At 69.7% G+C, this 56,761-nt stretch carries 48 protein-coding genes and 1 other RNA gene (2 of these 49 running past the window's edge); 33 read left to right on the top strand and 16 right to left on the bottom strand.

Annotation, left to right across the window (positions count from 1 at the left end):
- From RAB70_RS21075 to RAB70_RS21040, 8 genes are all read left to right on the top strand, one after another.
- Positions 1–501 carry the end of a CocE/NonD family hydrolase gene (locus tag RAB70_RS21075; protein WP_148829926.1) on the top strand. It extends 1,083 nt beyond the left edge of the window, so the window shows 501 of its 1,584 coding nt (coding positions 1,084–1,584); its start codon lies beyond the left edge, outside the window; the stop codon is at positions 499–501.
- 1,429 nt (positions 502–1,930) lie between these two features.
- A complete protein-coding gene (locus RAB70_RS21070) occupies positions 1,931–3,439 on the top strand; it encodes an outer membrane beta-barrel protein (RefSeq protein WP_148827907.1) in 1,509 nt (502 codons plus the stop codon).
- A 296-nt stretch (positions 3,440–3,735) separates the two neighbouring features.
- Positions 3,736–3,828, top strand: a complete 93-nt coding sequence (locus tag RAB70_RS21065; RefSeq protein ID WP_010341961.1) for a potassium-transporting ATPase subunit F — start codon at positions 3,736–3,738, stop codon at positions 3,826–3,828.
- A 16-nt stretch (positions 3,829–3,844) separates the two neighbouring features.
- On the top strand, positions 3,845–5,563 hold the full coding sequence (gene kdpA, locus RAB70_RS21060) for a potassium-transporting ATPase subunit KdpA (RefSeq protein ID WP_017915545.1): 1,719 nt from the start codon (positions 3,845–3,847) through the stop codon (positions 5,561–5,563).
- Between the two features lie 37 nt (positions 5,564–5,600).
- Positions 5,601–7,643: a potassium-transporting ATPase subunit KdpB gene (gene kdpB, locus RAB70_RS21055; RefSeq protein WP_408068881.1), complete on the top strand. Its 2,043-nt coding sequence runs from the start codon at positions 5,601–5,603 to the stop codon at positions 7,641–7,643.
- Between the two features lie 39 nt (positions 7,644–7,682).
- The gene (gene kdpC, locus RAB70_RS21050; RefSeq protein WP_148827905.1) at positions 7,683–8,315 is read left to right on the top strand and encodes a potassium-transporting ATPase subunit KdpC; all 633 of its coding nucleotides are present in this window, start codon (positions 7,683–7,685) and stop codon (positions 8,313–8,315) included.
- Positions 8,316–8,382: 67 nt separating this feature from the next.
- Positions 8,383–11,061: a sensor histidine kinase KdpD gene (locus RAB70_RS21045; protein ID WP_148827904.1), complete on the top strand. Its 2,679-nt coding sequence runs from the start codon at positions 8,383–8,385 to the stop codon at positions 11,059–11,061.
- Positions 11,051–11,770 (top strand): response regulator, encoded by a 720-nt coding sequence (locus RAB70_RS21040; protein ID WP_148827903.1) that lies wholly within the window; start codon positions 11,051–11,053, stop codon positions 11,768–11,770. The genes RAB70_RS21045 and RAB70_RS21040 overlap by 11 nt, the downstream gene beginning before the upstream one ends.
- A 32-nt stretch (positions 11,771–11,802) precedes the next feature.
- On the opposite strand, the gene RAB70_RS21035 is transcribed toward RAB70_RS21040, so the two are convergent.
- From RAB70_RS21035 to RAB70_RS21015, 5 genes are all read right to left on the bottom strand, one after another.
- On the bottom strand, positions 11,803–12,360 hold the full coding sequence (locus RAB70_RS21035; RefSeq protein WP_148827915.1) for a hypothetical protein: 558 nt from the start codon (positions 12,358–12,360) through the stop codon (positions 11,803–11,805).
- Positions 12,361–12,438: 78 nt separating this feature from the next.
- Positions 12,439–13,821 carry an FAD-binding oxidoreductase gene (locus RAB70_RS21030; protein WP_148827902.1) on the bottom strand — a complete coding sequence of 461 codons (1,383 nt, stop codon included), beginning with the start codon at positions 13,819–13,821 and terminating at the stop codon, positions 12,439–12,441.
- Entirely contained in the window at positions 13,818–14,369 is a 552-nt protein-coding gene (locus RAB70_RS21025; RefSeq protein WP_148827901.1) for a metal-dependent hydrolase, read from the bottom strand. The genes RAB70_RS21030 and RAB70_RS21025 overlap by 4 nt, the downstream gene beginning before the upstream one ends.
- Position 14,370: 1 nt before the next feature.
- Positions 14,371–14,739, bottom strand: coding sequence for a YraN family protein (locus tag RAB70_RS21020; protein ID WP_026143653.1), 369 nt, complete (start codon positions 14,737–14,739; stop codon positions 14,371–14,373).
- On the bottom strand, positions 14,729–16,453 hold the full coding sequence (locus tag RAB70_RS21015) for a penicillin-binding protein activator (RefSeq protein ID WP_148827900.1): 1,725 nt from the start codon (positions 16,451–16,453) through the stop codon (positions 14,729–14,731). Before RAB70_RS21015 ends, RAB70_RS21020 begins: the two co-directional genes overlap by 11 nt.
- 81 nt (positions 16,454–16,534) lie before the next feature.
- Here RAB70_RS21015 and rsmI point away from each other — a divergent pair, with 81 nt between their 5' ends.
- Complete coding sequence (gene rsmI / locus RAB70_RS21010) at positions 16,535–17,359, top strand: 16S rRNA (cytidine(1402)-2'-O)-methyltransferase (RefSeq protein ID WP_148827899.1); 825 nt, start codon at positions 16,535–16,537, stop codon at positions 17,357–17,359.
- A gap of 61 nt (positions 17,360–17,420) precedes the next feature.
- Here the strand turns inward: rsmI and RAB70_RS21005 are convergent, their stop codons facing one another.
- The 4 genes from RAB70_RS21005 to RAB70_RS20990 form a co-directional block, all read right to left on the bottom strand.
- Entirely contained in the window at positions 17,421–17,885 is a 465-nt protein-coding gene (locus tag RAB70_RS21005; RefSeq protein WP_017911117.1) for a DUF2442 domain-containing protein, read from the bottom strand.
- A gap of 50 nt (positions 17,886–17,935) precedes the next feature.
- Positions 17,936–18,112, bottom strand: coding sequence for a DUF4160 domain-containing protein (locus tag RAB70_RS21000; RefSeq protein ID WP_211352236.1), 177 nt, complete (start codon positions 18,110–18,112; stop codon positions 17,936–17,938).
- 145 nt (positions 18,113–18,257) lie between these two features.
- Positions 18,258–18,624: RNase P RNA component class A (gene rnpB / locus RAB70_RS20995), an RNA gene on the bottom strand.
- Between the two features lie 109 nt (positions 18,625–18,733).
- A complete protein-coding gene (locus RAB70_RS20990; RefSeq protein ID WP_148827898.1) occupies positions 18,734–19,528 on the bottom strand; it encodes an NRDE family protein in 795 nt (264 codons plus the stop codon).
- Between the two features lie 371 nt (positions 19,529–19,899).
- Between RAB70_RS20990 and RAB70_RS20985 the strand changes: the two genes are divergently transcribed.
- From RAB70_RS20985 to lpxC, 15 genes are all read left to right on the top strand, one after another.
- Positions 19,900–20,301 carry a division/cell wall cluster transcriptional repressor MraZ gene (locus RAB70_RS20985; protein ID WP_010344444.1) on the top strand — a complete coding sequence of 134 codons (402 nt, stop codon included), beginning with the start codon at positions 19,900–19,902 and terminating at the stop codon, positions 20,299–20,301.
- 14 nt (positions 20,302–20,315) lie between these two features.
- Positions 20,316–21,428 (top strand): 16S rRNA (cytosine(1402)-N(4))-methyltransferase RsmH, encoded by a 1,113-nt coding sequence (gene rsmH / locus RAB70_RS20980; protein ID WP_148827913.1) that lies wholly within the window; start codon positions 20,316–20,318, stop codon positions 21,426–21,428.
- Positions 21,425–21,688: a cell division protein FtsL gene (gene ftsL / locus RAB70_RS20975; RefSeq protein WP_010344441.1), complete on the top strand. Its 264-nt coding sequence runs from the start codon at positions 21,425–21,427 to the stop codon at positions 21,686–21,688. Before rsmH ends, ftsL begins: the two co-directional genes overlap by 4 nt.
- Entirely contained in the window at positions 21,685–23,553 is a 1,869-nt protein-coding gene (locus RAB70_RS20970) for a penicillin-binding protein 2 (protein ID WP_043093186.1), read from the top strand. The genes ftsL and RAB70_RS20970 overlap by 4 nt, the downstream gene beginning before the upstream one ends.
- A gap of 8 nt (positions 23,554–23,561) precedes the next feature.
- Entirely contained in the window at positions 23,562–25,034 is a 1,473-nt protein-coding gene (locus tag RAB70_RS20965) for a UDP-N-acetylmuramoyl-L-alanyl-D-glutamate--2,6-diaminopimelate ligase (RefSeq protein WP_408068880.1), read from the top strand.
- Positions 25,031–26,566 carry a UDP-N-acetylmuramoyl-tripeptide--D-alanyl-D-alanine ligase gene (gene murF / locus RAB70_RS20960; protein ID WP_148827896.1) on the top strand — a complete coding sequence of 512 codons (1,536 nt, stop codon included), beginning with the start codon at positions 25,031–25,033 and terminating at the stop codon, positions 26,564–26,566. The genes RAB70_RS20965 and murF overlap by 4 nt, the downstream gene beginning before the upstream one ends.
- Positions 26,556–27,641 carry a phospho-N-acetylmuramoyl-pentapeptide-transferase gene (gene mraY / locus RAB70_RS20955; protein WP_010344435.1) on the top strand — a complete coding sequence of 362 codons (1,086 nt, stop codon included), beginning with the start codon at positions 26,556–26,558 and terminating at the stop codon, positions 27,639–27,641. The genes murF and mraY overlap by 11 nt, the downstream gene beginning before the upstream one ends.
- Positions 27,641–28,963: a putative lipid II flippase FtsW gene (ftsW, locus tag RAB70_RS20950; RefSeq protein WP_043093180.1), complete on the top strand. Its 1,323-nt coding sequence runs from the start codon at positions 27,641–27,643 to the stop codon at positions 28,961–28,963. Before mraY ends, ftsW begins: the two co-directional genes overlap by 1 nt.
- Positions 28,960–30,207, top strand: a complete 1,248-nt coding sequence (murG, locus tag RAB70_RS20945; RefSeq protein ID WP_225851546.1) for an undecaprenyldiphospho-muramoylpentapeptide beta-N-acetylglucosaminyltransferase — start codon at positions 28,960–28,962, stop codon at positions 30,205–30,207. Before ftsW ends, murG begins: the two co-directional genes overlap by 4 nt.
- Positions 30,204–31,640 carry a UDP-N-acetylmuramate--L-alanine ligase gene (gene murC, locus RAB70_RS20940; RefSeq protein WP_148827895.1) on the top strand — a complete coding sequence of 479 codons (1,437 nt, stop codon included), beginning with the start codon at positions 30,204–30,206 and terminating at the stop codon, positions 31,638–31,640. Before murG ends, murC begins: the two co-directional genes overlap by 4 nt.
- Entirely contained in the window at positions 31,637–32,578 is a 942-nt protein-coding gene (locus RAB70_RS20935) for a D-alanine--D-alanine ligase (RefSeq protein WP_148827894.1), read from the top strand. Before murC ends, RAB70_RS20935 begins: the two co-directional genes overlap by 4 nt.
- 121 nt (positions 32,579–32,699) lie before the next feature.
- Positions 32,700–33,554 carry a cell division protein FtsQ/DivIB gene (locus RAB70_RS20930; protein WP_017912956.1) on the top strand — a complete coding sequence of 285 codons (855 nt, stop codon included), beginning with the start codon at positions 32,700–32,702 and terminating at the stop codon, positions 33,552–33,554.
- A complete protein-coding gene (gene ftsA / locus RAB70_RS20925) occupies positions 33,551–34,786 on the top strand; it encodes a cell division protein FtsA (protein ID WP_010340121.1) in 1,236 nt (411 codons plus the stop codon). Before RAB70_RS20930 ends, ftsA begins: the two co-directional genes overlap by 4 nt.
- A gap of 301 nt (positions 34,787–35,087) precedes the next feature.
- Entirely contained in the window at positions 35,088–36,314 is a 1,227-nt protein-coding gene (ftsZ, locus tag RAB70_RS20920; RefSeq protein WP_017912957.1) for a cell division protein FtsZ, read from the top strand.
- Between the two features lie 254 nt (positions 36,315–36,568).
- A complete protein-coding gene (gene lpxC / locus RAB70_RS20915) occupies positions 36,569–37,483 on the top strand; it encodes a UDP-3-O-acyl-N-acetylglucosamine deacetylase (protein WP_010340119.1) in 915 nt (304 codons plus the stop codon).
- A gap of 144 nt (positions 37,484–37,627) precedes the next feature.
- Here the strand turns inward: lpxC and RAB70_RS20910 are convergent, their stop codons facing one another.
- A complete protein-coding gene (locus RAB70_RS20910; protein WP_148827893.1) occupies positions 37,628–38,104 on the bottom strand; it encodes a DUF721 domain-containing protein in 477 nt (158 codons plus the stop codon).
- Positions 38,105–38,114: 10 nt separating this feature from the next.
- On the opposite strand from RAB70_RS20910, the gene RAB70_RS20905 reads away from it, so the two are divergent.
- The 4 genes from RAB70_RS20905 to RAB70_RS20890 all read left to right on the top strand — a co-directional run bounded on the left by RAB70_RS20905 (position 38,115) and on the right by RAB70_RS20890 (position 43,890).
- Positions 38,115–39,062, top strand: coding sequence for a M23 family metallopeptidase (locus tag RAB70_RS20905; RefSeq protein WP_017916714.1), 948 nt, complete (start codon positions 38,115–38,117; stop codon positions 39,060–39,062).
- A gap of 163 nt (positions 39,063–39,225) precedes the next feature.
- Positions 39,226–41,967, top strand: coding sequence for a preprotein translocase subunit SecA (secA, locus tag RAB70_RS20900; protein ID WP_148827892.1), 2,742 nt, complete (start codon positions 39,226–39,228; stop codon positions 41,965–41,967).
- A 296-nt stretch (positions 41,968–42,263) separates the two neighbouring features.
- Positions 42,264–42,638: a VOC family protein gene (locus RAB70_RS20895; protein ID WP_148827891.1), complete on the top strand. Its 375-nt coding sequence runs from the start codon at positions 42,264–42,266 to the stop codon at positions 42,636–42,638.
- A gap of 289 nt (positions 42,639–42,927) precedes the next feature.
- Complete coding sequence (locus RAB70_RS20890; protein ID WP_148827890.1) at positions 42,928–43,890, top strand: Nudix family hydrolase; 963 nt, start codon at positions 42,928–42,930, stop codon at positions 43,888–43,890.
- Between the two features lie 210 nt (positions 43,891–44,100).
- Here the strand turns inward: RAB70_RS20890 and RAB70_RS20885 are convergent, their stop codons facing one another.
- The 3 genes from RAB70_RS20885 to RAB70_RS20875 form a co-directional block, all read right to left on the bottom strand.
- The gene (locus tag RAB70_RS20885; RefSeq protein WP_148827889.1) at positions 44,101–44,718 is read right to left on the bottom strand and encodes a DUF4124 domain-containing protein; all 618 of its coding nucleotides are present in this window, start codon (positions 44,716–44,718) and stop codon (positions 44,101–44,103) included.
- Positions 44,719–44,883: 165 nt separating this feature from the next.
- Positions 44,884–45,726 carry a methylenetetrahydrofolate reductase [NAD(P)H] gene (gene metF, locus RAB70_RS20880; RefSeq protein WP_017909642.1) on the bottom strand — a complete coding sequence of 281 codons (843 nt, stop codon included), beginning with the start codon at positions 45,724–45,726 and terminating at the stop codon, positions 44,884–44,886.
- Positions 45,727–45,877: 151 nt separating this feature from the next.
- Positions 45,878–47,248 (bottom strand): alpha-amylase family protein, encoded by a 1,371-nt coding sequence (locus tag RAB70_RS20875; protein WP_192578909.1) that lies wholly within the window; start codon positions 47,246–47,248, stop codon positions 45,878–45,880.
- 333 nt (positions 47,249–47,581) lie between these two features.
- Between RAB70_RS20875 and RAB70_RS20870 the strand changes: the two genes are divergently transcribed.
- The 4 genes from RAB70_RS20870 (at position 47,582) to RAB70_RS20855 (ending at position 53,137) form a co-directional block, all read left to right on the top strand.
- Entirely contained in the window at positions 47,582–48,502 is a 921-nt protein-coding gene (locus RAB70_RS20870) for a M14 family metallocarboxypeptidase (RefSeq protein WP_148827887.1), read from the top strand.
- Positions 48,503–48,748: 246 nt separating this feature from the next.
- A complete protein-coding gene (locus RAB70_RS20865; RefSeq protein ID WP_017912964.1) occupies positions 48,749–49,306 on the top strand; it encodes a DUF3228 family protein in 558 nt (185 codons plus the stop codon).
- Positions 49,307–49,817: 511 nt separating this feature from the next.
- Positions 49,818–52,358 carry a methyl-accepting chemotaxis protein gene (locus RAB70_RS20860; RefSeq protein ID WP_148827886.1) on the top strand — a complete coding sequence of 847 codons (2,541 nt, stop codon included), beginning with the start codon at positions 49,818–49,820 and terminating at the stop codon, positions 52,356–52,358.
- 5 nt (positions 52,359–52,363) lie between these two features.
- Positions 52,364–53,137: a TorF family putative porin gene (locus tag RAB70_RS20855; protein WP_017912967.1), complete on the top strand. Its 774-nt coding sequence runs from the start codon at positions 52,364–52,366 to the stop codon at positions 53,135–53,137.
- 12 nt (positions 53,138–53,149) lie between these two features.
- Here the strand turns inward: RAB70_RS20855 and RAB70_RS20850 are convergent, their stop codons facing one another.
- Genes RAB70_RS20850 through RAB70_RS20840 form a run of 3 tightly spaced genes read right to left on the bottom strand, consistent with a single transcriptional unit; the run spans position 53,150 to position 56,146 of the window.
- Positions 53,150–53,854 carry a sulfotransferase family protein gene (locus RAB70_RS20850; protein ID WP_148827885.1) on the bottom strand — a complete coding sequence of 235 codons (705 nt, stop codon included), beginning with the start codon at positions 53,852–53,854 and terminating at the stop codon, positions 53,150–53,152.
- On the bottom strand, positions 53,851–54,765 hold the full coding sequence (locus RAB70_RS20845) for a sulfotransferase domain-containing protein (RefSeq protein ID WP_148827884.1): 915 nt from the start codon (positions 54,763–54,765) through the stop codon (positions 53,851–53,853). The genes RAB70_RS20850 and RAB70_RS20845 overlap by 4 nt, the downstream gene beginning before the upstream one ends.
- Entirely contained in the window at positions 54,758–56,146 is a 1,389-nt protein-coding gene (locus tag RAB70_RS20840) for a cytochrome P450 (RefSeq protein ID WP_148827883.1), read from the bottom strand. Before RAB70_RS20840 ends, RAB70_RS20845 begins: the two co-directional genes overlap by 8 nt.
- Before the next feature lie 532 nt (positions 56,147–56,678).
- On the opposite strand from RAB70_RS20840, the gene RAB70_RS20835 reads away from it, so the two are divergent.
- Positions 56,679–56,761, top strand: partial view of a class I SAM-dependent methyltransferase gene (locus RAB70_RS20835; protein WP_148827882.1) — the beginning only. It continues 679 nt past the right edge of the window; 83 of the gene's 762 nt are visible here — the first part of the coding sequence; the start codon lies at positions 56,679–56,681; its stop codon lies beyond the right edge, outside the window.

The raw sequence follows: 56,761 nt of genomic DNA, 5'->3' as shown, positions 1-56,761 counted from the left end.
GGCTGGAACTACCGCATCGCCACCGGCGTGCCGACCCTGGCCGATTCCGGCGTGGTGATGGTCAGTGGTCTGTTGCAGGGCCTCGGCCAGCCGGTAACCACCTCGATTCCGCTGGTCAGTCGGGTGGGTGCCGCAGTGTGGAGCGGCCCGGTGCTGTCCAGCGACAAGCGCCTGGCCGGCGCGCCCTCGCTGCGCCTGACGGTGACCCCGAGCCAGTCCAACGTGTCGTTGTTCGCTTATCTGTACAGCATGGACGGCACGGGTTCGGCGCAGTTGCTGAGCCATGTGCCGTACACCCTGCGCAACGCGACGCCGGGCACGCCGGTGACGCTCGACCTGGCGCTGCAGGCGACCGCGGTCGAGATCCCGGCCGGCCGCCGCCTGGTGCTGGTGGTGGACACCACCGATCCGCGCTACACCTCGGCCAGCCGTTTCGGCGGCACCGTGAGCTTCAGCTCGCCAGCGGCGACGCCGTCGTTTTTGAGCGTGCCGTTACATTGAGGTAGTGCGGCGTTTCCCTTCTCCCCTCGGGAGAAGGTGCCCCGCAGGGGCGGATGAGGGTACGGGCGCAGCCTCGTGCAGTTGGATCAGCGCAGCGCTTCGCGCGTCGGACCCTCACCCCAACCCCTCTCCCGATGGGAGAGGGGCTTTGGCTTCTCCCTTCTCCCACCGGGAGAAGGTGCCCCGCAGGGGCGGATGAGGGTACGGGCGGAGCCTCGTACAGTTGGATCAGCGCAGCGCTTCGCGCGCCGCACCCTCACCCCAACCCCTCTCCCGATGGGAGAGGGGCTTTGGCTTCTCCCTTCTCCCACCGGGAGAAGGTGCCCCGCAGGGGCGGATGAGGGTACGGGCGGAGCCTCGTACAGTTGGATCAGCGCAGCGCTTCGCTTGCCGGACCCTCACCCCAACCCCTTTCCCGATGGGAGAGGGGCTTTGGCCTCTCCCTTCTCCCACCGGGAGAAGGTGCCCCGCAGGGGCGGATGAGGGTACGGGCGCAGCCTCGTGCAGTTGGATCAGCGCAGCGCTTCGCGCGCCGGACCCTCACCCCAACCCCTCTCCCGGCGGGAGAGGGGCTTTAGCTTCTCCCTTCTCCCACCGGGAGAAGGTGCCCCGTAGGGGCGGATGAGGGTAGGGCGTAACCGTGTACAGCTGGATCAGCGCAGCGCAGCGCAGCGCTTCGCGCGCCGGACCCTCACCCCAACCCCTCTCCCGGCGGGAGAGGGGCTTTGAGCTTCTCCCTTCTCCCATCGGGAGAAGGTGCCCCGCAGGGGCGGATGAGGGTACGGGCGGAGGCTCGTACAGTTGGATCAGCGCAGCGCTTCGCGCGTCGGACCCTCACCCCAACCCCTCTCCCGGCGGGAGAGGGGCTTTGGCCTCTCCCTTCTCCCACCGGGAGAAGGTGCCCCGCAGGGGCGGATGAGGGTACGGCACCGCGCATCGCCACAGCAGCGCGCACACCACGCCAGCACAGCACACGAATTTACGTAGCTTTTATTCAAACCCGCCTGCGCTTTGCAACGAAGATATCCGGCGATTCCTATACTTTCCGCGCTGACGACGGGGATGCTTGCGTGGAATCGATGGCTGCAATCTTGAGCGTGTCGCAGGCCGCACCGATCGCCTGCAGGCGCCGCGTGCCGCAGACGCAACGGCGTGCCGTCCGCGTCCGCGTGGCGGCCATGCCACCTGCGCCGCGACGCCACGATGGCTGCCGCAGCGCGCTGCAGCATCCGCCGCCACACGGCCGCGCGCGTTCACTGCACGCGCGTTGACGACATAGCGCCGCCGCCACCGCGGCGCTGCATTCCAACTCCCTCCCCGCGATGCGTTACCCGGCGTATCGCCTGCGATGGCGCGTGCGCGTGAGGCGGCGCGCCGTCGTTGCCCCCTCCACCCAACGAAGGACGGCTCGTTGCGAGCCGACGTCGCGATGTCCATGAAGTTCCATCCCCTGTTCCTGTCCCTGGCCGTGCTGTGCGCCGGCGATGCCGCCGCCGTGGGCCTGGCTGCGCCCGTGTCGGAGGCGATGCCGGCGTCGGAGCCCGCCCCCGTGCCGTTGGCACGCAGCGCAGATTGTTCCAATGGCTTCTTCTCGCGCCTGGCCTCGGCCTATCGCGAGGATGCGCAACCGGCCGATCCCGATGCGCCGACGCCGGCGCGCCGCGGCCTGGCGGCGCCGTTCTCCTCGCCGCCGTTTCCGTCGGCCGAATGGCAGCTCGGCGCGGTGGACTATCCGGTCGGCGTGCCCAACGAGAACGCGCAGTATCCGGTGGAGAAGGCGCTGGCCTGCACGCGCGTGGGGCAGTGGATGCAGCGCAACCGCATCGAGCTGTACGGCTGGATCAATCCCTCGCTCAATGCCAGCACGTCCTCGCGTACCAACTATCCGCTGTCCTACTCCACGCGACCCAACCGCGGCGAGTTCAACCAGGCGCTGATCCGCCTGCAGCGCGTGCCGGACACGGTGCAGACCGATCATGTCGATTGGGGCTTCCACTTCGACGACCTGTACGGCTACGACTACCACTACACCACGATGAAGGGCGTCACCAGCGACCAGTTGCTGCATCATCCGCAGTCCAATAGCGCGCTCAACGGCAAGATCTACGGCAACGATCCGATGATCGCGCACGTGGACGTGTACCTGCCGTCGGTGGCGCAGGGCATGCTGGTCACGGTCGGCCGCTACCTGTCGCTGCCCGACATCGAAGCGCAGTTCTCGCCGAACAATTACCTGCTGACCCATTCGATCCTTTATACGGTCGATGCCTATACCAACATGGGCATCCTCACCACCACCAAGCTCAACGACCAGTGGACGCTGCAGCTCGGCGTGCACGGCGGCGACGATTCGGCGATCTGGGACGCGACCAGCCGCCTGAGTGCGCAGGCCTGCCTGCGCTGGGTCTCCAGGAGCAACGACGACATGCTGTATCCGTGCGTGGAGTCGTACAACAACGCCGCGCAGACCTACAACAACCTGCAGGAATTCGTGCTCACCTGGGGCCACCGCTTCTCGCCGAAGGTGCACATGCTCACCGAGGCCTACCACATCTACGTGCGCGACCAGGCGCTGGCCACCGATCCGTCGCAGTCGCACGCGCCGAGCGGGCGCCCGGGCTATGCGCTGGGCGAGGCGCCGGACTTCCCGCTGGGACGCAGCAGCGCCGATGCCATCGTCAACTACGTCAACATCCAGCTCGGCGCGTCGGACATGCTGGCGATCCGCAACGAGTTCGTGAACGACCACGACGGCCAGCGCACCGGCTTCGCCACGCGCTACTCCAGCCACACCATCGGCCTGACCCACTGGGTGTCGCAGGACCTGGAGATCCGCCCCGAGCTGCGCTACGAGCACGCCTATGATTTCCCGGCCTACGACGGTGGGCGCCGCAATCATCAGGCGACGGCGTTGATCGACGCGATCCTGCATTACTGAGCACTGCACTCGCGCTGCCGGCGCTGGCAGCGGCGATGCATCTGCAACGTGCGGCGCGATCGCCGGCGCCGCACGGTTTTACGCAGAATTTATGCGTGCCGCGCGCCTTCGCCACGGAGAGTTTATGGCGACGGCTCCGATAATGCCGGCCTGGGCCAGAAGGCCTGTCCGACCCGGCGTGCGTGGCCATGTTGCGCTTCCCTTCTGCCTCCGTGCGCATGCCGCGTCCGGCGGTGTTCCCACACGATTGCGGCCTGCCCTGCGGCGGGCCGTCCCTTTGTTTCGGAGTTGAGACCATGAGCGGTTGGCTTTCGTTCGTTTGCGGCGTGGCGGTGATCGTCGCGGCCGGTTACCTGCTGTACGTGATCCTGCGCCCCGAAGATTTCTGAGCCGAGTGCCACTTCCATGATCGATACATTGCTTGTCTATGCGCTCGCGCTGCTGCTGGGATGGCCGCTGGGCCTGTACCTGGCCAAGGTGATGCGCGGGGCGCCGATGCGCGGCGACGCGCTGTTCGGCTGGATCGAACGCCCGCTGTACCGTCTGCTCGGCACCGACCCGGCGCGCGGCATGCACTGGCGCGCCTATGCCGGCGCGTTCCTGGCCAGCAACCTGGTACTGGGCGTGCTGGTGTTCGTGCTGTTCGTGACCCAGGCCTGGCTGCCGTTCAATCCGGATGCGGTGCCCAACATGCGCTGGGACGTGGCCTTGCACACCATGGTCTCGTTTCTGACCAACACCAATCAGCAGCACTACTCGGGCCAGGCGCAGCTGTCGTACCTGTCGCAAGCGGTGGGCGTGGTCGGCCTGCAGTTCATCACCCCGATGATGGGCCTGGCGCTGGTCGCGGCGACGCTGCGCGGCCTGTTCGGTGGGCGTGGCCAGGATGCGGCGCGCAAGGCGGCCGCGAGTGGCGGCGAGACGGCGCAGGAGGTCGACCTCGGCAACTACTGGGCCGACGTGATCCGTCCGACCCTGCGCTTCCTGCTGCCGCTGTGCCTGCTGTGGACGCTGCTGCTGACCCAGCAGGGCGTGCCCTCGACCCTGGCGGCCGGTCCGGTCGCCACGCCGCTGGACGCCAGCGCCGGCCAGCAGACGCAGAAGATCCCGCTCGGCCCGGTCGCGGCGATGGTGGCGATCAAGCAGCTCGGCACCAACGGCGGCGGCTGGTACGGCCCCAACAGCGCGATGGCGCTGGAAAATCCCACGCCGTTCTCCAACCTGCTGGAGATGCTGGGCATCGTGCTGATCCCGGTGGCGGTGGCGTTCATGGTCGGCCCGTTCACCGGGCGCCGCAAGTTCACCGCGCTGGTGTTCGGCAGCATGCTGGTGATGTCGCTGGCGTCCACCGCGGTGTCGCTGTGGGCCGAAGGCCACGCGCCCGGCAGTGCCGCGCTGATGGAAGGCAAGGAGGTGCGCTTCGGCGTCGATGCCTCGGCGGCCTGGTCGTCGCTGACCACGCAGACCTCCAACGGCTCGGTCAACGCCATGCACGATTCGCTGGCGCCGCTGACCGGTGGCGTGGCGATGGTCAACATGCTGATCAACGCGATCTGGGGCGGCATCGGTTGCGGCCTGCAGCAGTTCCTGGTGTACCTGCTGCTGAGCGTGTTCCTGGCCGGCCTGATGACCGGGCGCACCCCGGAACTGTTCGGGCGCAAGATCGAGGCACCGGAAGTGCGTCTGCTGGCGCTGCTGATCCTGCTGCAGCCGCTGGTGCTGCTCGGCTTCACCGCGGTCACCCTGGCGCTGCCGGCCTCGATCTCGGCGACCTCCAATCCCGGCTTCCACGGCATCAGCCAGGTGTTCTACGAGTACACCTCGGCGTTCGCCAACAACGGCTCCGGCTTCGAGGGGCTGGGCGACGGCATTCCGTGGTGGAACCTGAGCTGCACGGTGGTGCTGCTGCTGGGCCGCTATCCGGCACTGATCGTGCCGCTGATCGTGGCCGCGCAACTGGCGCGCAAGCGGGTGGCGCCGGAAACCGGCGGCAGCCTGCAGGTGGAAACCCCGACCTTCGCACTGACCCTGATCGCGGTCATCGCGATCCTGACCGTTCTGCAATTCACGCCGGCCCTGGTGTTGGGACCGATCGCCGATCACCTGACCCTGGCCGCGCACTGAGACGACGACGATGAGCACCCCGCACCAATCTTCTCCCATGGCCTCCGCACCGGCACGCCGGCCCGGGCTGTTCGACGCCGCCGCGCTGCGTGCGGCGCTGCGCGACAGCGTGCTGAAGCTGTCGCCGCGGCACCTGCTGGGCAGCCCGGTGATGGCCGTGGTGTTCGCCGGCACGCTGCTGTCGGCGCTGATCACCGTGTCCGGCCAGGGCCCGGCCGGCTTCGGCTGGGCGGTGACCGCGATCCTGCTGGTCACCGTGCTGTTCGGCAATTTCGCCGAGGCGGTGGCCGAGGCCCGCGGCCGCGGTCAGGCTGCGTCGCTGCGGCGCGCACGCAAGGACCTGGTGGCGCGCCGGGTCGCCAGTGTGCGGCTGGACGCCGAGACCAGCGTGCCCGCCGCCGAACTGCGCCCGGGCGACCTGGTGGTGGTGTCGGCCGGCGAGCTGATCCCGGCCGATGGCGAGATCGTGCACGGCCTGGCCACCATCAACGAGGCCGCGGTCACCGGCGAATCGGCGCCGGTGCTGCGCGAGGCCGGCACCGACCGCTCCGGCGTCATCGGCGGCACCAAGGTGCTGTCCGACGAGATCCTGGTGAAGGTCACCGCCGAGCCGGGCCACAGCTTCCTGGACCGGATGATCGCGCTGGTGGAAGGCGCCAACCGGCAGAAGACGCCGAACGAGATCGCGCTGACCATGCTGCTGGCGGCGATGACCCTAACCTTCCTGATCGTGGTCGCCTCGCTGCCGGCGATCGCCGGCTTCGTCGGCGTGCACGTGGATCCGCTGCTGCTGATCGCGCTGCTGGTGTGCCTGATCCCGACCACCATCGGCGGGTTGCTGCCGGCGATCGGCATCGCCGGCATGAACCGCGCGCTGTCGGCCAACGTGCTGGCCAAGTCGGGCAAGGCGGTGGAAGTGGCCGGCGACGTCGACGTGCTGCTGCTGGACAAGACCGGCACCATCACCCACGGCGATCGCCAGGCCACCGTGTTCCATGCGCTGAGCGGCGTGGACGTGGCGCAGCTGCGCGAGGCGGCGATGCTGTCGTCGCTGGCCGACCCGACCCCGGAAGGCAAGTCGATCGTGCGCCTGGCGCGCGAGCAGGGCCTGCCGCCGGCCGATCCGGCGGGCGCCGAGTTCGTCGCCTTCACCGCGCAGACCCGCATGTCCGGCGTCGACCTGCCGGCCAACGGCATGCAGCCGCCGCGGTCGATCCGCAAGGGCGCCGCCGATGCGTTGATCCGCCACGTCACCGCGCTGGGCGGGCAGGTGCCGGCGGAGCTGAAGAGCCGCGTCGAGCAGGTCGCGCGCAGCGGCGCCACGCCGTTGGTGGTGGCCGAGGGCCGGCACGTGCTGGGCGTGGTCGAGCTGTCGGACGTGGTCAAGCACGGCGTGCGCGAGAAGTTCGCACGGCTGCGCGCGATGGGCGTCAAGACGGTGATGATCACCGGCGACAACCCGCTCACCGCCGCGGCCATCGCCGCCGAGGCCGGCGTCGACGACTACATCGCCGAGGCCACGCCCGAGGACAAGCTGGCGCGCATCCGCCAGGAGCAGGCCGGCGGACGCCTGGTGGCGATGGTCGGCGACGGCACCAACGACGCGCCGGCGCTGGCCCAGGCCGACGTCGGCCTGGCGATGAACTCCGGCACTCAGGCGGCCAAGGAGGCCGGCAACATGGTCGATCTGGATTCGGATCCGGCCAAGCTGCTGGCGGTGGTGGAAGTGGGCAAGCAGCAGTTGATCACCCGCGGCGCGCTGACCACGTTCTCGCTGGCCAACGACGTGTCCAAGTACTTCGCGATCCTGCCGGCGCTGTTCGCCGCTTCGATCCCGCAGATGGCCGCGCTGAACGTGATGCGCCTGTCCAGCCCGATCAACGCGGTGCTCGCCGCGCTGATCTTCAATGCGCTGGTGATCCCGGCGCTGATCCCGCTGGCGCTGCGTGGCGTGCGCTTCACCCCGTCCTCGGCGACCTCGCTGCTGCGCCGGAACATGCTGATCTACGGCGTGGGCGGCGTGCTGCTGCCGTTCGTCGGGATCAAGGCCATCGATCTGCTGCTGGTGGCGCTGGGCTGACCCCAGCGCCGATTCTCACGCTCCTTCGGAATTACCTCCATGACCGTGTCTTCCGTTTCCCTTCGCGAACCGATGCGCTGGCGCGCCGTGCTGGTGCTGCCGCTGCTGGTGCTCGCGTCCGCGGCGCTGTACTCGTTGCTGGCCACCGTGCTGGCCGGCGCGCTGTTCCCCGAGCAGGCCAATGGCAGCCTGCGCAGCCACGATGGCCGCGTGGTCGGCTCGGTGCTGGTGGCGCAGCCGTTCGCCGCCGCCGGCTACTTCCAGCCACGTCCATCCGGCGCCAAGTACGATCCGATGTCGGCGGCCGGCAGCAACCAGGCGCGCAGCAACCCCGACCTGCGCAAGCGCCTGGACGCCACCCGCCAGGCGGTGGCCGCGCGCGAAGGCATCGACCCGGCGCAGGTGCCGGACGATCTGATCACCCAGTCCGGCAGCGGCATGGACCCGGACATCAGCGTGGACGCGGCGCACATCCAAGTGGCGCGCGTGGCCGCGGCGCGCGGCCTGTCGCCGCAGACCGTCGCCGCCCTGGTCGCCGCGCAGACCCAGCCGCGCCAGTTCGGCGTGCTGGGGGAGCCGCGGGTGAACGTGCTGGCGCTGAATCTGGCATTGGATGCCGGGAATGGGGAAACGGGAATCGGGAATGGGCAAAAGCAGGAGCAACAGCGGTAAATCGCGCAGCCATGTAGGCTTTGCGCTCTGCGATTCCCCATTCCCCATTCCCCATTCCCCGCTCCAAATGCCCGACCCCCGCACCCAACAGGCCGACGCCCTGATCGGCGAACTGCAGCGCGAGCGCGGCGGGCGCCTGACCGTGTTCCTCGGCGCGGCGCCGGGGGTCGGCAAGACCTACGCGATGCTGTCGCGTGCGCGGCAGTTGCAGCAGCAGGGCAGCAACCTGGTGGTCGGCGTGGTCGAGACCCACGGCCGCGCCGAGACCGCGGCGCTGCTGGAGGGTCTCACCGTGCAGCCGCGGCGGCACCTGGAGTACCGCGGCCGCACCCTGGACGAGATGGACCTGGATGCGCTGCTGGCGCTGCGCCCGCCGCTGGTGCTGGTGGACGAACTGGCCCATCGCAACGCGCCGGGCAGCCGTCACGAGCGGCGCTGGCAGGACGTACAGGAACTGCTCGACGCCGGCATCGACGTCTACAGCACGGTCAACATCCAGCACCTGGAAAGCCTCAACGACGTGGTCCACCGCATCACCGGCGTGCGCGTCAGCGAGACCGTGCCCGATGCGATCTTCGACCGCCTGCGCGACATCGTGCTGGTCGACCTGCCGCCACGCGAGCTGATCGAACGCCTGCAGCAGGGCAAGGTGTATCTGCCCGAGCAGGCCGGGCAGGCGCTGCAGGCCTTCTTCTCGCCGTCGAACCTGGCCGCGCTGCGCGAACTGGCGATGCAGACCGCCGCCGACCGCGTCGACAACGATCTGCGCGACGTGCAGGCCGCGCAGGGCCGCACCAGCGTGGCGCTGCGGCGCACGGTGATGGTGGCGATCGACGGGCGCGGCCAGTCCGACTACCTGGTGCGCGTAGCGCGGCGCCTGGCCGAGCGCCGCGGCGCGCCGTGGACGGTGGTCACCGTGCAGACCCAGGCGCAGCCGGATGCCGACTGGCAACTGGAGATCGACCGTGCGTTCGCGCTGGCGCGGCGGCTCGGCGGCGAGGCCGCGCTGCTGCACGGCGCCAACGTCGCCGACGCCTTGCTCGACCATGCCGCGCGCAGCGGCGTGTCCACCCTGGTGCTGGGCCGCACCCGCGAGCGCCCGCTGGCGCGCATGATCAACCGCACCCTGACCCAGCAACTGCTGCAACGCGGCGCGCACTACGAACTTGTGATCATCAGTTCGCCGGAAGCGCGCGCGCGGGCGCGGCGGCGCTGGCGCAGCCCCGCGCACTGGCTGTCGCGCGACGACCTGCTGTTCGCCACGGTGGCCTCGGCGCTGGCGGTGGTGGTCGCCTGGATCGCCGAAAGTTGGGTCGGCATCGACGACCTGTCGATGGTGTTCATCGTCGCCGTGGTGATGGTGGCATCGAAGACGCGGATGACCGCGGCGGTGCTGGCGGCGCTGTTGAGCTTCTTCAGCTACAACTTCTTCTTCATCGAACCGCGCTTCACCTTCCAGATCGGCGCGCGCCAGGGCGTGGTCACGGTGCTGCTGTTCCTGGTCGCCGCGCTGGTCGCCGGGCGCCTGGCCTCGCGCCTGCGCATGCAGGTGCTGGCGCTGCGCGCGGTCAACGCGCAGACCACCGCGCTGCAGCGGCTGGGCCGCGAACTGACCAGTGCCGCCGACCTCGGCCAGGTGCTGGAGGCCGGGCGCCGCGCGCTCGCCGGCACCCTCGACGCCGAGGCCTGGCTGCGCCTGCAGCCGCTGGAGCGCGCGCATGACGGCGCCGACGACTACGCGCCGACGATGGCCGCGGTGGACCGCAGCGCCGCCGACTGGGCACAGCGCCACGGCCAGGCCACCGGTCGCTTCACCGATACGCTGGCCGGCGCGAGCTGGTGGTTCCTGCCGGTGCGCCACGAGCGCGGCACCATCGGCGTGGTCGGCTTGCGCTTCGGCGCCGGCGTGCAGCGCCCGGGCCTGGAGCAGCAGCGCCTGGCCGAGGCGATGGTGGAGGACATCGGCCAGGCCGCGCTGCGCACGCGGCTGGTCGCCGACCTGGAGAGCGCCCGTGTCAGCGGCGAGACCGAGCGGCTGCGCTCGGCCCTGCTGTCCTCGGTCTCGCACGACCTGCGCTCGCCGCTGGCGGCGATGATCGGCGCGGCCAGCAGCCTGTCCAGCTACGGCAAGGCGATGGACGCGGACGATCGCCGCAGCCTGCTCGAGACGATCCAACTGGAAGGCGAACGCCTGGACCGCTACATCCAGAACCTGCTGGACATGACCCGGCTCGGTCACACCGGGCTGACCTTGAACCGCGACTGGATCGGCGTGGACGAACTGATCGGCTCGGCCGCGCGGCGCCTGCAGCGCTACCAGCCGCAGGTGCGGCTGGATATCGCCCTGGCCGCGGAGCTGCCGACGCTGTGGGTGCACCCGGCGCTGGTCGAGCAGGCGATCTTCAACGTGCTGGAGAACGCGGCCAAGTTCTCGCCGGCGGATGCGGCGATCCGCGTCGTCGCGGGCATGGTCGAGGGCCGCCTGCGCATCGACATCAGCGACCGCGGCCCGGGCATTCCCGAGGACGAGCGTGCGCGCATCTTCGACATGTTCTACAGCGTCGAGCGCGGCGACCGCGGCCGCCACGGCACCGGCCTGGGCCTGACCATCTGCCAGGGCATGATCGGCGCGCACGGCGGCAGCGTCGAGGCGCTACCCGGTCCCGATGGCCGCGGCACCACGATCCGCATTACCCTGCCGCTCATCGAACCCGCCGCGCCGCCGTCCCGCCCCGATGCCGACTGAGTCCCACGCCGATCCGATTCCGCCGCCGCGCGTGCTGGTCATCGACGACGAGCCGCAGATCCGCCGTTTCCTCGACATCAGCCTGCGCGCGCAGGGCTACCGCGTGCTGCAGGCCGACACCGGCGCCGCCGGCCTGGCGCAACTGGCCGCGCACGGCGCCGAACTGGTGGTGCTGGACATTGGCCTGCCCGACCAGGACGGGCACAGCGTGCTGCGCGAATTGCGGCAATGGTCGTCGGTGCCGGTGATCATGCTGACCGTGCGTGCTGGCGAGGACGAGAAGGTGCAGGCGCTGGACGCCGGCGCCAACGACTACGTGACCAAGCCGTTCGGCGTGCAGGAACTGATGGCGCGCATCCGCGTGCTGCTGCGCATGCAGCCGGTGGCCGGCGAGGCCGAGCCGGTGTTCGACGACGGCCACCTGCACATCCACCTGGGGCTGCGCGAAGTGCGCCTGGACGGCGAAGCGCTGCCGCTCAGTCGCAAGGAGTACGCGCTGCTCGCCCTGCTGCTGCGACACAGCGGCCGCGTGGTGACGCAGCCGCAACTGCTGCGCGAACTGTGGGGCCCTACCCACCAGGACGACACCCACTACCTGCGCATCCTGGTCGGCAAGCTGCGGCAGAAACTCGGCGACAGCGCGGTGGCCCCGCGTTATATCGCCACCGAGCCGGGCGTGGGGCTGCGCTTTATTGGCGTTGCTCATTGAGCTTGTTTGGATTGGCGTCGATGCTTTCGGTGTTAAATAATGCGTTGTTGACGATAATCAACCCTGCCTTCTACGTACAAAATCATCTGTGCGCAAAGTTGCAAGCCTTGGTACCAAGGCAAGAAATCATTAAGCGGCAATCCGTGCATTTTGGCTTCGATACTGAATCTTCTCCATTGGATGGGAAGTCTGTTTTTGGTTCTTTTGTCAAAATTCCATGAATTATTATGGCTGAAGGCATTGCGTAGTTGTATAGCGAAAGCGAACCAGTCTTGGTCGCGCAAATTCTCAAACTCGGCTTTGTCTGCAGCGTAGTCTGCGGTAGCTCCCACGCTTTCAGAGATCATGCGAGCATAAGCTGCATCTATCGTTGAGCGAGCCAAGCCAGCCTTAACAGCGGCGCCGAAGCTCACTTGGTAGCCATTCCCCCTAAATTCTACTTGGGCGTCATTCGGGCTAATGGAAAAGCCCGATTCGGTGATATGGATCCTGTATTGAGATATTTTTGGGCCAGTGTCTGGTGAAGTTAGGAGGGCGTAGCCCGCCGCGCTATAGTGAAATGCGTCGCGAGCAGTAAGTAGTCGTTCCATTGCCCTGTTGCGGTATGGATCAAGTGCAATTTTGAGGAATTTATTTTCTGCGGTCTCGTCCATTTTTTGCTTCCATGTTTAGGTTGGTAAAACCTTTCCCGGATTGAGGATCCCATCCGGATCCAGCGCGCGCTTGATCGCGCGCATCGCGTCAAGGGTCGCGGCATTGAAGGCCTGGTCCATATAGTCGCGCTTGGCCACGCCGATGCCGTGTTCGCCCGAGAGGGTGCCTTCCAGCGACAGCACCAGTGCGAACAGCCGCGGCAGCGCCGCCTGCGCGCGCGCGGTTTCGGCGGCGTCGTCCGGCGCGTACATGATGTTGACGTGCAGGTTGCCGTTGCCGGCATGGCCGAAGGCCACGATCGGCAGGTCGAACTCGGCGGCCAGCGCTTCCACGCCGGCGACCAGCTCAGGGATGCGCGACACCGGCACCACCACGTCCTCGTTGATCTTGCCCGGGCGGATCGTGCGCAACGCCGGCGACAGCGCGCGGCGTGCGGCCCACAGGCGGTCGCGCGCACTGCCGTCGGCGGCCACGTCCAGCGTCAGCAGGCCCTCGCCCTCGGCTGCCGCGCCCAGCGCCTGCAGCGCGTAGGGCAGGGTGTCGTGGTCGCCGTCGGCCTCGATCAGCAGCATCGCGCCAGCCTCGGGCACGTCGCTGCCATTGCGGCGCAGCAGCGCGATCGCACTGCGGTCCATGAACTCGAGCATGGTCGGCGTGCTCGGCTGCGCCATCAGCCGCGACACCGCCGCCGCGGCGGCGGCGGCGTCGCGGTACAGCGCGCGCAGGCCGGCCTGCGCCAGCGGCCGTGGCGACAGCTTCAGCGTGGCTTCCACGATCAGCGCCAGGGTGCCTTCGCTGCCGACGAGCAGGTGGGTCAGGTCGTAGCCGGTGGCGTCCTTGGTGTAGGCGCCGCCGCAGCGGATCAACTCGCCTGTGCCGGTCACCGCGACCAGGCCGAGCACGTTGTCGCGGGTGGCGCCGTACTTCACCGCGCGCGGGCCGCCGGCATTGGTCGACAGGTTGCCGCCGACGCTGCAGATCTCCGCGCTGGACGGATCCGGAGGCCAGAACAGCCCGTGCGGCGCCAAGGCCTGTTGCAGGTCGCCGTTGAGCACGCCGGGTTCGACCACCGCGCAGCGGTCGGCCGGGCGCAGCTGCAGGATGCGGTTCATGCGCGCGAACGACAGCACCACGCCGCCGGAGAACGGTACCGCGGCGCCGGCGGTGCCGGTGCCGGCGCCGCGCGCCACCAGCGGCACGCGGTGCGCACGGCAGGCGCGCACGATCGCCTGCACCTGCTCGCGGGTCTGCGGCAGCGCCACCGCATCGGCCAGGGCCCAGCGCCGCGAATCGTCCTCGCCATAGTTGCGGCGGCTGTCGGCATCGGTGCGCCAGCCTTCGGCGCCGAGCAGGGCGGAAAGGGTGTCGGTGAGCGCGGTGGGCAAGGCGGTGGTCATGGCGAAGGTGGCGACGGCGAAGTGGAGGGCGAGGGCGGCTGCAGCAGTTTCCAGGTGAGCACGGCCAGCGCCAGCGGCAGCCACACCCAGCGCAGTTCGGACCACAGCGTGGCCATGCCGCGCGCGCTGAAGAAACCGTTGGCGAACGGCGAGACCCGGATCGGCCGCCATGGCGCGAACCAGCGCTGCTCGCTCCAGGGCCAGGCCAGGGCCACGCCAAGGCCGCCGGAGGTCATCGCATCGAGCAGCGGATGCGAGGCGGTGCAGACGAACATCCAGACGGCCGCCTGCAGCGCGCCGGCGCGCAGGGGCCGGTGCAGCAACGCGCCGAGCACGCCCAGTACCGCGGCGAACAACAGCGAGTGGCTGGCGCCGCGATGGCCGAAGGCGTCGGCGTAGGGGATGTGCAGGGCGAAGCCGAGCACGTCGGCGTCGGGCAGCATCGCCGCGACGATGCCGGCGCCGAGCAGGCGCGTGGAGATGCGCCCGCGGTCGGCGGCGGCCCACAGCGCCAGCGGCACCGCGGCGTGGGTGAAGACGCTGGGCACCTCAGCAATCCTCGGCGCGGAAGGCGTCGCGCAGCCAGGTCAGCCGCGGCGGATCGCCCTCGGCCTCGACCACGTCGAAGCGGCACGGCCAGTTGGCGTACTGCGGATGCGCGGCCAGGAACAGCTGCGCCGCCAGCAGCAGGCGGCGGCGCTTGCGCAGATCGACCGAAGCCGCGCCGCCGCCGAACGCGGCGCTGCGCCGGTAGCGCACTTCGACGAACACCAGGCTCTGCGCCTGCTGCATCACCAGGTCCAGCTCGCCGCCGCGGAAGGCGACGTTGGCGGCGATTAGGCGCAGGCCGGCGCGCTCCAGTTCGGCGCGCGCCGCCGCTTCCACCGCATTGCCGCGTCGGCGCCGCTCAGTTTCCATCGGGCAGCGGGGTCGGGCGCCCGCCGCTGAAGGTGGACCAGGCGGGGGTGCGCACGATGTTGCCGAAGCCGTCCAGGTGCAGCACGCCGGTGGCGCCGCGCAGGCCGCTGTCATTGCCGGTCGCCAGCTTCTCCAGGTAGGCGGTGATCTGCCAGGCGTCGTAGCCGAACGCGAACAGGCGCGCGGCCGGGCCGCGTGCGGTCGGCAGCATGTCGGCCACGCTGGTCGCCGCCGGCAGGCCGCCGACGCCGCGCACGTTCCACAGCTCGCTCGGGTAGACGATGCCGTCCAGCACCAGGTCGTCCTCCGGCTTGCCGGTGCCCAGCACCAGCTGCGAGGTTGCCACCCGGGTCTTGCCGGCGAAACCGGCCAGCGCCAGTTGCGGCGCCAGCGCGCGGGCGGTATTGCCCTTCACCGCCAGCAGCACCGAGTCGGCGGCGCCGGCGTTGCGCAGTTGCGCGCCGATGTCGCCCGGGGTGTCGGCGACGCTGACGCTGCCGGCGACCTTGCCGCCGCGCTCGCTGAAGCGGTCGCGGAACGCGGCCACCGCACGGCGGCCGGTGTCGTCGTTGCTGCCGATCACCAGGGTGTTGTGGCGCTCGTGCGCCAGCAGGTACTCGGCGGCGGCGATGCCGTCGTCTTCCGGCGCCAGCGAGAAGCCGGCGCTGCCGCCCGGCGGGGCGTGTGTGCCGCGGTTCAGCGCCAGCACCGGCACCGGCAACGCGTCGCGCCCGAACAGCGCGGTGACCTCGTCGCGGCCGAGCGGGCCCACCACGAAATCGGCGCCGCCGTCGACCGCCTTCTGGTAGGCGGCCAGCGCCCCGGCCGGGGTGCCGCTGGTGTCGATGAAGTCGATCGCAGGACGCCGCCGGGTCTCGCCGTAGTAGCCGGCGAGCAGGCCGTCGCGTACCGGCGCCGCAGCGGTGGCCAGGCTGCCGCTCAACGGCAGCAGCACCGCCAGCTTGGCCGGCGGGCGGTAGCCGTCGCGCTCGGCCGGCGGCCGCTTGCTGGTGTCGAAGCCCCACTGCTCGCCGCGGTCGAACGGACGCGGCAGCGCCAGGCCGCGGCTCAGCAGCGCGCGGCCGACGAAGTTGTACAGCGGATCGCCGGCCGGCAGCGCGGCGGCGCGCGCCTGCAGGGTGGCATCGTTGAGCGTGGCCAGCTGGCGCACGATGGCGCGCTGGTTGTCGCTGCGCGCCTGGCCGCTGAGGCCGTTGTCGGCGCGGGCGCGTTCGTCCAGCGCCGCGGTGGCGTCGCCGGTGCCTTCCAGCGCCTGCGCACGGGCCAGATGCCAGCGCGCGCGCAGGTTCTGCGGCACCGCCTGCGGATCGCTGCCCAGCGCCTGCAGCGCCTTGGCCGGCTGGCGGTCGGCCAGGGCCAGCTCGGCCTCGACCAGCGCCACCCGCACCTTGCTCAGTGGCGGCAACTGCCGCGGCTGCACCTGCGCCAGCAGGCTGCGCGCGCGGGCGGTATCGCCGGCCTCGTACCAGGCGAAGGCGGCGTCGCCCAGCAACTGGTTGCGGGCGCTGCCGGTGGCGCCGGCGGCCTGCGCCTCGAGCTGCTGCGCCGCGTCCTTCGGCTTGCCCTGGTCCAGCAGCGCCAGCGCCGCCGATTGGGCCGGCGAGGCGCTCGGCGTCACGCTGGTGGTGGCGCAGCCGGCGACGAGCAGCGCCAGCAGCGACAGGGCGGAAATCCTTGCGAATCGCTTGTTCATTTCTGGTCCATTCGGCTGGGCACGCCGGGCGCGCCGGGGAAAACCGCTACGATTCTACCCTTGACCATGGAAAGCCCGTAGATGAGCGCCCAGCCCGGAACCCTGCACGTCGTCGCCACGCCGATCGGCAACCTCGCCGACCTGACGCCGCGCGCCCAGGAGACGCTGCGCACGGTGGCGGCGATCTGCGCCGAGGACACCCGCCGCAGCGGCCAGCTGCTGGCCCACTTCGGCATCGAGCGGCCGTTGCTGGCGCTGCACGAACACAACGAGGAGGCGCTGTCGCAGCGCATCGTCGCGCGCCTGCTGGAGGGCCAGTCGCTGGCCCTGGTCAGCGACGCCGGCACCCCGCTGGTCAGCGACCCCGGCTACCGCCTGGTGCGCGCCGCACGCGCGGCCGGGGTCCGGGTCAGCCCGGTGCCCGGCGCCTGCGCGGCGATCGCCGCGCTCAGCGTGGCCGGCCTGCCCAGCGACCGCTTCGCCTTCGAGGGCTTCCTGCCGGCCAAGGCCTCGGCGCGCCGCGAGCGCCTGGTCCGGTTGGCCAGCGAACCACGCACCCTGGTGTTCTACGAAGCCTCGCACCGCATCGCCGAGTCCCTGGCCGACTGCCGCGCCGCCTTCGGCGATGCCCGCCCGGCCGTGATGGCGCGCGAACTGACCAAGCTGTTCGAGACCGTGCTCGACGGCACCCTGGCCGACCTGCACGCCCGGGTCGAGGCCGACGACAACCAGCGCAAGGGCGAGTTCGTGCTGATGGTGCAGGGCGCCGGCGACGACGCCGACGCGCAGCTGGCCGAAGGCCGCCGCGTCTACGCCAAGCTCAGCGAACACCTGCCGCCGTCCACCGCCGCCAAGCTGGCCGCCGAACTGACCGGTGCGTCGCGCAAGGCGCTTTACGGCGGTTGAGGGGGCGATAACGCCCTGCGGCAATGCGATCGCCGGCCAGTCGTCTTTGGCGACTGCGTTCTCAGGCGACTTTCGAATAATCAAACCCTGCCTGTTCGGCCTCCCATCCCAGCATCGCCAAGCCAATGCTCTTGGGGACGGGCTTTTCGCCGCTGCGGTAGTAGGCGAGCATGCGCCGGCTCAAGCCCAATGCTTCGGCGGCTGAATCCAACGTCATGTCGTGGCGATGCATCCAGGCGATGATCTGCTGGTGGGAATAGTCACCGGCTTGCTCGATCGCGAGTGCGCGCAGGTTGTCGCTGGCGAGCGCCAACTCGTCGTTGCCGTCGAAGATGACGCCGCGCTGCCATTCGTCGAGCGAGACCTTATGGAAAACGTGCGGCAGCCGTGCCTTTTTCAGGGAAGGATGCGAGGCCAAGACCTCGCTGAGGTCGACAGTGCAAGTGAAGCCGTCGGCAAAGGTCAGTGCAAGTTCGCGCGCCGCGACTGCCTTCACCTTGGTAATGACGAATTGAGGTTGGTTCATGGATTCAATTCCTGCCATCGGGCGATGAGGGTGGCTTTGTTCGCCGCGGCTCATTCAAGCGCGGCGCTCAATTCGCGTCGGCTCAGGCGGCCGGACAGAACTGCCAGGGTGTCGATGACGATCAGCGCTTCCCGACCATCTCGGGTACGCACATGGAAGTGAGGCGGCAGATGGTCGGCCGCATACATCGTGACAACGCTGTTGGCGAAACGGACGATCGTCGGCATGTGCGGAACATAGTGCAATGATTGCACTTTCGCAACAAGGATCCTGTTCGCAGCGGGTCGGAGGCCGGAAGGGGGGGGGGGGCATCAACGCCTGGCGCTCCGCGCCCTCAGTGAAGGTTTGGAGTTTTCGACGTTCTGAAAAAAGTGGCGGAGCCGGCCGATAAGCCGGGTTCTGTCGTGGACAGTCATTCTTCTAGGCGCACCGTCACCGGTACGCTCAAGCAACCTACCCGGACCCGACGCGGGCCGCGCCATGAGGTCCCTATTTGGTCTTGCTCCAGGTGGGGTTTGCCGTGCCGGTCCGTTACCGGACTCGCGGTGCGCTCTTACCGCACCATTTCACCCTTACCGGCCTGCTTGCGCAGACGTAGGCGGTATCTTTCTGTTGCACTAGTCCGTCGGCTCGCGCCGCCCAGGCGTTACCTGGCACCTTGCCCTATGGAGCCCGGACTTTCCTCGGCATCCCGCCGCACCGAAATGCGATGGGATGACGCGACTGTCTGGCCGGCTCCGCCGCGGGCATTGTCGCATGTTAAGACGGGACCCGGGTCCCGCAAATGCCAAAGCCGTACCTCTGACGGGCGATGCAGCCGAAAGCAGCCTCGGCCGCCTGCATCATCATCATCGCTTTTCCGGGTCCCTGGCCCCCGCACCTGGGTCCCGGTTTTCCAGTCGCGTCTCCCCAATGAACACTCCGTCCGGGCCGAACCGTCGCTCATGGATCCAGCCGTGGCCGGCGGCGTCCACCGCGACGATGGTGCTGGCGCGGGTGCCGTAGTCGTGGCCGCGGATGAAGGCCGGCGACAGCCGCCGTTCCAGGTCCGGGCCGACCCCTGTGTCGGGTAGGTCGGCCGGGTCGGCCAGGGTCTCGTCGGCCAGCGCCCGCCACAGCGGTGTTAGGTCGTCGTCGCCGGCGGCGATCCAGGCGGTCACGGCCGCGCGCAGGCGCAGGGTCTTGGGCCAGGGCGCGTCCAGCGCGCCGTTGGACATGCCATGCACGCCCGGTTCCAGGGCGCTGCGGCCGGGCGGGTGGTTGCCCACGTAGGCGGCGCCGGCGGCATCGGCCAGCAGCAGGTTGAACGGCGGATAGGTGTCGGCGCGCGCGGCCAGCGCGTCGGCGAAGGCCGCTGCCGGCTCGGCGCCGGTCAGGTAGTCGGCGATCAGCGCGCCGCGCGAGGCGCCGGACATCGACGCCAGCGGGTCGCGCACGTTGGTGACCACGGCGCAGCGGCCGGCGGCGTCCAGCCCCACCCAGGTGCCGCCGGAGCGCAGGTCGCGCCCGGCCAGCAGGCGCTGCGCCGGGGCCGGCCAGCGCTGCAGCGGCGCGGTCGGGCGGGCGTGGAATTCGTCGCGGTTGCCGACCAGCAGCAAGCGCCATCGCGGGTGCGCAGCGTGCGCGAGAACGACCAGACACATGCCCGGCAGTGTGCGCGCTTGCGCAACGCGGCGCGAGCCCAGGCGCCATGTCGACAGCCGGTGACGATGGCCTTAACGCCCCGTACACAGGCCTGAATTTCCGTTCAATCTCAAAATTTGAGACGAAACAGTAACTTGTGGATAAGCCTTGAACAAGTCTCTAAAGATCGTTGCAAACCATTGATCCCGCTAGCGATTTACCGCTCGCAAAGTTGTTGACAACCAGTTGCGCGCTGCTAAGGTGGGCACTTGAGGGGAAACCGGGTTTTTTGTGGTTTTTCGTGGTTCAATGACCGCCCAGGCGGATTCGGAAAGGTGCAGGCGTCGTGTTTCAGGGCGAGACCGCAATCACTGTGGACGACAAGGGGCGTATGGCGGTTCCCACCGCGTACCGCGACCTCGTCGCGCGCGTGAGCGGCAATCGGCTGGTGCTGACCTACAACCCGTTCGAGGCCGGCTGCCTGTGGCTGTATGCGGAGAAGGAGTGGGAGCGGGTCCGTGACGACGTCATGGCCAAGCCCAACACCCAGCGCGTGGTGCGGGTCCTGCAGCAAAAGCTGGTGGGTTCGTCGGCGGCGCTGGAGCTGGACGCCAACGCCCGCATCACCATTCCGCCGAGCCATCGCGCCGCGGTGGGCATTGAAAAGCGCGCCGTGCTGTTGGGCATGGGCGACAAGTTCGAACTGTGGAGCGAGCAGGCTCATCGCGCACTGATCCAGCAGACTTTGTCTGACGAGGATCTGGGCGATGGATTGCTCGATCTGAAGTTGTGAGTCGGGGTGTCCGGATGCGCGGACAGGCGCAGGCCGGTCACCTCCCGGTGTCGCAACCATCGGCGGCGCATGTGCCGGTGTTGTTCGCGCAGGTCCTGGACGGGCTGCAGGTGATCGAAAACGGAATCTATCTGGATGGCACGTTCGGGCGTGGCGGACACGCGCGCGGGGTGCTGCACAAACTCGGCCCAGGAGGCCGGCTGCTGGTGATGGACAAGGATCCCGAGGCGATCGCCGAAGCCGAACATGCGTTCGGCGGCGACGCGCGCGTGTCCATCTATCGCGGCAGCTTCGCCGAGCTGGGCCAGTGGGACGCTGCCGTTGCCCTGGACGGAGTGCTGTTCGACCTGGGCGTGTCCTCGCCGCAGCTGGACGTGGCCGCGCGCGGCTTCTCCTTCGGCAAAGACGGCCCGCTGGACATGCGCATGGACCCGGACGCCGGCGAGAGCGCCGCGCAGTGGCTGGCGCGCGCCGAGGAGCGCGAGATCGCCGACGTGCTGTGGACCTACGGCGAAGAGCGGCAGAGCCGGCGCATCGCTCGCGCCATCGTCGCCCGCCGCGAGAAGCAGCCGCTGACCCGCACCGCCGAACTGGCCGAGCTGATCGCCAGCGTGATGCCGCGCGGCGACAGCAAGACCCACCCGGCCACGCGCAGCTTCCAGGCCATCCGTATCCATATCAATCGCGAACTGGCCGATCTGGAAACCGGCCTGGACGCGGCGCTGGCCCGGCTCAAGCCCGGCGGCCGCCTGGCGGTGATCAGCTTCCACTCGCTGGAAGACCGCATCGTCAAGCAGTTCATGCAGCGCCACGCCAAGGCCCCGCCGAGCAACCGCCGCCTGCCGGAGGCCACCACCTTCGTGCCGACCCTGCGCCTGCACGGCGGCGCGATCAAGGCCGACGCCGACGAACTGGCGGTGAACCCGCGCGCGCGCAGCGCGGTGTTGCGGGTGGCGGAGAAGCTGGGAGTGGGGAATCGGGAATCGGGAATCGGGAAAGGCGAAAGCAAGAGCGCGCTTCCCGGTACGGAAGGTTTCCGTGCGCAGTCGACCGGCTCTTCCCCATTCCCCATTCCCGTTTCCCCATTCCCGCCGGCGCATGGCGCGCTCCACAGGAGCGCCCAATGAGCCGGTTGCTGCTGCTCGTGCTGCTCGCCTGCACCATCGCCTCGGCGATCGGGGTGGTGTACATGCGCCATCGCCATCGCCAGTTGTTCGTGGAGCTGTCGCGGCTGGAGCACAACCGCGACGAGCTGAACATCGAGTTCGGCCGGCTGCAGTTGGAGCAGGCGACCTGGGCGGAGAGCAATCGCGTCGACCAGGTCGCGCGCGAGCGGCTGGGGATGAAGTTCCCCGAGACCGGCGACATCGTGGTGGTGCGTCCGTGAACAAGAGCGGCCGCAATCGCCCCCGCAGCAACTTCAACCTGCGCGGCCGCCTGGTGCTGGTCGGCGCCGCGCTGGGCCTGTGCTCGGTGACCCTGATCGGCCGCGCGGCCTACGTGCAGCTGATCAACAGCGACTTCTACCAGCGCCAGGGCGAGGCGCGCTACCTGCGCGAACTGCCGATCGCCACCTCGCGCGGCATGATCACCGACCGCAACGGCGAGCCGCTGGCGGTGTCCACGCCGGTGGAGTCGATCTGGGTCAATCCGCAGGAACTGCTGCGCAGCCCGGACCGCATCCCGCAGCTGGCGCAGGCGCTGGAACTGCCGGTCGACGAACTCACCGCCAAGCTGTCGCAGAAGGCGGACAAGGAGTTCATGTACCTCAAGCGCCGGATCAATCCGGACAAGGCGCATGCGGTGGTCGCGCTGGGCATCCCCGGCGTGTTCTCGCAGCGCGAATTCCGCCGCTTCTACCCGCAGGGCGAAGCGATGGCGCACGTGCTGGGCTTCACCAACATCGACGACCGCGGCCAGGAAGGGCTGGAGCTGGCGTTCGATTCCTGGCTGCGCGGCAAGCCGGGCGCCAAGCGGGTGATCCGCGACCGCAAGGGCGCGATCGTCGAGAGCATCGACCTGGTCAAGCCGGCGCAGCCGGGCAAGGACCTGACCCTGAGCATCGACCGCCGCATCCAGTTCCTGGCCTACAAGGAACTGCGCAACGCGCTGGTCGAGAACAAGGCCGCCGGCGGCTCGATCGTGATCATGGACGTGGCCACCGGCGAGATCCTGGCCATGGTCAACCTGCCGACCTACAACCCCAACGCGGTCAACGGGGTCAACCCGGACGTGCGCCGCAACCGCGCGGTCACCGACCTGGTCGAGCCGGGCTCGACGATGAAGCCGCTGACCATCTCCACCGCGCTCAAGGCCGGGGTGGTGACCAAGGACACGCTGATCGACACCAACCCCGGCTACATGTCGGTGGGCCGCTTCACGATCAAGGACGTGCCGCGTAACAACGGCGTGCTGACCGTGACCGGGGTGATCACCCGCAGCTCCAACATCGGCGCGGCCAAGATCGCGGCCAAGCTGCCGGACCAGACCTTCTACGACCAGGTCCACAGCTACGGCTACGGCAGCTCCCCGCACAGCGGCTTCCCCGGCGAATCGGCCGGCGTGTTCCCGTCGCCGGCGCGCTGGAGCGGCTCCTCCAAGACCACCATGTCCTACGGCTACGGCCTGTCGGTGACGCCGCTGCAGATCGCCCGCGCCTACTGCGCGCTGGGCAACGGCGGGCGCCTGGTGACCCCGACTTTCGTCAAGGGCCAGCACGAGGACAGCAAGCAGGTGCTGGACCCGGCGATCTCCAAGGAAGTGGTGGCGATGATGGAGACCGTGGTCACCCAGGGCGGCGCCAAGGGCGCGGCGATCCTGGGCTACCACGTCGCCGGCAAGACCGGCACTGCGCGCAAGGCCGGCCCCGGCGGCTACGAGCGCGGCCACTACAACGCGCTGTTCGCGGGCCTGGTGCCGGCGAGCAACCCGCGCTTCGCCACGGTCATCGTGATCAACGACCCGCAGGGCGCCAAGTACTACGGCGGCTTGGTCTCGGCGCCGGTGTTCCACAACGTGATGGAAGGCGCGCTGCGGCTGATGGACGTGCCGCCGGACGACATCCAGTCGTGGCTGGCCGCGCAGGCCGCCGGCAAGAGCGGCCACGCGCCGCCGCCGGCGCCGGTGGAGCCGGATCCGGCGACAGTGCCCGACGCCGCCGCCGAAGTCGATGCCGCGCTGCCCAGCGCGCGCGCCGTGGCGCCGCCGGCGCCGGCCGCGTTGCCGGCCCCGCTGCAGGAGACCCGCCAGTGACCCGCGCGATGTCGCTGTCGCAACTGCTGCCGGGTGTGGCGCTGCCGCATGACGTGCAGGTGTCCGGGCTGGTCATGGACAGCCGCGCGGTGCGCCCGGGCGATGCCTTCGTGGCGATCGCCGGCTTCGGCGCGCACGGTCTGGGCTTCGTCGAACAGGCGCGCGCCAACGGCGCAGTCGCGGTGCTGTACGACCCGCCGGCCCCGGCCGAGCTGCCGGCGCCGGCCGACGCGATCGCGGTGCCGGGCCTGCGCGCGCGCATGGGCGCGATGGCCGACCAGTTCCACGGCCATCCGTCGCAGACCATGACCATGGTCGGGGTCACCGGCACCAACGGCAAGACCTCCACCGTGCAACTGCTGGCGCAGGCCTGGCACCTGCTGGGCACGCGCAGCGGCAGCATCGGCACCCTCGGCGCTGGCCTGTACGGGCAGGTGCAGCCGACCGGCTTCACCACGCCGCTGGTGCTGCCGCTGCACGCGCTGCTGGCGCAGCTGCGCGACGCCGGCGCGCAGGCGGTGGCGATGGAAGTCAGCTCGCACGCGCTCGACCAGGGCCGCGTGGACGCGGTGCATTTCGACGTGGCGGTGTTCACCAATCTCACCCGCGACCATCTCGACTACCACGGCGACATGGCCAGTTACGGCGCCGCCAAGGCGCGCCTGTTCGCCACGCCGGGGCTGAAGTCGGCGGTGGTCAACCTGGACGATGCGTTCGGCCGCGAGTTGCTGGGCACGCTGGATCCGGCGCTGCGCCGCATCGCGGTCAGTTCGCGCGGCCAGGATGGCGCGCAGGTGCGCGCCGAGGCGCTGCGCCTGGACGCGCGCGGCATCGGTTTCACCCTGGCGATCGGCGAGGAGCGGCATCCGCTGCAGTCGCCGTTGCTGGGCCGTTTCAACGTCGACAACCTGCTGGCCGTGGCCGGCGCGCTGCACGCGCTGGACGTGGCGCCGGTGCGCATCGCCGCCACCCTGGCGCAGCTGCAGCCGATCCGCGGGCGCATGAACCGGCTCGGCGGCAACGGCGCGGAACCGTTGGTGGTGGTCGACTACGCGCATACGCCCGACGCGCTGGAACAGGCGCTGCAGAGCCTGCGCGCGCACGCGCAGGGCCGCATCACCTGCGTGTTCGGCTGCGGCGGCGAGCGCGACACCGGCAAGCGCCCGCAGATGGCGGCGATCGCGCAGCGCCTGGCCGAGCGCGTGGTGGTCACCGACGACAACCCGCGTGGCGAGGACGGCGACCGTATCGTCGCCGACATCGTGGCCGGTTTCGACGGCATGCAGGCGGTGCAGGTACAGCGCGACCGCGCGCAGGCGATCGCCATGGCGGTCGCCGACGCCGGCGCCGAGGACATCGTGCTGATCGCCGGCAAGGGCCACGAGCCGTACCAGGAGATCGCCGGCGTGCGCCATCCGTTCGACGACACCGAGGTCGCTGCGCAGGCCCTGCGCGCGCATGCGGCGGAGGCGGCCCGATGAAGCGCCTGCCGTTGTCGATGATCGCGCACTGGGCCGGCGCCGAGCTGCACGGCGACGACGTGGCGATCGATGCGATCAGTCACGACACCCGCAGCCTGGCCGCCGGCAGCCTGTACGTGGCGCTGCGCGGCGAGCGTTTCGATGGCCACGCCTTCGTCGCCGACGCCGCCGCGCGCGGCGCCAGCGCGCTGCTGGTGGAGCGCGTGCAGCCGCAGATCGAACTGCCGCAGATCGTCGTCGCCGACACCCAGCTGGCGCTGGCGCGGATCGCCGCCGGCATGCAGCGTGGCCGTGCCACCCGCGTGGCCGCGATCACCGGCAGCAACGGCAAGACCAGCGTCAAGGCGCTGCTGCTGGCGATCCTGCAGCATGCCTGCCGCATCGACGGCGGCAGCGTCTACGCCAATCCCGGCAACCGCAACAACGAGATCGGCCTGCCGCTGGCGGTGATCGAGGCGCCGGACGACGCCGACTACGCGATCTACGAGATGGGCGCCGGCAAGCCGGGCGACATCGCCTATCTCACCGACATTGCGCCGCCGCAGGTGTCGCTGGTCAACAACATCGCCGCTGCGCACCTGGAGCGCATGGGCAGCCTGCTCGGCGTGGCGCAGACCAAGGGCGCGATCTACACCGCGCTGCCGGCCGACGGCACCGCGGTGATCAATGCCGACGACGCCTTCGGCCTGTGGTTCGAGCAGCGCCTGGCGAGCGGCGAGGCGCGGCCGCAGGTGCTGCGCTTCGGCCTGCAGCCGGGCGCCGAGGTCGGTGCCGCGCAGGTCCGCATGGCCGCCGACCGTACCCAGTTCGTGCTGACCACCCCGCGCGGCGACGTCGAGGCGACGCTGCCGTTGCCGGGCCGGCACAACCTGCAGAACGCCCTGGCCGCCGCCGCGCTGGCGCTGGCGCTGGACGTGGCGCCGGCGCGCATCGCCGCCGGCCTGGCGCAGGTGCAGCCGGTGCCGGGCCGGCAGATCACCCACGCGCTGCCCAACGGCGCGGTGCTGATCGACGACAGCTACAACGCCAACCCCGGTTCGCTGGCCGCGGCGATCGACGCCCTGGCCGCGGCCGGCGGCGAGCGCTGGCTGGTGCTGGGCGACATGCGCGAACTCGGCGCCGGCGCCGAGGCGCTGCATGCCAGCGGCGGACGCCGCGCGCGCGATGCCGGGCTGACCCGGCTGTACGCGCTCGGCCCGCTCAGCGCCCACGCCGCGCAGGCGTTCGGCGAGAACGGCCGCGTCTTCGACAGCCATGCGGCGCTGATCGAGGCGCTGCAGCGCGATCTGGCCGCGGTGGCCGGGAATCGGGAATCGGGAGCCGGGAATCGGCAAGAGCAGGATCAAGAGCAGGAAGTGAAGCAGATGCATGACAACACCAGCGCGCTGTCCGATGGCGCGCTCCCACGGGTCCCGGGTCCCGGGTCCCGGGTCCCGGCCACGCTCCTGATCAAGGGCTCGCGCGGCAGCGCCATGGACACCGTGGTCCGCGCGCTGCTGAACCAGGCACAGGAGGCGCCGCATGCTGCTTGAACTCGCCCGCTGGCTGCAGCAGCTCGAAAGCATGTTCGGGCTGTTCGGCTATCTGACCTTCCGCGGCATCCTCGCGGCGCTGACCTCGCTGTTCCTGTCGCTGTGGCTGGGCCCGGCGGTGATCCGCAAGCTGGCGCAGTTCAAGGGCGGCCAGCCGATCCGCCAGGACGGCCCGCAGACCCACTTCTCCAAGGCCGGCACCCCGACCATGGGCGGCTCGCTGATCCTGCTCACCGTGCTGCTGTCGGTGCTCCTGTGGGGCGACCTGCGCAACCGCTACGTGTGGCTGGTGCTGGCGGTGATGCTGGCGTTCGGCGTGATCGGCTGGTACGACGACTGGATCAAGATCGTGCGCCGCGACCCGAACGGGCTGAAGTCGCGCTGGAAGTACCTGCTGCAGTCGATCTTCGGCCTGGCCGCGGGCCTGTTCCTGTACTACACCGCCGACGTGCCGGCGGCGATCACCTTCTACATCCCGATGTTCAAGTCGATCGCGCTGCCGCTGGCCGGGATCAGCTTCGTGGCCATCGCCTACTTCTGGATCGTCGGCTTCTCCAACGCGGTCAACCTGACCGACGGCCTGGACGGCCTGGCGATCATGCCGACGGTGCTGGTGGCCTGCGCGCTGGGCGTGTTCGCCTATGCCTCGGGCAACGCGGTGTTCTCGGCCTACCTGAAGATCCCGACCATTCCCGGCGCCGGCGAACTGATCATCATCTGCGCGGCGATCGCCGGCGCGGGCCTGGGCTTCCTGTGGTTCAACACCTACCCGGCGATGGTGTTCATGGGCGACATCGGCGCGCTGGCGCTGGGCGCGGTGCTGGGCACCATCGCGGTGATCGTGCGCCAGGAACTGGTGCTGGTGATCATGGGCGGCGTGTTCGTCATCGAGACGCTGTCGGTGATGATCCAGGTCGCCTCGTTCAAGCTCACCGGCAAGCGCGTGTTCCGCATGGCGCCGATCCACCACCACTTCGAGCTGAAGGGCTGGCCGGAGCCGCGGGTGATCGTGCGCTTCTGGATCATTTCGGTGGTGCTGGTGCTGGTCGGCCTGGCCACGTTGAAGGTGCGCTGATGAACGACCCCGCCCGCCAAGCGACCCGCCTGGAGGCCATCGGTGGCCGCTACGACCCGTGGCTGCTCGGCGCCGCGGTGGCGCTGGCGTCGCTGGGCGTGGTCATGGTCGGCTCCAGCTCGATCGAGCTGACCACCAGCCCGTTCTACTACCTGAGCCGTCACCTGCTGTTCCTGGCCGGCGGTGTCGGCCTGGCGATCTGGGCGATGCGCACCGAGCTGAAGAACATCGAGCAGTACAACCAGTTGCTGTTGCTGGCCTGTTTCGGCCTGCTGCTGGTGGTGTTCGTGCCGGGCCTGGGCAGCACCGTCAACGGCGCGCGGCGTTGGATCAACCTGGGCATCTCGCGCTTCCAGACCGTGGAAGCGGTGAAGGTGCTGTACATCGTGTGGCTGTCCAGCTACCTGGTGCGCTTCCGCGACGAGGTCAACGCGACCTGGCCGGCGATGCTCAAGCCGCTGGGTGTGGCGGTGGCGCTGGTCGGCCTGCTGCTGCTGCAGCCGGACTTCGGTTCCTCCACGCTGCTGCTGGCGATCACCGCCGGCATGCTGGTGCTGGGCGGGGTGAACCTGCCGCGCATGTCGATGCCGATCGTGATCGGCCTGCCGGTGTTCGCCTTCATCGCGATCCTCGAGCCGTACCGCCTGCGCCGCATCACCTCCTTCCTCGATCCGTGGGCCGACCAGCTCGGCTCCGGCTACCAGCTGTCCAACGCGCTGATGGCGGTGGGTCGCGGCGAACTGTTCGGGGTCGGCCTGGGCGGTTCGGTGCAGAAGCTCAACTACCTGCCGGAAGCGCACACCGACTTCATCTTCTCGGTCATCGCCGAGGAACTGGGCTTCGTCGGCGTGTGCCTGATCATCTCGCTGTACGCGCTGCTGGTCGGCCGCGCGTTCTGGCTGGGCATGCGCTGCGTCGAGATGAAGCGTCACTTCTCCGGCTACATCGCCTTCGGCATCGGCCTGTGGATCAGCCTGCAGAGCTTCGTCTCGGTCGGCGTGAACCTGGGCATCCTGCCGACCAAGGGCCTGACCCTGCCGCTGATCTCCGCCGGTGGTTCCAGCGTGCTGATGACCTGCGTGGCGATGGGGCTGCTGCTGCGCGTGTCCTACGAACTCAACCGCGCCGAGCGCCAGGTGGCACTGGTACGCAGCGACGCGGCGATGCCGGTCAAGCAGACCGTGGACAACGCCGAGGACCTGCACGCCGCGCGCGAGGCCAGCGCCAGCGCGGTCGCCGCGGCGATCCAGGGCGGCGCCCCGGGGCGCGGCACCAGCCGCATGCAGCCGCGCGTCGAACCCACCTTCGGGAGGCTCGGATGAGCGCGGTGCAGGGCGGTCGTCCGGTGATGATCCTCGCTGGCGGCACCGGCGGGCACATCTTCCCAGCGCTGGCCGTGGCCAAGGTGCTGCGCGCGCGCGGCGTGCCGGTGGTATGGCTGGGCGCGGCCGGGCGCATGGAAACGCGGCTGGTGCCGGAGCACGGCATCGAGCTGGACACCATCGAGATCGGCGGGCTGCGCGGCAAGGGCGCGCTGGCCCTGTTCGGCGCGCCGGTGCGGGTGATGCGCGCGGTGCGCGCCGCCGGCTTCGTGCTGCGCCGGCGGGCGCCGCGCGCGGTGATCAGCTTCGGCGGCTTCGCGGCCGGTCCCGGCGGCCTGGCCGCGCGCCTGCTCAAGCTGCCGCTGCTGGTGCACGAACAGAACCGCGCGCCGGGCCTGACCAACAAGGTGCTGGCGCGGGTCGCGCGGCGCGTGCTGACCGGCTTCCCCGGCAGCTTCGCCACGCGCGAGGAAGCGGTGGGCAACCCGGTGCGCGCCGAGATCGCCGCGCTGGCGCCGCCGGCGCAGCGCCTGGCCGCGCGCCACGGCGCGCCGCGGCTGCTGGTGCTGGGCGGTAGCCAGGGCGCACGCGTGCTCAACCAGGCGCTGCCGCAGGCGCTGGCCGCGCTCGGCACGGCCGTCGAGGTGCGCCACCAGTGCGGCGAAGCGCTGCGTGAGGAAGCCGCGCGCGCCTACGCCGACGCCGGCGTCGCCGCCAGCGTCGAAGCCTTCATCGGCGACATGGCCGCCGCCTACGCCTGGGCCGACCTGGTGGTGTGCCGCGCCGGCGCCTCGACCCTGGCCGAACTGTGCGCGGTCGGCATCGGCAGCGTGCTGGTGCCGTTCGCCGCCGCCGTCGACGACCACCAGACCCGCAACGCCGAATACCTGGTCGAGCGCGGCGCCGCCGTGCTGCTGAAGCAGGACGATGCCCTGGCCGGCCACCTGCAGCGCGTGCTGCGCGACCTGCTGGCGCAGCCGGCGCAGCGCCTGGTCATGGCCGAGGCCGCGCGCCAGCTGGCCAAGCCGGATGCGGCCGAGCGGATTGCGGACATCGTTTTGGAAGAAGCCGGGAATGGAGAACCGGGAATGGGGAATGGGTACAAGCACAATCAAGGGCAGAATCACGCAGTGACACACGCAGACACGAACACGCGGCAGGCACGGATCGCTGCAGCCGCCGCGCTTCTTCCAATTCCCGATTCCCGTTTCCCCATTCCCGCCTCCGCAGGAGGCCAGCAATGATCCGCCGCCTCCACGACACCGGTGATCTGGTCCGTGCGTTCCCGCGCGTGCACTTCGTCGGCATCGGCGGCACCGGCATGAGCGGTATCGCCGAGGTCATGCTGACCCTGGGCTATGAGGTCTCCGGCTCGGACAACGCCGACAACGCGGCGACCCGGCGCCTGGTCAAGCTCGGCGCGCGGGTGATGCGCGGGCACTCGGCGGCCAACGTGCTCGGTACCGACTGCGTGGTGGTGTCCAGCGCGATCCGCGAAGACAACCCGGAACTGATGGAGGCGCGCAGCCAGCGCATTCCGATCATGCCGCGCGCGGCGATGCTCGCCGAACTGATGCGCTTCCGCCGCGGCATCGCGGTGGCCGGCACCCACGGCAAGACCACCACCACCAGCTTGGCCGCGGCGGTGCTCAGCGAAGGCGGGCTGGACCCGACCTTCGTGATCGGCGGGCAACTGCTCGCCGCCGGCGCCAACGCCAAGCTCGGTGGCGGCCAGTGGCTGGTGGCCGAGGCCGACGAGAGCGACGGAAGCTTCCTGCGCCTGAACCCGCTGATCTCGGTCATCACCAACATCGATGCCGATCACCTGGAGAACTACGGCAACGACTTCGCCCGGGTCCAGGCGGCGTTCGCCGAGTTCCTGCAGCGCCTGCCGTTCTACGGCCTGGCGGTGCTGTGCATCGACGATCCGGAAGTGGCCGCACTGGCGGCGAAGACCCCGCGCCACGTGATGAGCTACGGCCTCAGCGAGAACGCCGACGTGCGCGCCGAGGACGTGGTCCAGGACGGCCCGCGCATGCGCTTCACCCTGCGCCTGCCCGAAGGCAGCAGCATCCCGGTGACCCTGGCGCTGCCGGGCCGCCACAACGTGCTCAACGCGCTGGCCGCCGCCGCCATCGGCTGGCAACTGGGCGTGGGGCCGGAGGCGATCGCCAGCGCGTTGCAGAGCTTCGCCGGCATCGGCCGCCGCTTCAACGACCTGGGCGAAGTGACCACCGCCGGCGGCGCGCGCGTGCGCGTGGTCGACGACTACGGCCACCACCCGCGCGAGCTGGCCGCGGTGTTCGCCGCCGCCCGCGGCGGCTGGCCGGACAAGCGCCTGGTGGTCGCGTTCCAGCCGCATCGCTACAGCCGCACCCGCGACCAGTTCGACGCCTTCGCCGCGGTGCTGTCGGAAGTGGACGCGCTGGTGCTCAGCGAGGTCTACCCGGCCGGCGAGGCGCCGATCCCGGGCGCAGACGCGCGCTCGCTGGCGCGCGCGATCCGCGCGCGCGGCCGCAGCGAACCGGTGGTGGTCGGCCAGGTCGGCGAACTCGACAGCGTGCTGCCGGACGTGCTGCAGGACGGCGACCTGCTGCTGATGATGGGCGCGGGCGACATCGGTTACGTGGCCCAGCACATCGCCCAGCATGGCTTCGCCGGCGGAGCCGACGCATGAGCGCGCAGACCCTGCCGCCGCCGCGCGTCACCGACCCGGCCGCGTTCGGCCGCGTCGCCGTGTTGCTCGGCGGCACGTCCAGCGAACGCGAGGTGTCGCTGAACTCCGGCGCCAACGTACTCGAGGCGCTGCGCAGCCGCGGCGTCGACGCGCAGCCGGTGGACGGCATTCCCGCCTTGCTCGAGCGCATCCGCGCCGGCGAAGTCGATCGCGTGTTCAACATCCTGCACGGCGGCGACGGCGAGAACGGCGTGCTGCAGGGCCTGCTGCGCGCGCTGCAGGTGCCGTTCACCGGCCCCGACGTGCTCGGCAGCGCGCTGACCCTGGACAAGATCCGCACCAAGCAGGTGTGGATCGCCGCCGGCCTGCCGACCCCGGGCTTCGCCCGCATCGACGCCCAGGCCGACCTGGCCGCGGCCGCCGCCGCGCTGGGCTACCCGCTGTTCGTCAAGCCCGCCTGCGAAGGCTCCAGCGTCGGCGTGTTCCGCGTGCTGTCCGAGGCCGACCTGGCGCCGGTGCGCGCCTTCGCCGCCGACTACCGCGGCGAACTGCTGATGGAGCAGATGGTGCAGGGCGAGGAGTACACCGTCGGCATCCTCGGCGACGTCGCGCTGCCGTCGATCCGCATCGTCCCCGCCGGCGACTGGTACGACTACCACGCCAAGTACATCGCCGAGGACACCCAGTACCTGTGCCCGGGCATGCAGGGCGAGGACGAGACCCAGATCCGCCAGCTCGCGCTGCAGGCCTTCGCCGCGGCCGGCTGCAGCGGCTGGGGCCGCGTGGACGTGATGCGCGACCGCGTGCGCGGCCTGCAACTGATCGAGGTCAACACCGCCCCGGGCATGACCAGCCACTCGCTGGTGCCCAAGGCCGCGGCGCAGCTCGGTGTGGATTTCGCCGGCCTGTGCTGGCGCATCCTGGAGCAGACGCTGTGACGCCGGGAATCGGAAATCGGGAATCGGGAATGGGCAAGAGCGGTGCCGCGTGCGCGGCCGCTTGTGCCTTGCCCATTCCCCATTCCCGATTCCCCATTCCCGCGCACCGGAAGGTGCGCGCATGAACGCCTCCCTGCGCATCCTCGCCTGGCTGCTGGCGCTGGCCCTGGTCGCGCTGCCGATCGTGGCCGTGCTCAACGGCTGGGTCGGGGCCGAGCGCTGGCCGCTGAGCCGGCTGCAGGTGAGCGGCGATTTCAAGCGCGTGTCCGCCGAGCAGTTGCGCCAGGTGGTGCTGCCGTATGCGCGCCGTGGTTTCTTCGCGGTGCGCCTGCAGGATGCGCAGGACGCGATCGAGCGCCTGCCGTGGGTCGAGAGTGCGCGCGTGCGCAAGCGCTGGCCGGACGTGCTGGAAGTGCGCGTCGTCGAACACCGCCCGTTCGCACGCTGGGGTGCGGACCGCATGCTGTCCGAGCAGGGCCGCATCTTCGCCCTGCCCAACGAACTGCGCGACGTGGCGCTGCCGCATCTGGCCGGCCCGGACGCCAAGGCCGCCGACGTGGTCGCGCTGTACAACACCTCGCGCGCACTGTTCGCGCCGGTCGGCCTGCCGGTGCAGGGCGTGGCACTGGACGCGCGCGGCAGCTGGTCGCTGGCGCTGGGCAACGGCGTGCAGGTGGTGGTCGGCCGCGACGACGCGCGCGCGCGCCTGGAGCGCTTCGCCCGGGTGCTGCCGCAGTTGCTGCAGCCGGGCCAGCCGCCGCTGGCGCGCGCCGATCTGCGCTACACCAACGGATTCACCGTGGCATGGGTACCCGAGAGCAAAGAGCCGAGTAAGGAGCCGGGCAAGGAGAAGAAGCCCGCGGCGCCGGCCCAGCCCGCGCGGCACGCGGCACTGGCCGACCCTCCATCCCATCGCGAGAGCCCGCTCTTCTCCCTTCCCCATTCCCGATTCTCTATTCCCGGCTCCAAGACATGAACCGCAAAGGCGACAAATCCCTCATCGTTGGACTGGACATCGGCACCTCCAAGGTCGTCGCGCTGGTCGGCGAATACTCGCCCGGCAACCCGATCGAGGTGATCGGCATCGGTTCGCACGAGTCGCGCGGGCTCAAGCGCGGCGTGGTCGTGGACATCGAATCCACCGTGCAGTCGATCCAGCGCGCGATCGAGGAAGCCGAGCTGATGGCCGGCTGCGAGATCCGCTCGGTGTACGCGTCGATCTCCGGCAACCACGTGCAGTGCAAGAACTCGCCGGGCATCGTGCCGATCCGCGACGGCGAGGTGACCTGGAACGACCTGGACCGCGTGCTGGAAGCGGCCAAGGCGGTGGCGATCCCGGCCGACCAGCGCATCCTCCACGCGATCCCGCGCGAGTACGTGCTGGACGATTCGCAGGAAGGCATCCGCAACCCGGTCGGCATGACCGGCGTGCGCCTGGAGGTGCACGCGCACTTGGTGGTGTGCGCGCAGTCGGCCGCGGCCAACATCAGCAAGTGCGTGCAGCGCTGCGGCCTGCAGGTGGACGACCTGATCCTGTCCTCGCTTGCGTCCTCGGTGGCGGTGCTGACCGCCGACGAGCGCGAGCTGGGCGTGGTGCTGGTGGACATGGGCGCCGGCACCACCGACCTGGCGGTGTTCGTGCAGGGCGCGATCTGCCACACGGCCTCGCTGCCGATCGCCGGCGATCACGTCACCAACGACATCGCGCACATGCTGCGCACGCCGACCCCGGAAGCCGAGCAGATCAAGGTGCGCTACGCCTGCGCGCTGGCGCAGCTGGCCACCGCCGAAGAAAGCATCCAGGTGCCCAGCGTCGGCGACCGCCCGCCGCGGCGCATGCCGCGCCATTCGCTGGCGCAAGCGGTGCAGGGCCGCTACGAGGAAATCTTCGAGATGGTGCAGGCCGAACTGCGCCGCTCCGGCTTCGAGGAACTGGTGCGCGCCGGCATGGTGCTGACCGGCGGCGCCTCGAAGATGGAAGGCGTGGTCGAACTGGCCGAGGAAATGGTGCAGATGCCGGTGCGCGTGGGCATTCCCCAGCACGTCACCGGCCTGGGCGAAGTCGTCGGCAACCCGGTGCACGCCACCGGCGTGGGCCTGCTGCTGATGGGCAGCCAGATCGAACACCCGCGCCGCCCGTCGCTGCCGACCGGCCGCGCCGGCAGCTTGTTCAAGAAATTGAAGAACTGGTATCGCGGCGAGTTTTGAGGGCCGGGAATGGTGAATCGGGAATTGGGAATGGGTAAGAGCAAAAGCAAAGGCAAAGGCAGTGCTGCGGTGAGATCGGTGGAGAGCGGTGAGAGAAGGTAGGTAGGCGTGGTTTTTTTGCAATTCCGCTGAGGAAAGGGTCCCGGGCTGGAGACGCGCTGTTGCGATTCCCCACTCCCGATTCCCCATTCCCAGCTTCCAAACAACAACACTCGCCGAAATGCGGGTGTCGGGACAGCGAACGGAGCGATCCGATTCCCCATTCCCGATTCCCCATTCACGGCTCAAAGAGGAAACGGACATGGCGCATTTCGAACTGATTGAAAAGATGGCACCCAATGCAGTGATCAAGGTGGTCGGCGTGGGCGGCGGCGGCGGCAACGCGGTCGCGCACATGGTCAGCAGCAGCGTGGACGGCGTGGAGTTCATCACCGCCAACACCGACTCGCAGGCGATCAAGAACTGCGGCGCCAAGCTGCAGCTGCAACTCGGCACCAACGTCACCAAGGGCCTGGGCGCGGGCGCGAACCCGGAAGTCGGCCGCCAGGCCGCGCTGGAAGACCGCGAGCGCATCATGGACGCGCTGCAGGGCGCGGACATGGTGTTCATCACCGCCGGCATGGGCGGCGGCACCGGCACCGGCGCCGCGCCGGTGGTGGCGCAGCTGGCCAAGGAAATGGGCATCCTGACCGTGGCCGTGGTCACCAAGCCGTTCCCGTTCGAAGGCCGCCGCCGCATGCAGGTGGCGCTGAAGGGCATCGAGGAACTGAGCCAGCACTGCGACTCGCTGATCACCATTCCGAATGAAAAGCTGATCACCGTGCTCGGCCGCAACGCCACCATGATCCAGGCGTTCCGCGCCGCCAACGACGTGCTGCAGGGCGCGGTGCAGGGCATCGCCGACCTGATCGTGCGTCCGGGCCTGATCAACGTCGACTTCGCCGACGTGCGCACCGTGATGTCGGAAATGGGCCTGGCGATGATGGGCACCGGCTCGGCCCGCGGCGACGACCGCGCGCAGGCCGCCGCCGAGGCCGCGATCCAGAACCCGCTGCTGGACGACGTCAACCTGGCCGGCGCCAACGGCATCCTGGTCAACATCACCGCCGGCCCGGACTTCACCATGGCCGAGTTCGACGAGATCGGCCGCACCATCGAAGGCTTCTCCTCCGAGGACGCCACCGTGGTGGTCGGCACCGTGCTGGATCCGGACATGCAGGACGAAGTGCGGGTGACCGTGGTCGCCACCGGCCTGAACCGCGCGGTGTCGCGCCAGTCGCAGCGTCCGGAGCAGCGTGCGCCGATCAAGCTGGTGCGCAACGCCACCACCGGCCAGCCGGAGTTCGGCGACTTCGAGCACGGCGGCGATGCCGTGTCCAAGGCGGTCGGCGGTGCGATGGGCCTGGGCCTGCGCCGTCCGAGCGGCGAGTCGATGAGCACCGCGGCGTCCGCCCCGGCGCCGGCCGCGGCCGACCTGCCGAGCGACTACCTGGACATCCCGGCGTTTCTGCGCCGCCAGGCCGACTGAGGTCGATGCGTCATCGGCCGGCGTTCGCGCCGGCCCGCAACACCGCCGTCCAGGAGCGCCTCCCTGGCCGGCGCGCCGTGTCCCTTGCTGCCGGGTCCCCGCGACCCGGCAGGTTTTTGCGACCGCGACGCCGGCACGGGCCAGCGTTGCACCGATGGGATGCTGTGACCGCTTTGTTAAAATTTAGCTAAACGCGTGATATTCTCGTTGTCTGTTCAGTTCCCGTGCGAACAGACGTTCCCAGACTGTCTGCCATGACCCAGCAACGCACCCTCAAGAACACGATCCGCGCCACCGGCGTGGGCCTGCACAGCGGCGACAAGGTCTACATGACCCTGCGCCCCGCACCGGCCGACCACGGCATCGTGTTCCGACGCGTGGACCTGGATCCGGCGGTGGACGTGCCGGCCGATGCCGAACTGGTCACCGAGACCACGCTGTGCACCGGCCTGAGCCGCGGCCAGGCCAAGATCCAGACGGTGGAGCACCTGATGTCGGCGATGGCTGGCCTCGGCGTGGACAACGCCATCGTCGAACTGTCCTCGGCCGAACTGCCGATCATGGACGGCTCGGCCGGTCCGTTCGTGTTCCTGCTGCAGTCGGCGGGCATCGTCGAGCAGGACAAGGCCAAGCGCTTCATCCGCATCAAGCGCGAAGTGGAAGTGCGCGACGGCGACAAGATCGCCCGTTTCGTGCCCTACGACGGCGGCTACAAGCTCGGTTTCACCATCCAGTTCGACCACCCGATGATCCCGGCCAAGCAGTCGCGCCAGGAGATCGAGTTCTCGACGATGGCCTACATCAAGGAAATCTCCCGCGCGCGCACCTTCGGCTTCATGCGCGACCTGGAGTACATGCGCGAGCGCAATCTCGGCCTCGGCGGTTCGATGGACAATGCCATCGTGCTCGACGAGTTCCGTGTGCTCAACGACGACGGCCTGCGCTACGCCGACGAGTTCGTGCGCCACAAGATCCTCGATGCGATCGGCGACCTGTACCTCGCCGGCGGTGCCATCCTCGGCGCCTACGAGGGCTACAAGTCCGGCCACGCACTGAACAACAAGCTGGTCCGTGCCCTGCTCGCCGAACAGGCGGCCTGGGAGTGGGTCAGCTTCGAATCCGCCGCGCAGCAGGCGCCGGTGGCTTACGGGGCGGCGGCTTACGCCTGAACCGTTCAACCCGGTGACGGCCGGGTGGGTATCACGGAATCGGCAATCGGCCGTTCCTTCTTCTCCCCTTAACGCCGATTTAACGAATCGGTAACGACCTCGCGCCCGACGCCCGCTAGGATGCGTCGGTCGCGGCGTGCGTGTCTACGTACGTCGACGGCCACGGTCGGAGCCCGTGGTCGCATCGGGCGTCGCGGAGACGACGTCCTGCAGGGAAGCCAGGGCCTCGCGCAACCCCTTGTGCGTGGCCGCAGAAACCGGAGCCGGCGTGCTTCTTGCCTGATGCATTGGGGAATGCGCGGGCGCAGTCGCAGTCTTGACGGTCACTTTGGTGGCTTTCAGCCCGAGGGAACGGGCCGCAGCAAGGATGTCGGCCTCGGCCAGCCTGACCCGGGCGTGCCAGACCGGAGACTCAACGAGAAAAACGAGCTGTTCGCCGTTCACATTGGCCAACCGGCAACGGGGCGCCAGGTTCGGCGGCAAATGGGGGCGTAACTGCCGGTCCAGCGCGTCGAGCCACAGGGCGCGGCGCAACGGGTCGCCCGCCTTGTCCGCCAGTGCGGCGTCCAGCGCCGGCTGCGGCGTGGCGGTATGGCCTTCGCCGGACTTTCGCTTAGACATGAAAACTCATATGACGTTCAAGAAGATCGTAATCCGTTCCAGTGAAAAGGGGGTCAAGACATTGCCGTGGCGATTGCGCGAATTCGCCGATCGTCGCCCCCTCGCCGCGCTCGGTGCGGTGCTCGGCCTCGGCATGGTACTCGGCATCGGCGTCAGCGCCGCAGCCGGATGGGGTGGTTCGGCGCAGATGCGCGCCAAGCTCGAGCGGCAGGACCAGGAACTGGCGCAGGTGCGCCGCGACGCGCAGACCCAGGTCAACGCCCTGGCGGCGCGGCTGGGCGAACTGCAGGCGCAGGCGACCCGGCTCAACGCGCTCGGCGATCGCCTGACCCGCATGGGCAAGCTGCAGGACGGCGAGTTCGATTTCGACCAGCCGGTCGGCGTCGGTGGCGGCGACGACGAGCCCAGCCACGACATGCCCGCGCAGCAGCTCGGCAAGGAACTGGACGGGCTGCAGCAGCAGTTCGCTACCTCCGGCCAGCAGCTGTCGGTGCTCGAATCGCTGCTGTTCGACCACCAGCTGGACCAGAACGCGGTGCCCTCGCGGATGCCCATCCGCAACAGCTACATCACCTCGGCCTTCGGCGGCCGCGCCGATCCGTTCGGCCGCGGCACCGGCAACCACAAGGGCATCGACTTCCACGCCAACGTCGGCGACCCGGTGCTGGCGGTGGCCGACGGCGTGGTCAGCTACGCCGGCGTGCGCGGCGGCTACGGCAATGTGGTCGAGGTCGACCACGGCAACGGCTATGTCACCCGCTACGCGCACAATTCGCGGCTGTCGGTGAAGGTCGGCGACCTGGTGCGGGTCGGCCAGGAAGTGGCCAAGGCCGGTTCCACCGGCCGTTCCACCGGTGCCCACGTGCATTTCGAGGTCTGGAAGGACGGGGTGGTGGTGAACCCGGCCAAGTTCCTCGGCGATGGCGCCATTCCGGTGGGCCGCCGCGGCCGTGGCTGAGCCGCGCGGGGGCTGGCGTGCCGGCGCTTGAATCGTCGGGCGCCGCCCCAAGCTACAATGTGCTTTGCCATCGACAGGGCGCCTCGCGCCCTGTTTCGTTTGCGGCCCGTCGATTCCCTGGGGATCGGGCCGTCGAGGCGTTCCTTTCCAACCGGTTCCTTCAATGATCAACAGTCTGCTTACTCGCGTTTTCGGTAGCCGCAACGAGCGCCAACTGCGCCAGCTCCACCGTATCGTCGCCAAGATCAATGCGCTGGAGCCGGAGATGGAGCAGCTCTCCGACGAGCAGCTGCAGGCCAAGACCCCGGAACTGCGTGGGCGCATCGCCGGCGGCGAGACCCTGGACAAGGTACTGCCGGAAGCGTTCGCGGTGTGCCGCGAGGCCAGCCGACGCGTGCTGGGCATGCGCCACTACGACGTGCAGTTGATCGGCGGCATGGTCCTGCACCTGGGCAAGATCGCGGAAATGCGCACCGGCGAAGGCAAGACCCTGGTCGCGACGCTGCCGGTGTACCTCAACGCGCTGGAAGACAAGGGCGTGCACGTGGTCACCGTCAACGACTACCTGGCGCGCCGCGACGCCGCGCAGATGGGCAAGCTGTACAACTGGCTGGGCCTGAGCGTGGGCGTGGTGTACCCGGGCATGCCGCACAGCGACAAGCACGCCGCCTACGCCGCCGACATCACCTACGGCACCAACAACGAATTCGGCTTCGACTACCTGCGCGACAACATGGCGCTGTCCAAGGCCGATCGCTTCCAGCGCGGCCTCAACTACGCCATCGTCGACGAGGTCGACTCGATCCTGATCGACGAAGCGCGCACCCCGCTGATCATCTCCGGCCCGGCCGACGAATCTCCGGAGCTGTACATCCGCGTCAACCGCATCGTGCCGCAGCTGGTCAAGCAGGAGTCGGAAGAGGGCGAGGGCGACTTCTGGGTCGACGAGAAGGGCAAGCAGGTGCACCTGTCCGAAGCGGGCATGGAGCACGCCGAAGAACTGCTGCGCGCCGCCGGCATCCTCACCGACGAGGAAGACCGCCTGTACGGCGCGCAGAACCTGAGCGTGGTCCACCACCTCAACGCGGCGCTGCGCGCACACGCGATCTACCAGCGCGACGTCGATTACATCGTGCGCGACGGCGAGGTGGTGATCGTCGACGAGTTCACCGGCCGCACCCTGCCGGGCCGCCGTTGGTCCGACGGCCTGCACCAGGCGGTGGAAGCGAAGGAAGGCGTGCCGGTGCAGCGCGAGAACCAGACGCTGGCCAGCATCACCTTCCAGAACCTGTTCCGCATGTACAAGAAGCTGTCCGGCATGACCGGTACGGCCGATACCGAAGCCTACGAGTTCCAGAGCATCTACGGCCTGGAAGTGGTGGTGATCCCGACCAACCGCCCGACCATCCGCAAGGACTGGCCGGACCAGGTGTTCCTCAACCGCCAGGGCAAGTTCAACGCGGTGCTGGCCGACATCGAGGACTGCGCCAAGCGTGGCCAGCCGGTGCTGGTCGGTACCACCTCGATCGAGACCTCGGAGATGCTGTCCGAGCACCTGCGCAAGGCGGGCGTGAAGCACGAGGTGCTCAATGCCAAGCAGCACGAGCGCGAAGCGCAGATCGTCGCCAACGCCGGCCAGCCGGGCGCGGTGACCATCGCCACCAACATGGCCGGCCGCGGTACCGACATCGTGCTCGGCGGCTCGCTGGAAGCCGAACTGCATGCGTTGGGCGAGGAGCTTGACGACGCGACGCGCGCGCGCCTGAAGGCGGCCTGGCAGGAGCGCCACGACGCGGTCAAGGTCGCCGGCGGCCTGCACATCATCGGCACCGAGCGCCACGAGTCGCGGCGTATCGACAACCAGCTGCGCGGCCGTTCCGGCCGCCAGGGCGACCCGGGTTCCTCGCGGTTCTATCTGTCGCTGGAAGACAACCTGATGCGCATCTTCGCCTCGGACTGGGTGCAGAAGGCGATGCGCATGATGGGCATGAAGGAAGACGACGTCATCGAGGACAAGCTGGTCAGCCGGCAGATCGAGAAGGCGCAGCGCAAGGTCGAGGCGCACAACTTCGACATCCGCAAGAACCTGCTCGACTTCGACGACGTCAACAACGACCAGCGCAAGGTGATCTACGCCCAGCGCGACGAACTGCTGGACGCCGAGTCGGTCAAGGAGAACGTCGACGGCATCCGCGACGACGTGATCTACGACATCGTGTCGCGCTTCGTGCCGCCGAACTCGGTGGACGACCAGTGGGACCTGCCGGGCCTGGAAGCCACGCTGGCCAGCGAACTCGGCCTGTCGCTGTCGATCACCGACCTGGTCAAGCGCCACGAGGAACTGGACGCGGACGGTATCGTCGAGAAGGTGCGCGAGGAAGTGGACCGTCATTTCCGCGAGAAGGAATCGGCGATCGGCGGCGAGACCATGCGTGCGCTGGAGAAGCACGTGATGCTCACCGTGCTCGACCAGAGCTGGAAGGAGCATCTGGCGCGCATGGACTACCTGCGCCAGGGCATCCACCTGCGCGGCTACGCGCAGAAGCAGCCCAAGCAGGAATACAAGAAGGAAGCCTTCGAGCTGTTCTCGGAGATGCTGGAGCACGCCAAGCGCGAAGTGGTCACCCTGCTGGCGCGGGTGCGCATCCGCAGCGAGGAGGAAGTGGCCGCGCTCGAAGCGCAGGAGCGCCAGCAGGTGGAGGCGCAGTTGCGCCAGGCGCAGTTCCAGCACCAGGACGCCGGCGGTTACGGCGCCGACGAGGAAGCCGAGCAGGTGCAGCGTGGCGAGGCGGGTGCGCCGACCGTGGCGCAGGTGACCCGCGAAGCGCCGAAGGTCGGTCGCAACGATCCGTGCCCCTGCGGCAGCGGCAAGAAGTACAAGCACTGCCACGGCCAGCTGAGCTGAGCCTGGCGTTGCGCGGACCGCTGCGCAATCGCGCAGCGGCTCCGCATTCGGCGTCGCACGCTGTGGGTGCGGGTGCGCCGGCCATCACATCCGCACGTCAGCCGGTGCACTCCCTTCGGTGAAGGAGTGAGCGACGGATGCAGGTGTCGGATCGATCACGCGTTTGCGAATAGCCCCGCCTTGCGCGGGGCATTCTGTTTTTGGGAAGGGCTTGGAGCGATGCGCTTGCCGACGTGGCGTATCGTGCGTGCGGCGCGTAGGCTGGCCGATGTCGCCATTGCCTCTGTAGGCCTGCCGTGGAGCCTTCGCCCAGCCTGGAACTGAAGGTCTTCGTGCCGGCGCAGGATCTCGCGCTGTCTGCGCGGTTCTATGCCGACGTAGGCTTCGCGCCCGAGCCGCTCGGCGACGGCCTGATCTGCTTCCGCCATGGCGACCGTTGCGCGTTCCTGCTGCAGGATTTCTACCACGCGGGCCTGGCGCGCAACCTCGTGCTGCATCTGTGGGTGGAGGACGCCGACGCCTGGTGGCGGCGGCTGCATGCAGCCGATTTGGCCGGCCGTTACGGCGCGCGCCTGGGCGAACCCGGGGACCGTCCCTGGGGCATGCGCGACTTCACCCTGCACGACCCCGGTGGCGTGCTGTGGCGGATCGGCCACAGCCTGGGCGCCTGAGCGGGCGGCGGTGGTGGAAGTGCGGCAATCACCGCCATGCGCGCCGCCGCAGCGCGTTGCGCGGCGCGCGCCGGGCAGCGTTGCAGGCGGACCAGCGCCCACTCACGGCCATTTTCGATGACGCTCTGGCGTTGCTGCGGTAGGCGCCTGCCGTCAGTGGCGCGCCGCCAAAAAGGCCATCGCCTGGGACTGCCTGGCTGCGTGGGCGTCGCTGCCCTCCACAGCCGATCGGCGCCAATGTGACCCTGGTTGATTGCGCTGGCGCTGCCGGAAACGGCAAGCTTGCGCCATGTCCGAACCGCTCAGATCCATTCATGTCGTCGCCGGCGTCATCACCGATGCGCGTGGCCGTATCCTGCTGACCCGCCGTACCGAGGGCCGCGACCTCGCCGGCCTGTGGGAATTTCCCGGCGGCAAGCGCGAGCCCGGCGAGACCTCGGAGCAGGCGCTGGTGCGCGAGTTGCAGGAGGAACTGGGCATCGAGGCCGTCGTCGGCGAGTGGCTGATGGAAGTGCCGCAGCGCTACCCGGACAAGCGGCTGCGCCTGGAAGTGCGCCAGGTGGCGGCGTGGAAGGGCACGCCGCGCGGCCGCGAGGGCCAGGCGCTGACCTGGGTGAGCGCCGACAAGCTGGGCCGCTACGCGATGCCGCCGGCCGACCAGCCGGTGGTGGCGATGCTGCGCCAGCCCGCCTGCTACCTGGTGACGCCGGAGCCGGCCGAGCCGGGTCCCTGGTTGGCGGCGCTGCAGCGCGCGCTGGACGCCGGCGTGCGCCGCGTGCAGTTACGTGCGCGCAGCCTGCCGGCCGAGCAGTGGGCGCCGCTGGCGCGGACCGCGGCGACGCTGTGCGTGACGCGTGGCGCGCAGGTGCTGCTCAACCGCGACGTGGCGCTGGCACAGGAACTGGGTGTCGGCGTGCACCTGGGCGCGGAGCAGTTGCCGCAGTGGCAGGCGCGCCCGTTGCCGGCCGGGCAGGCCGTGGCGGCGTCTTGTCATACCGTTGAAGAATTGCAGGCGGCCCAGCGCATCGGCTGCGATTTCGCGGTGGTCGGGCCGCTGGCCCCCACCGCCAGCCACCCAGGCGCCGCGCCGCTGGGCTGGGAGGCGTTCGAGCGCCTGCGCGAGCAGGTCGCCCTGCCGATCTATCCGATCGGCGGCCTGGCGTCGACGCACGTCGCCGAGGCGCGCCGCCATGGCGGCCAGGGCATCGCCGCGATCCGCGGGCTGTGGCCGCTGGCGGCCGATGTGGCGTGAGTGGGGCGGAAGCAACCGCTTCCCCTGGTCAACTGTCATGCAGCCGCGAAGTGCGAAGTGGCGTGCTTCCGATGGCGCAATGCGTCGGGACTGAAGTCCCTCCCACCGTGATCCTCCAACGAGGCTGAAGCCGCTCCTGTGCAAGGGGGAGGCGCGTACGCGGAAGCCGCTGTTGCGATTCCCCAATCCCCATTCCCCATTCCCGGCTCCTCAGAAACTGATCCAGAAGCAGTCGTACTGCCGGCGCAGGTCCAGCACGGTGGAGGCGGGGGTGATGCTGCCGGCGAGGGTCTGCTGCAGGCGCAGGCCGGTCGGATGCGGGCGCGATGGTGCCTCGCCACCGTCGGCATCCGCCGCGGCCGACGTGGCCGTTGTCGCGGACGCGGCTGTCGACGACGTACCGGCTGCGGGAGCGGTCGTCCCGCCGGTCTCCGGCAACACCGGCACGATCGCGACCAGGGGGCGGCGCACGATCGCCTCCAGCCGGTCGAAGATGCGTTGCGCGCCGTCGTCGGAAACGCCGTTCCACCAGTACAGTGCCGATAGCCGGTTGACGTCGCGGGCGTCCACGGCACTGCGGATCTGCTGGACCAGCACGCTGAGCCGGCGCACGCACTGCGGCGGTGCCAGGCCGCGGGCATTGCCGCCGACATTGCCAGGTGCGGCCGGTGGCGGCAGGCGATCGATCGCGCCGACGTCCTCGCAGCGGCGATCGCTGAACACGGTGGTGCCGTCGGGCCCGGTGCAACGGTTCACCCGTTGCGCCATGGCAGGCGGGGCGAACACGCATAGGCACAGGAGCAGCAATATCGGCGGAAGGGCGCGCATCGGCGCAGCGTAGCCGCAGCCGGTGTGACCGCGGAGCGAATGCCTTACGAGCGCTGGGATTCGGGATTGGAGATTGGGGATTCGCCAAAGCGAGGCCGCGCGCCGCTGTTACCAATCCCTAATCCCGAATCCCCAATCCCAGCGTTCGGCCAGCGGCCGCGACACTCAGCCGGCGGCGACGTCGCCGCGCAGACGTGCCAGGACGTTGGTGGTGGGCTTGGCCAGGTTGAGCGTATAGAAATGCAGCCCGGGGGCGCCGCCGTCGACCAGGCGTTGGCACAAGGTGGCGACCACGTCGGCGCCGAACTCGCGGATGGCCTCGGCATCGTCGCCGTAGGCCTGCATGCGCTTGCCGATCCAGCGCGGGATTTCCGCGCCGCACTGCTCGGAGAAACGCCGCAGCTGGCTGAAGTTGGAGATCGGCATGATGCCGGGCACGATCGGGATCTGCACGCCGAGCTTGCGCACCGCGTCGACGAAGTGGAAGTAGGCGTCGGCGTTGTAGAAGTATTGGGTGATGGCGGCATCGGCGCCGGCATCGACCTTGGCCTTGAAGTGGCGCAGGTCGCTGAGCGCGTCGTGGGCCTGCGGGTGCGTCTCCGGATACGCGCCCACTTCCAGATGGAAGGCGTCGCCGTGCTCGGCGCGGATGAAGGCGATCAGGTCGGCGGCATAGCGCAGGTCGCCCGGGTGGCCCATGCCCGACGGCAGGTCGCCACGCAGCGCGACCAGGCGGCGGCAGCCGATGGCGCGGTACAGCTTGAGCAACTCGCGGATCTCCTCGCGGCTGCCGCCCACGCAGGACAGGTGCGGCGCCGCCTCGAAACGGTGGTGCTGCTTGAGGTGGCGCACGGTCTCGGAGGTGTAGCTCAGGGTCGAGCCGCCGGCGCCGAAGGTGCAGGAGACGTACTCCGGGGCGTAGGCCTTGAGCCGCGCGGCGGTGCGGTCGAGCTGCGCGCGCTGTTCGTCGGTCTTGGGCGGATAGAACTCGAAGCTGATGGCGGTCATGGGCGCAACGCAGCGGGCGGTGTGGCGAGTATATCTCTTCATCCGGATGGATGTGCAAGAGGTCGCGACCGCGCGATCGCCGCGTCGCCCGGGGGCGGCGACGCGCTTCCCGCGCGGCGCGGCGGTGGGCGCGCCGCGTCCGCTCCCAGGCTCAGCGCTTCCACATCCGCGCCTGCCGCGGCGGCAGACTGAAGGTGTAGCTGCCGCTGGAAATACGCACCACGCTGCCGGAACCCAGCGCATCGGGGTAGTCGACGTTCCAGCGCAATACGCTGCCGTTCATCGGTACCGCGGCGGTGACGGTATTGCCGCACTTGTTGATGCCGACGATGCCCAGGTCGCCGCGGCGGAACAGCAGGTAGCAGGCGCCGTGCGCCAGCACCTGCATGTCGCGGCCCTGTGCGGCGTTGTGGAACCCGACCATGCGCTTGAGGTCGTCGCGCTGGTAGGCGTTGACCCAGCGGTTGTCGCCGCTCTCGTTGTTGTCCGAGTACACCATCGGCACGCCGCCGTCGCGGCCGAGCAGGTAGGCGTAGGCCAGGGTCTCGTCGACCGGGTCCATGATCGCGTAGCGGAAGCCGGCGTTGTTGGGGATGTCGTGGGTGATGGCGAAAGTCACCGCGCGCGCACCGGGCAGCGCCTGGCCGTAGGCGCCCGGATCCACCAGCAGGTCCATGCTGCCGCCGTAGGCGAAGGCGTTGCGCACCGAGTTGAACAGCGGGAAGTCGTAGGCCGCGTGCGGGGTGGCCTGCAGGTATGGCGCCAGGAACTGGTCGTAGTCGGAATTGCCGCTGCCGCCACCGGTGATCACCTCGCCGAACACCATCACCCCGGAGCGCACCTGCGCATCGAGCACCTTGTTCAAATGGTCGAAGGTCATGTGCTTGGCCGCATCGATGCGGAAACCGGTGACGCCCAGCGCCTTCAACGCCAGCAGGTAGTTGCGCTGCTGCTGCACCACCCAGTCGTTGCCGACCAGATCCGGCAGGCCGGGATCGTTGCCGCCGCCGCAGATGCGGTAGGTGCGTACCTGGTAAGGGTCGTTGTAGTTGGTGATGCATTGCGCCGGGCCGAAATCGTTGGCGCTGAGGAAATTCTGCGAGAGGTCGCCGAACAGTCGCAGCGACGCATAGCGCTGCGGATTGGCGGCGTACTGGCCGAGCACCGCGCTGCCCGGGTAGTTCAGGTCCGAGCGCGTGGCCGCTTCGTTGGCCATGTGGTTGAGCACCACGTCGGCATAGGTTTCCACGCCCACCGCCTTCAGCGCCTGCACCATGCTGGCGAAGGCGTCGGTGTCGCCGAGCGGGTTGTCGATCAGACGCATGTCCTGCGGCTGGTAGCGCGCCCACCAGGCGTCGCCCTGCGAGCGGTAGGCCGGCGCCACCAGCACCTTGCGGTAGCCGGCAGCGGCGATCTGCGCGGCACGCGCTTCCACGGTGGCGTAGGGCCAGTTGAAGGCATGCAGGATGACGTCGGCCTGGGCGCTGGCGGTGGCCAGGAGCAGCAGCAGGCCGACCAGCAGGCTGCGCCAGCGGTGCAGGTGCAGCAGACGATTTGCAGCGGATGGGACGCGCATCGTTCGATCTCCTCGGTGCGTGGGCGCAGGCAGGACGCCTGCAGGACAGGGGCATGACGTCGCCGCGGGGCTGGCGTGCGGCCGGAGGATGCTAAGCGCGCATCGCGGCGCAACATGCGCGCGCTACATACGTATTCATGGCGACAGCGTACGAAAGCGGGATCGGCATCCGTTTCCGCTCGGGAGCGCCGTGCGCGCTGCATTCATGGCACATGTCGCATCGCGGCCCATGCGCTTTGCTACAGTCGCCGCCCTCACCTGTCGACGCGGAGCCGCACCATGACCAGCGCAGCCTTCTATCCGATCGGAACCCCCGGCGTGCCTTGGGGCGCCGCCGAGAAGGCGGCCTGGCTGGCGGGTCAGCCGCGCCGGCGCAGCTACCAGGACGAGGTGGTCGCTGCCATCGAAGGCCTGCGCGGGCAGTGGGAGGTGGTCGCGTACGGGGAACTGGCGTACGCGCAGGAGCGCTATCCGCTGCTGGCCTTGCGCAGCCGCAACTGGGACGACGCCTTGCCGTGCATGCTGGTCACCGGCGGCGTGCATGGTTACGAGACCAGCGGCGTGCACGGCGCGCTGCAGTTCGCCCAGCAGCATGCCGAGGACTACACCGGCCGCGCCAACGTGCTGGTGGCGCCGTGCGTGAGCCCGTGGGCGTACGAGCGCATCCACCGCTGGAACGCCGATGCGCTGGATCCCAACCGTTCGTTCCGCGCCGACAGCCCGGCGCAGGAATCGGCCGCGCTGCTGCGCCTGGTGGCGCCGCTACGCGATCGGGTGCGCATGCACATCGACCTGCACGAGACCACCGACAGCGACGAGTCCGAATTCCGGCCGGCGCTGGCCGCGCGCGATGGCATCGCCTACGCGCCGGGCGGCATTCCCGACGGTTTCTACCTGGTCGGCGACAGCGAGAACCCGCAGCCCGCGTTCCAGCAGGCGGTGCTGGCCGCAGTCGCACAGGTCACCCATATCGCGCCGGCCGACGCCGCAGGCGAACTCATCGGCACGCCGCTGGCGGCGCCGGGGGTCATCAACTACCCGGTGAAGCGGCTGGGTCTGTGCGCAGGCATCACCGACGCGCGCTACACCACGACTACCGAGGTGTATCCGGACAGCGCCAGCGCCACGCCGGAGCAGTGCAACGCCGCGCAGGTGGCGGCGGTACGCGCGGCGATCGACTACGCCTTGGCGCATCCGTAGTCGCCAGGTGGATGCACGATTTGCAGCACACCTGTCACGCAGCCGCGACGAGCGACGCCCGCTGGGTACCCAACCTTGCACGGCGTCGGGACTGAAGTCCCTCCCACAGTGCACCCAGTCGAGGTATCGCAAGTTCCGCTGAGCGCTGTTCCGCATGGCCTTGCGCCACAGGCTGCGACGGCGGCAGCGGTGGGCACCGACCCCGCCGCGCGCTACGCTTGTGGGCCCTCGTTTGCCATGCACCCCATGTCCATCGTCCTCACGCCGTTTGCCCGCACGCGTCTGTTCCCGCGCGATGGCCGCCGCAATGCGATCCAGGACTGCACGCCCGAGCAGTTCGAGCAGCACCTCAACGCGCACACGCCGCTGCAGGTGCTGGACGGCTACGCACCGTTCTGCAAGTTGCACGTGCACCGCAACTGGACCTCGACGCGCTGCCTGACCGTGCCGATCACCGACGCCAACCGGCGCCTGCTGCGCTCGGGCTACGAGGCGCGCAGCCGTGAAGAACTGCCGGTCCTGGTGCGCTGGTTCGAAGGGGTCGAGCCGCCGGTGGCCGAGTACCTGCTGCCGATCCTCTACAGCCGCGAACAGCTCGCGCACGAGGGCGCGCCGATCGAGGCGGACTGGGGCGTGGTCGGTTGCCTGTATACCGCCGAGCCGCAGGAGATCCCGATGGCGCCGATCACCATGCTGCGCAATGCGCTGGGCGTGGAGGAGGGCGGCTCGGGCGTGCCGCTGGATCGCGACGCCTATCGGCGCAGCGTGGCGTTCTGGGAGCACAACGCCAACTGGCGGCCGTAAGCGCGGCCAGACACGGTCCGCGCCAGTGACCTCGCCGGACACCCATCGCGGTGCGTGCGGCGGCGGTGCGTGCGCCGCATGTTACCGCGCGCAGGCGTGATCGCCCCGGACGCGGTCACGCATTCGCGCAGCCGCCTTCACGCATCCCTGCATGTTGCCGCCGCCGGCCCGCCGTGCTGCATCCGTGCACGCGCTTGTGCACTGGCGCATAAGTGCTGAACAGAACTGCGCGCAGCCGCGCGTTCTCGCCGCGACGCCCTGTCCGTTCATCGGCATGACGCGCAACGACTATCAAGTTTGCGGACGGCGGGACGATAGCGAGAGGGTGGGTCGCCATGCAGCGGCGCCAGGACGCAATGTCCGGCCGCGCATGGTGGCCCGGTGGGGAAGGTGCCTCGGGCAGGTCATCGGCAGCGGACACGGCGCACTCGTGCCGCGCGCCGTGGCGGGCTGCCGCGTGGGGGCGTTCCCCGCGACCGTATTCCCTCCCCCACTTGCCAAGGAAGTCGTCATGTCCACTCCGTCGCCGCATCGCCGTCGCGGCAGCGTCGCCAAACGCCTGATGCTCGGTACCGGCCTGCTTGCGCTGGCCTGCTTCGGCCTGACCGCCATGATCATCTACTGGCGCAGCAGCGAGGCGTTGCTGTCGACCTCGCGCAGCAGCATCGAGAACCTGGCGCAAGTGGAGGCGCAGCGGGTGTCGCGCGAAATCGGCGTGGCCTTCGACGCCAGCGACGCGCTGGCCAACAGCTTCCGCGTGCAGCACGCCGCCGGTCTGTCGCGCGCCACCGCCACCGCGGTGCTGCGCAGCCAGCTCGACGCGCATCCGCAGTGGCTGGGCATCAGCACCATGTGGGAGCCGGACGCGTTCGACGGCAACGACAAGGCCTTCGTCGGCACCGAGGGCCATGACGCCACCGGCCGCTACATGACCTGGTGGTCGCGGCAGAACGGCAAGCTGGTGCGCGAGGCGCTGCGCGACTACGAGAAGCCGGGCGACGGCGACTGGTACCTGCTGGCGCGCAACACGCACAAGCCGGTGGTGATCGAGCCCTACTACTATCCGGTGGCCGGCAAGGACACGCTGATGACCACGCTGGCCACGCCGATCCTGGAGAACGGCCGCTTCCTGGGCGTGGTCACCGTCGACTTCACCCTCGATACCCTGCAGCAGCGCATCGCCGCGCTGCGGCCGATGGGCGAGGGCCATGCCAGCCTGCTGTCGCCGTTGGGCATGGTGATGGCCAGCCGCGATCCGCAGCAGGTCGGCAAGACCCGCAGCGATGCCTGGTCCAAGGACATGCTGGCGCGCGTGGCCAAGGGCCAGGTGGTGTTCGACCATCGCCGCGCCGACGGCGAGGATGCGTTGAACGTGTTCGTGCCGCTGAAGATCGGCGATGCGCCGCAGACGTTCGCGCTTGGCGTCTCGGTGCCGTACGCGCTGGTCATGGCCAAGGCGCGTGCGCTGTTGTGGACCATCGCCGCGGTCGGCCTGCTCTCGGCGTTGTTGCTGAGCGGCGCGCTGTACATGCTGCTGCGCCGGCAGGTGCTCGACCCGCTGGCCGAGGCCGTGCGCGTGTCTTCGGCGGTCGCCGCCGGGCGCCTGGACAGCCAGGTCCGGCATCGCCGCGACGACGAGCTGGGCCAGTTGCTGGATGCGATGGGCAGCATGCAGACGCAGTTGCAGGCGGTGATGCAGGCGCAGGCGGAGATGGCGCAGCGCCACGACGCCGGCGAGATGAGCTACCGGATGGACGCCGAACGTTTCCCCGGCGAGTACGGACGCATGGTCCATGGCACCAACGCGCTGGTGGCCGCGCACGTGGACGTGCAGCGGCGCCTGGTCGAGGTGATGTCGCAGTACGCGATCGGCAACATGCAGGTGGACATGGAACCGCTGCCGGGCGAGAAGGCCGCGATCACCGAGGCGATGCGCACCACCAAGCGCAGCCTGCAGGCGATCAACCAGGCCATCACCGAACTGGCGCAGGCCGCGGCTTCCGGCGATTTCTCCCGGCGTGGCGACGCCGAGCGCTTCCAGTACGACTTCCGCGGCATGGTGGTCGGGCTGAACCGGCTGATGGAGCTGACCGAAGGCAACCTCTCGGCCTTGTCGGCGCTGTTGCGTGCCGTGGCCCAGGGCGACCTCACCGCGCGCATGCACGGCGAATTCCATGGCGTATTCGCGCAGATGCGCGACGATGCCAATGCCACGGTGGAACAGCTGACCGGCATCGTCGGCCGCATCCAGCAGGCCACCACCGCGATCAACTCCGCCGCCAGCGAGATCGCCGCCGGCAACGACGACCTGTCGCGTCGCACCGAGCAGCAGGCGGCCAATCTGGAAGAAACCGCGGCCTCGATGGAGGAGCTGACCTCGACGGTGAAGCAGAACGCCGAGCATGCGCACCAGGCCAATCGCCTGGCGCAGGACACCGCGGGCGTGGCCTCGCGTGGCGGCGCGGTGGTCGAGCAGGTGGTGGACACCATGTCCGGCATCGCCGAAGCATCGAAGAAGATGGCCGAGATCATCGGCGTGATCGACGGCATCGCCTTCCAGACCAACATCCTGGCGCTCAACGCCGCGGTGGAGGCGGCGCGCGCCGGCGAGCAGGGTCGCGGTTTCGCGGTGGTGGCCAGCGAGGTGCGCGCGCTAGCGCAGCGCTCGGCGACCGCGGCGCACGAGATCAAGGGCCTGATCGACGCCTCGGTCGGCAAGATCGACGATGGCACGGCGTTGGTCAACGGCGCCGGCGACACCATGCGCGAGGTGGTGGCCAGCGTGCGCCGGGTCACCGACATCATGAGCGAGATCGCCGCCGCCTCGCAGGAGCAGAGCGCCGGTATCGAACAGGTGAGCAAGACCATCGTGCAGATGGACGAAGCCACCCAACAGAATGCCGCGCTGGTCGAGGAGGCCACGGCGGCGGCGCGGGCGATGGAGGATCAGGCCGAGGAACTGCAGCGCGCGGTGGCGCTGTTCAAGCTTGCGGCACCTTCGTCGGGCGGCCTGGCCGCGGCGGGCCGGGCGCGGCTGGAGCTGGTGTCGTGAGCGCCATGCGCAGCGCAGCGCTGCTGCTGGCGCTGGGCGTCGCCGCACCGGCCTGGGCGGGGACCGCCAGTGCCAATCTGGCGGCGACCTCGAACTACGTCTCGCGCGGATTCGAGCAGAGCTGGGGGCGGCCGGTGCTGCAGGGCGGGCTGGACGTGGCCGCCGACAGCGGCTGGTTCGCAGGCACCTGGGCGTCGGGCGTGAGCCCGTACTTCATCGAAGGCGGGCACGTGGAGTGGGACGTGTATGCCGGCTACGCGGCCAGCCATGGCGACTGGGGCTGGCGCGCCGGCGTCTACCACTACGCCTACCCCGGCGCGCGCATGAGCGCCAGCGGCACGCGCTACGACTATGGCGAGGCCATCGTCGCCGGGCACTGGCGCACGCTGGAACTGTCCTACGCCAGCACCTGGACGCGCGACTACTTCGGCTACAACAGCGCCACGCTGGGCGTCGGCCAGGGCCGGCACTCGCGCGGTTCCGGTTATCTGGCGCTGGACGCCACGCTACCGCTGGCGCCGGACTGGCAGGCCAGCGTGCACGCCGGCCACCAGCACGTGCGCAACTTCGCCGACTACGGCTGGACCGACGCGCGCGTGGGCCTGAGCCGCACCTGGCGCGGCACCGAGTTCGGCCTGAGCTACGCACGGGCCTGGAACAGCGCTGGCGTCTATCGCCGCTACACCACCGGCGTGGCGGATGGCGAGGGCCGGGTGCACGTCTCCAACCCGATCGACGGCGCCTGGTCGTTCTCGATCAAGCGCAACTTCTCGCTGTAGGCGGACGCGCGCTCAGCCGTCGGCGGGCGCTGCGAACGCCTCGACGGCGAGCCGGTCCAGGTAGGCGCGCAGGCGTTGCTCGCGTTGCGCCGGGTCGCTGGGCAGCGGGCGCGCTTGCGTGCCGCCGCCGCTGCGCGCATGCACGCGTGGATACGGCTGTGCCGGCACCGGCACGCCCAGGAAGGCGCACAGCGGCTCCCAGCCCGTCTGCGCGTCGGTGTCGAGCACCAGCAGGCGCTGCGCCGGCACGCTGGCGATGACGGCCTGGTTCCAACGGCGGAAATAGTCGGTCATGAAGCCGCGATCGTCGATGCGCGTGGCGAAGTCGCGGCGCAGGAACTGACTCAGCCGCTGGCCCTCGGCGCCGAACAGGGCCGGCACGCTGCCGTCGCTGGCGAAGATGGTGCTGCGCACCGACTCGAACCAGGCATCGGCATCGCGCACGGTCAGGATCACCTTGGCCTGCGGGTAGCGCGCGACCAGCTCGCGCCAGAAGCAGCAGCCGGGATAGTCGACGCTGGCGGTGTAGCCGGCGAACAGCGTGTCCCAGTCCGCCTGCCCGTCGATCGCCGCGTCCCACAGCGGCAAGGCCTGGCGCAGGTGCGCGGCCAGTTCCATGGCGTGATAGCAGCGGCCCAGGCCCAGATGCTCCAGCGCCAGCTTCAGCGACAGGGTGCCGGTGCGGCCGAGGCCGGCGCCGATGATGCGCAGGCTCATGGCGTCGCCCCGGCGCCCTGCGCCAGCCACTGCGCCGCCTCGCGGCCCAGTTCCGCCTGCGCACGCGCCTCATAGTCGGCGGCCACGGCCGCCGGCAACAGCGTGCGCCAGCGGCCGCTGCGGCCCTGGTTGAAGAAGGCCTTGCCGCCTTCGCGCCACAGCCCGGCGCCCTGCGGCACGTAGCGCGCGGCGTGCTGGCGCATGTAGTCGAACTGGCAGTGCGCCAGGATCTTGTCCCAGGTGGCGTCGCGTATCGGGATCTCGAGAAACGCGGCGATGCGTCGCACCTGCGCGGGCAGATCCACCAGCAGATCGGCGTAGTGCACCAGCAGCACGTTCGGCTGCGCGCGCTGCTGCCACCAGCTGCGCACGCCTTCCCAGAACGGCCAGAACGGCGCACCGTCGTGGGCCAGCCAATGTGCCACGTAGGCGTCCACCGGCAGGCTCGGCGGCGGCACCACGCGCAGCTTGCCCGGTTCGGTCGCGCCGGCATCCAGCCGCGCCTGCGCATCCTGGCTGACCGCACACTGGTGGTCGTACAGGCTGAGCGCGATGTCGCGGCCATCGCGGCCGATGTACAGGTACTTGGCGCGATCGCTGATCACCAGCGCATCGGCCGGGAGGTGGGTCTTGATGAAGCGCCGGTGGGTCTGCGCCTGCAGCAGCGCGAGCTTGCTGGCGCGGTCCGGGTACACGCCGTCCAGCCACGGCGAGATCGCCGACACGTCGACGTCCGCCGCGCCCTCGAACAGCAACTGCGCGACGATCTGCTGCAGCCAGGTGGTGCCGGCCTTGGCGTAGCTGGCGATGACGATGTCGCCGTCGCGAAACTCCAGCGCGTTCCACGCGGCGGAATCGAAAAAGCGGTTGGAGTATTCCCGGGTCTTGGCGAAGGCAGTGGAATCAGCCATGCGGGGTTTCCGGTGTGCGGGGGAAGGGCGCCGTCGCGGGCGACTGGCGGGACAGGGTTGTCGTGCGCGGGCGCAAGGCGATGCGGACATCGAGTGGACGCAGCACCAGCGCCGGATACGGCCGTGGCCGTGCATCCGTCGCCAGGTGCAGGGTGCGCTCGCGCAACAGGCCGGCCACGACCACGGTCATCTGCACCAGCGCCAACTGGCTGCCGATGCAACTGCGCGGACCGCCGCCGAACGGAAAGTAGGTGTAGCGCGCCGGTGTCTGCGCCGGGTCCAGCCAGCGCGCCGGCAGGAAGCGGTCCGCCGCGGAGAAGTTACGCGGATCGCGCTGCACCACCCACTGGCTGACGATCAACTGGGTACCGCGCGGCACCGCGAAGCCGCCCAGCGTGGTGTCGCGTTGCGCGATGCGCGCGGTCATCCATGCCGGCGGATACAGGCGCATGGCCTCCTTCACGCAGGCGCGCGTCAGCGGCAGGCGTTCGACGAGCGCATCGGCGCAGGGCGTGGCGGATGCGCCGTCGATACCGGGCAGGGCATCGGCTTCCTCCGCCACGGCCTGCGCGATCGATGGATGTTGCGCCAGCAGCAACAGCGTCCAGGTCAGGCCGGCCGCCATCGGCTCCAGCGCCGACATCAGCATCGCCGCCGCTTCGTCGCGGCACCAGTCGTCGTCGGCCTGCGGAGCGTCGCGTTGCAGCAGCTCCAGCACCGAGGCGTCTGCGCCATCAGAATGTGGCGACGTCAGGATCTGCGTCAGCGCGGTGTCCAGTGCGCCGCGTGCGGCACGCAGGCGGCGCTTGCCGGCACTCGGCCACCAGGCCGGCGCCGCGGACGGCGTACGCGTCTGCTGCAGGATCGCATCGACCATCGGCAGCATCCGCAGCAGCGCCGGCGCGTGCACCGCATCGCCGAGCAGGAAGCCGGCGCCCAGTTGCGCGCAGAGCGCGGTCATGGTCAGGCGCAGGTCGTGCACGTTGTCGATGTCGTCGCGCGATCGCAGCAGCGCCTGTGTGGCGGCGGCCGCCTTTGCGGCGTAGTCGCGCACCAGGCTGGCGCGGAACGCGGGCTGCAGCGCCTGGCGCTTGCGCCGCCAGGCCTCGCCGTCGCTGTTCATCACCGATGCCGGAAAGGCAGCGCGCCGCGCACGCGGATCCGGATCGGATTTGGCGTAGAGGCTGCCGTCGTCGCCGAGCACCGTGGCGATCGCGCTTGGTGCTGCGAGCAGATAGGTGCGCTCGGCGATCCGCACCACGTCGCCATGCGTGCGTGCGCAGCCTTGCAGGAAGTCGAGGGGATCGGTGGCGAAAGCCTGCCGGTTGCCGAATGCCCAGTGCCCGCGTGGGCCTGGCGGGCGCGGGTGCGGATCGGTCACGTGCAGATCCGCACGAATAGCCGTGTCGGCGGGTCACACCGTGACGCAGGAGGGGACATGGAGCCGATGGCGAACGGGCGTGCGGCCGTGCGAAGCGGAGAGCGCTGGGGAGAGGGGGCGGGTCGCCCCCTCTCGCACGGTCATGCCACGCGACGGTGGCGGGGGAGGTCAGTAGGTGTAGATGTAGCCGAGCCTGCGGCCACCGAGGCTCTGCACCCAACGCGACAGCGAATCAAAAAGGCGTTTCATGGCGATACTCCTGATTGAGCGGGGGATCTGTTGCGATTGTCGCGCCTGCCTCAGCGTGGCAGGCGCGGAAAAAGCATCCTCGCTTGGATGCGGCGGCGCAAGCAAAAGACTGAAGCGCGGCCAACTGCAATGCGCATGTCATCTGCAGTTTTGTGGCGTGTGTCGCACGCGATTGCAGCGCATCGCCGCGCCTGCCATGCAGGGTGCCGCCCTGCACGTGTGGCCACTGCGTCGCCATCGCTGCGTGCTATGGTCGCGCCACTTCGGCAACGAGTGGCTGCGGATGCCCGTGACCCACGAGTACGATCGCCTGGCCGCGATCTACGACCGTTTCTACGATCGCTGGCCTGCCGCCGTCACCCAGCG

The sequence above is a fragment of the Xanthomonas sontii genome (assembly GCF_040529055.1).
Classification (GTDB): domain Bacteria; phylum Pseudomonadota; class Gammaproteobacteria; order Xanthomonadales; family Xanthomonadaceae; genus Xanthomonas_A; species Xanthomonas_A sontii.
Note: the sequence above shows the minus strand (reverse complement) of the source record. Positions and strands in the feature narration are given on the sequence as shown.

Excerpts from the sequence above, each read along its gene's own strand:
- RAB70_RS21070 (WP_148827907.1), top strand. The coding sequence starts at position 1,931 with ATGTCCATGAAGTTCCATCCCCTGTTCCTGTCCCTGGCCGTGCTGTGC.
- RAB70_RS21065 (WP_010341961.1), top strand. The coding sequence starts at position 3,736 with ATGAGCGGTTGGCTTTCGTTCGTTTGCGGCGTGGCGGTGATCGTCGCG.
- kdpA (WP_017915545.1), top strand. The coding sequence starts at position 3,845 with ATGATCGATACATTGCTTGTCTATGCGCTCGCGCTGCTGCTGGGATGG.
- kdpB (WP_408068881.1), top strand. The coding sequence starts at position 5,601 with ATGGCCTCCGCACCGGCACGCCGGCCCGGGCTGTTCGACGCCGCCGCG.
- kdpC (WP_148827905.1), top strand. The coding sequence starts at position 7,683 with ATGACCGTGTCTTCCGTTTCCCTTCGCGAACCGATGCGCTGGCGCGCC.
- RAB70_RS21045 (WP_148827904.1), top strand. The coding sequence starts at position 8,383 with ATGCCCGACCCCCGCACCCAACAGGCCGACGCCCTGATCGGCGAACTG.
- RAB70_RS21040 (WP_148827903.1), top strand. The coding sequence starts at position 11,051 with ATGCCGACTGAGTCCCACGCCGATCCGATTCCGCCGCCGCGCGTGCTG.
- RAB70_RS21035 (WP_148827915.1), bottom strand. The coding sequence starts at position 12,360 with ATGGAACGACTACTTACTGCTCGCGACGCATTTCACTATAGCGCGGCG.
- RAB70_RS21030 (WP_148827902.1), bottom strand. The coding sequence starts at position 13,821 with ATGACCACCGCCTTGCCCACCGCGCTCACCGACACCCTTTCCGCCCTG.
- RAB70_RS21020 (WP_026143653.1), bottom strand. The coding sequence starts at position 14,739 with ATGGAAACTGAGCGGCGCCGACGCGGCAATGCGGTGGAAGCGGCGGCG.
- RAB70_RS21015 (WP_148827900.1), bottom strand. The coding sequence starts at position 16,453 with ATGAACAAGCGATTCGCAAGGATTTCCGCCCTGTCGCTGCTGGCGCTG.
- rsmI (WP_148827899.1), top strand. The coding sequence starts at position 16,535 with ATGAGCGCCCAGCCCGGAACCCTGCACGTCGTCGCCACGCCGATCGGC.
- RAB70_RS21005 (WP_017911117.1), bottom strand. The coding sequence starts at position 17,885 with ATGAACCAACCTCAATTCGTCATTACCAAGGTGAAGGCAGTCGCGGCG.
- RAB70_RS21000 (WP_211352236.1), bottom strand. The coding sequence starts at position 18,112 with ATGCCGACGATCGTCCGTTTCGCCAACAGCGTTGTCACGATGTATGCG.
- RAB70_RS20990 (WP_148827898.1), bottom strand. The coding sequence starts at position 19,528 with ATGTGTCTGGTCGTTCTCGCGCACGCTGCGCACCCGCGATGGCGCTTG.
- RAB70_RS20985 (WP_010344444.1), top strand. The coding sequence starts at position 19,900 with ATGGCGGTTCCCACCGCGTACCGCGACCTCGTCGCGCGCGTGAGCGGC.
- rsmH (WP_148827913.1), top strand. The coding sequence starts at position 20,316 with ATGCGCGGACAGGCGCAGGCCGGTCACCTCCCGGTGTCGCAACCATCG.
- ftsL (WP_010344441.1), top strand. The coding sequence starts at position 21,425 with ATGAGCCGGTTGCTGCTGCTCGTGCTGCTCGCCTGCACCATCGCCTCG.
- RAB70_RS20965 (WP_408068880.1), top strand. The coding sequence starts at position 23,562 with ATGTCGCTGTCGCAACTGCTGCCGGGTGTGGCGCTGCCGCATGACGTG.
- murF (WP_148827896.1), top strand. The coding sequence starts at position 25,031 with ATGAAGCGCCTGCCGTTGTCGATGATCGCGCACTGGGCCGGCGCCGAG.
- mraY (WP_010344435.1), top strand. The coding sequence starts at position 26,556 with ATGCTGCTTGAACTCGCCCGCTGGCTGCAGCAGCTCGAAAGCATGTTC.
- ftsW (WP_043093180.1), top strand. The coding sequence starts at position 27,641 with ATGAACGACCCCGCCCGCCAAGCGACCCGCCTGGAGGCCATCGGTGGC.
- murG (WP_225851546.1), top strand. The coding sequence starts at position 28,960 with ATGAGCGCGGTGCAGGGCGGTCGTCCGGTGATGATCCTCGCTGGCGGC.
- murC (WP_148827895.1), top strand. The coding sequence starts at position 30,204 with ATGATCCGCCGCCTCCACGACACCGGTGATCTGGTCCGTGCGTTCCCG.
- RAB70_RS20935 (WP_148827894.1), top strand. The coding sequence starts at position 31,637 with ATGAGCGCGCAGACCCTGCCGCCGCCGCGCGTCACCGACCCGGCCGCG.
- RAB70_RS20930 (WP_017912956.1), top strand. The coding sequence starts at position 32,700 with ATGAACGCCTCCCTGCGCATCCTCGCCTGGCTGCTGGCGCTGGCCCTG.
- ftsA (WP_010340121.1), top strand. The coding sequence starts at position 33,551 with ATGAACCGCAAAGGCGACAAATCCCTCATCGTTGGACTGGACATCGGC.
- ftsZ (WP_017912957.1), top strand. The coding sequence starts at position 35,088 with ATGGCGCATTTCGAACTGATTGAAAAGATGGCACCCAATGCAGTGATC.
- lpxC (WP_010340119.1), top strand. The coding sequence starts at position 36,569 with ATGACCCAGCAACGCACCCTCAAGAACACGATCCGCGCCACCGGCGTG.
- RAB70_RS20910 (WP_148827893.1), bottom strand. The coding sequence starts at position 38,104 with ATGTCTAAGCGAAAGTCCGGCGAAGGCCATACCGCCACGCCGCAGCCG.
- RAB70_RS20905 (WP_017916714.1), top strand. The coding sequence starts at position 38,115 with ATGACGTTCAAGAAGATCGTAATCCGTTCCAGTGAAAAGGGGGTCAAG.
- secA (WP_148827892.1), top strand. The coding sequence starts at position 39,226 with ATGATCAACAGTCTGCTTACTCGCGTTTTCGGTAGCCGCAACGAGCGC.
- RAB70_RS20890 (WP_148827890.1), top strand. The coding sequence starts at position 42,928 with ATGTCCGAACCGCTCAGATCCATTCATGTCGTCGCCGGCGTCATCACC.
- RAB70_RS20885 (WP_148827889.1), bottom strand. The coding sequence starts at position 44,718 with ATGCGCGCCCTTCCGCCGATATTGCTGCTCCTGTGCCTATGCGTGTTC.
- metF (WP_017909642.1), bottom strand. The coding sequence starts at position 45,726 with ATGACCGCCATCAGCTTCGAGTTCTATCCGCCCAAGACCGACGAACAG.
- RAB70_RS20870 (WP_148827887.1), top strand. The coding sequence starts at position 47,582 with ATGACCAGCGCAGCCTTCTATCCGATCGGAACCCCCGGCGTGCCTTGG.
- RAB70_RS20865 (WP_017912964.1), top strand. The coding sequence starts at position 48,749 with ATGTCCATCGTCCTCACGCCGTTTGCCCGCACGCGTCTGTTCCCGCGC.
- RAB70_RS20860 (WP_148827886.1), top strand. The coding sequence starts at position 49,818 with ATGTCCACTCCGTCGCCGCATCGCCGTCGCGGCAGCGTCGCCAAACGC.
- RAB70_RS20855 (WP_017912967.1), top strand. The coding sequence starts at position 52,364 with ATGCGCAGCGCAGCGCTGCTGCTGGCGCTGGGCGTCGCCGCACCGGCC.
- RAB70_RS20850 (WP_148827885.1), bottom strand. The coding sequence starts at position 53,854 with ATGAGCCTGCGCATCATCGGCGCCGGCCTCGGCCGCACCGGCACCCTG.
- RAB70_RS20845 (WP_148827884.1), bottom strand. The coding sequence starts at position 54,765 with ATGGCTGATTCCACTGCCTTCGCCAAGACCCGGGAATACTCCAACCGC.